At 33.4% G+C, this 57,671-nt stretch carries 52 protein-coding genes and 3 tRNA genes (2 of these 55 running past the window's edge); 24 read left to right on the top strand and 31 right to left on the bottom strand.

Annotation, left to right across the window (positions count from 1 at the left end; translation table 11 throughout):
- The 9 genes from BUC23_RS03280 to BUC23_RS03240 all read left to right on the top strand — a co-directional run.
- Positions 1-38, top strand: the final stretch of a protein-coding gene (locus BUC23_RS03280; protein WP_073205346.1) for a hypothetical protein. It extends 154 nt beyond the left edge of the window; only the last 38 of its 192 coding nucleotides appear in the window; the start codon falls outside the window, past its left edge; its stop codon occupies positions 36-38.
- A 101-nt stretch (positions 39-139) separates the two neighbouring features.
- Entirely contained in the window at positions 140-349 is a 210-nt protein-coding gene (locus BUC23_RS03275; RefSeq protein WP_073205342.1) for a hypothetical protein, read from the top strand.
- A 1-nt stretch (position 350) separates the two neighbouring features.
- Complete coding sequence (locus tag BUC23_RS03270) at positions 351-797, top strand: hypothetical protein (protein WP_073205338.1); 447 nt, start codon at positions 351-353, stop codon at positions 795-797.
- Between the two features lie 35 nt (positions 798-832).
- Entirely contained in the window at positions 833-1,393 is a 561-nt protein-coding gene (locus BUC23_RS03265) for a hypothetical protein (protein WP_073205335.1), read from the top strand.
- A gap of 84 nt (positions 1,394-1,477) precedes the next feature.
- Complete coding sequence (locus BUC23_RS03260; RefSeq protein WP_073205332.1) at positions 1,478-1,756, top strand: helix-turn-helix domain-containing protein; 279 nt, start codon at positions 1,478-1,480, stop codon at positions 1,754-1,756.
- 4 nt (positions 1,757-1,760) lie between these two features.
- On the top strand, positions 1,761-2,204 hold the full coding sequence (locus BUC23_RS03255; RefSeq protein ID WP_073205329.1) for a hypothetical protein: 444 nt from the start codon (positions 1,761-1,763) through the stop codon (positions 2,202-2,204).
- A 95-nt stretch (positions 2,205-2,299) separates the two neighbouring features.
- Positions 2,300-3,601, top strand: a complete 1,302-nt coding sequence (locus BUC23_RS03250; protein WP_073205326.1) for a hypothetical protein — start codon at positions 2,300-2,302, stop codon at positions 3,599-3,601.
- A 10-nt stretch (positions 3,602-3,611) separates the two neighbouring features.
- A complete protein-coding gene (locus tag BUC23_RS03245; protein WP_073205322.1) occupies positions 3,612-3,833 on the top strand; it encodes a hypothetical protein in 222 nt (73 codons plus the stop codon).
- 500 nt (positions 3,834-4,333) lie between these two features.
- Positions 4,334-4,888 (top strand): hypothetical protein, encoded by a 555-nt coding sequence (locus BUC23_RS03240; protein ID WP_139259762.1) that lies wholly within the window; start codon positions 4,334-4,336, stop codon positions 4,886-4,888.
- A gap of 79 nt (positions 4,889-4,967) precedes the next feature.
- Here the strand turns inward: BUC23_RS03240 and BUC23_RS03235 are convergent.
- Positions 4,968-5,049 (bottom strand) — tRNA-Leu (locus BUC23_RS03235).
- A gap of 106 nt (positions 5,050-5,155) precedes the next feature.
- On the opposite strand from BUC23_RS03235, the gene BUC23_RS03230 reads away from it, so the two are divergent.
- From BUC23_RS03230 to BUC23_RS17650, 4 genes are all read left to right on the top strand, one after another.
- Complete coding sequence (locus tag BUC23_RS03230; RefSeq protein ID WP_073205315.1) at positions 5,156-6,544, top strand: dipeptidase; 1,389 nt, start codon at positions 5,156-5,158, stop codon at positions 6,542-6,544.
- A 317-nt stretch (positions 6,545-6,861) separates the two neighbouring features.
- Entirely contained in the window at positions 6,862-7,287 is a 426-nt protein-coding gene (locus BUC23_RS03225; RefSeq protein WP_073205312.1) for a toxin-antitoxin system YwqK family antitoxin, read from the top strand.
- A gap of 43 nt (positions 7,288-7,330) precedes the next feature.
- Positions 7,331-7,702, top strand: coding sequence for a BlaI/MecI/CopY family transcriptional regulator (locus BUC23_RS03220; RefSeq protein WP_073205308.1), 372 nt, complete (start codon positions 7,331-7,333; stop codon positions 7,700-7,702).
- Complete coding sequence (locus BUC23_RS17650; RefSeq protein WP_084538292.1) at positions 7,699-9,402, top strand: M56 family metallopeptidase; 1,704 nt, start codon at positions 7,699-7,701, stop codon at positions 9,400-9,402. Before BUC23_RS03220 ends, BUC23_RS17650 begins: the two co-directional genes overlap by 4 nt.
- Positions 9,403-9,666: 264 nt before the next feature.
- On the opposite strand, the gene BUC23_RS03210 is transcribed toward BUC23_RS17650, so the two are convergent.
- The 3 genes from BUC23_RS03210 to BUC23_RS03205 all read right to left on the bottom strand — a co-directional run bounded on the left by BUC23_RS03210 (position 9,667) and on the right by BUC23_RS03205 (position 12,480).
- Positions 9,667-10,083: a hypothetical protein gene (locus BUC23_RS03210; RefSeq protein WP_073205302.1), complete on the bottom strand. Its 417-nt coding sequence runs from the start codon at positions 10,081-10,083 to the stop codon at positions 9,667-9,669.
- Positions 10,084-10,201: 118 nt separating this feature from the next.
- Positions 10,202-10,357: a hypothetical protein gene (locus tag BUC23_RS17435; RefSeq protein ID WP_167365550.1), complete on the bottom strand. Its 156-nt coding sequence runs from the start codon at positions 10,355-10,357 to the stop codon at positions 10,202-10,204.
- Between the two features lie 752 nt (positions 10,358-11,109).
- On the bottom strand, positions 11,110-12,480 hold the full coding sequence (locus BUC23_RS03205) for a saccharopine dehydrogenase family protein (protein ID WP_073205300.1): 1,371 nt from the start codon (positions 12,478-12,480) through the stop codon (positions 11,110-11,112).
- A gap of 210 nt (positions 12,481-12,690) precedes the next feature.
- Here BUC23_RS03205 and BUC23_RS03200 point away from each other — a divergent pair, with 210 nt between their 5' ends.
- The 3 genes from BUC23_RS03200 (at position 12,691) to BUC23_RS03190 (ending at position 16,116) form a co-directional block, all read left to right on the top strand.
- Complete coding sequence (locus BUC23_RS03200; RefSeq protein ID WP_073205298.1) at positions 12,691-13,092, top strand: DUF423 domain-containing protein; 402 nt, start codon at positions 12,691-12,693, stop codon at positions 13,090-13,092.
- A gap of 65 nt (positions 13,093-13,157) precedes the next feature.
- Positions 13,158-14,759, top strand: a complete 1,602-nt coding sequence (gene pckA, locus BUC23_RS03195; RefSeq protein WP_073205296.1) for a phosphoenolpyruvate carboxykinase (ATP) — start codon at positions 13,158-13,160, stop codon at positions 14,757-14,759.
- A gap of 256 nt (positions 14,760-15,015) precedes the next feature.
- The gene (locus tag BUC23_RS03190) at positions 15,016-16,116 is read left to right on the top strand and encodes a DUF4407 domain-containing protein (protein WP_073205294.1); all 1,101 of its coding nucleotides are present in this window, start codon (positions 15,016-15,018) and stop codon (positions 16,114-16,116) included.
- Between the two features lie 83 nt (positions 16,117-16,199).
- Here the strand turns inward: BUC23_RS03190 and BUC23_RS03185 are convergent, their stop codons facing one another.
- Together BUC23_RS03185 and BUC23_RS03180 are read right to left on the bottom strand one after the other, a co-directional pair.
- Entirely contained in the window at positions 16,200-16,913 is a 714-nt protein-coding gene (locus BUC23_RS03185; RefSeq protein ID WP_073205292.1) for a PH domain-containing protein, read from the bottom strand.
- 194 nt (positions 16,914-17,107) lie between these two features.
- The gene (locus BUC23_RS03180) at positions 17,108-18,286 is read right to left on the bottom strand and encodes a glycosyltransferase (protein ID WP_073205289.1); all 1,179 of its coding nucleotides are present in this window, start codon (positions 18,284-18,286) and stop codon (positions 17,108-17,110) included.
- A gap of 182 nt (positions 18,287-18,468) precedes the next feature.
- On the opposite strand from BUC23_RS03180, the gene BUC23_RS03175 reads away from it, so the two are divergent.
- From BUC23_RS03175 to BUC23_RS03165, 3 genes are read left to right on the top strand one after another with little or no spacing between them, the layout of a single operon-like run.
- Positions 18,469-21,558, top strand: coding sequence for a hypothetical protein (locus BUC23_RS03175; protein ID WP_073205825.1), 3,090 nt, complete (start codon positions 18,469-18,471; stop codon positions 21,556-21,558).
- Positions 21,558-22,796, top strand: coding sequence for a hypothetical protein (locus BUC23_RS03170; protein WP_073205286.1), 1,239 nt, complete (start codon positions 21,558-21,560; stop codon positions 22,794-22,796). Before BUC23_RS03175 ends, BUC23_RS03170 begins: the two co-directional genes overlap by 1 nt.
- Positions 22,777-24,330 (top strand): glycoside hydrolase family 2 TIM barrel-domain containing protein, encoded by a 1,554-nt coding sequence (locus BUC23_RS03165; RefSeq protein WP_073205284.1) that lies wholly within the window; start codon positions 22,777-22,779, stop codon positions 24,328-24,330. The genes BUC23_RS03170 and BUC23_RS03165 overlap by 20 nt, the downstream gene beginning before the upstream one ends.
- Here BUC23_RS03165 and BUC23_RS03160 read toward each other — a convergent pair.
- Positions 24,320-25,516 (bottom strand): glycosyltransferase, encoded by a 1,197-nt coding sequence (locus tag BUC23_RS03160; RefSeq protein ID WP_073205822.1) that lies wholly within the window; start codon positions 25,514-25,516, stop codon positions 24,320-24,322. The two genes, BUC23_RS03165 and BUC23_RS03160, sit on opposite strands and share 11 nt — an antisense overlap.
- Positions 25,517-25,590: 74 nt before the next feature.
- On the bottom strand, positions 25,591-26,844 hold the full coding sequence (locus BUC23_RS03155; protein WP_244153763.1) for an oligosaccharide flippase family protein: 1,254 nt from the start codon (positions 26,842-26,844) through the stop codon (positions 25,591-25,593).
- Between the two features lie 224 nt (positions 26,845-27,068).
- On the opposite strand from BUC23_RS03155, the gene BUC23_RS03150 reads away from it, so the two are divergent.
- Positions 27,069-29,129 (top strand): hypothetical protein, encoded by a 2,061-nt coding sequence (locus BUC23_RS03150; protein ID WP_073205278.1) that lies wholly within the window; start codon positions 27,069-27,071, stop codon positions 29,127-29,129.
- 486 nt (positions 29,130-29,615) lie between these two features.
- On the opposite strand, the gene BUC23_RS03145 is transcribed toward BUC23_RS03150, so the two are convergent.
- From BUC23_RS03145 to ruvC, 13 genes are all read right to left on the bottom strand, one after another.
- On the bottom strand, positions 29,616-32,726 hold the full coding sequence (locus BUC23_RS03145; protein WP_084538291.1) for an ice-binding family protein: 3,111 nt from the start codon (positions 32,724-32,726) through the stop codon (positions 29,616-29,618).
- A gap of 125 nt (positions 32,727-32,851) precedes the next feature.
- Positions 32,852-33,559, bottom strand: a complete 708-nt coding sequence (locus tag BUC23_RS03135) for a LytR/AlgR family response regulator transcription factor (RefSeq protein WP_073205275.1) — start codon at positions 33,557-33,559, stop codon at positions 32,852-32,854.
- Positions 33,560-33,572: 13 nt separating this feature from the next.
- Positions 33,573-33,890 (bottom strand): histidine kinase, encoded by a 318-nt coding sequence (locus tag BUC23_RS03130; RefSeq protein WP_073205273.1) that lies wholly within the window; start codon positions 33,888-33,890, stop codon positions 33,573-33,575.
- Positions 33,877-34,914, bottom strand: a complete 1,038-nt coding sequence (locus BUC23_RS03125) for a sensor histidine kinase (protein ID WP_073205270.1) — start codon at positions 34,912-34,914, stop codon at positions 33,877-33,879. Before BUC23_RS03125 ends, BUC23_RS03130 begins: the two co-directional genes overlap by 14 nt.
- Positions 34,914-36,047 (bottom strand): FIST signal transduction protein, encoded by a 1,134-nt coding sequence (locus BUC23_RS03120; RefSeq protein WP_073205267.1) that lies wholly within the window; start codon positions 36,045-36,047, stop codon positions 34,914-34,916. The genes BUC23_RS03125 and BUC23_RS03120 overlap by 1 nt, the downstream gene beginning before the upstream one ends.
- 3 nt (positions 36,048-36,050) lie before the next feature.
- Positions 36,051-38,735 (bottom strand): PAS domain S-box protein, encoded by a 2,685-nt coding sequence (locus BUC23_RS03115; protein ID WP_073205265.1) that lies wholly within the window; start codon positions 38,733-38,735, stop codon positions 36,051-36,053.
- Positions 38,736-38,743: 8 nt separating this feature from the next.
- Positions 38,744-39,286, bottom strand: coding sequence for a heme NO-binding domain-containing protein (locus BUC23_RS03110; RefSeq protein WP_073205262.1), 543 nt, complete (start codon positions 39,284-39,286; stop codon positions 38,744-38,746).
- A 1-nt stretch (position 39,287) separates the two neighbouring features.
- Positions 39,288-39,701, bottom strand: coding sequence for a response regulator (locus tag BUC23_RS03105; RefSeq protein ID WP_073205259.1), 414 nt, complete (start codon positions 39,699-39,701; stop codon positions 39,288-39,290).
- A gap of 125 nt (positions 39,702-39,826) precedes the next feature.
- Entirely contained in the window at positions 39,827-40,183 is a 357-nt protein-coding gene (locus BUC23_RS03100; RefSeq protein ID WP_073205256.1) for an MmcQ/YjbR family DNA-binding protein, read from the bottom strand.
- A gap of 41 nt (positions 40,184-40,224) precedes the next feature.
- Positions 40,225-40,656, bottom strand: coding sequence for a GNAT family N-acetyltransferase (locus BUC23_RS03095; RefSeq protein WP_073205252.1), 432 nt, complete (start codon positions 40,654-40,656; stop codon positions 40,225-40,227).
- On the bottom strand, positions 40,653-41,417 hold the full coding sequence (locus tag BUC23_RS03090; protein WP_073205248.1) for a cyclase family protein: 765 nt from the start codon (positions 41,415-41,417) through the stop codon (positions 40,653-40,655). The genes BUC23_RS03095 and BUC23_RS03090 overlap by 4 nt, the downstream gene beginning before the upstream one ends.
- Positions 41,418-41,501: 84 nt before the next feature.
- A complete protein-coding gene (gene hemW / locus BUC23_RS03085; protein ID WP_073205245.1) occupies positions 41,502-42,638 on the bottom strand; it encodes a radical SAM family heme chaperone HemW in 1,137 nt (378 codons plus the stop codon).
- Between the two features lie 69 nt (positions 42,639-42,707).
- Positions 42,708-43,262 carry a crossover junction endodeoxyribonuclease RuvC gene (ruvC, locus tag BUC23_RS03080; RefSeq protein WP_073205242.1) on the bottom strand — a complete coding sequence of 185 codons (555 nt, stop codon included), beginning with the start codon at positions 43,260-43,262 and terminating at the stop codon, positions 42,708-42,710.
- A 55-nt stretch (positions 43,263-43,317) separates the two neighbouring features.
- Here ruvC and BUC23_RS03075 point away from each other — a divergent pair, with 55 nt between their 5' ends.
- A complete protein-coding gene (locus BUC23_RS03075; RefSeq protein ID WP_073205240.1) occupies positions 43,318-44,262 on the top strand; it encodes a hypothetical protein in 945 nt (314 codons plus the stop codon).
- Positions 44,259-45,362: a glycosyltransferase family 2 protein gene (locus BUC23_RS03070; RefSeq protein ID WP_073205237.1), complete on the top strand. Its 1,104-nt coding sequence runs from the start codon at positions 44,259-44,261 to the stop codon at positions 45,360-45,362. Before BUC23_RS03075 ends, BUC23_RS03070 begins: the two co-directional genes overlap by 4 nt.
- Here BUC23_RS03070 and BUC23_RS03065 read toward each other — a convergent pair.
- From BUC23_RS03065 to BUC23_RS03055, 3 genes are read right to left on the bottom strand one after another with little or no spacing between them, the layout of a single operon-like run.
- On the bottom strand, positions 45,355-46,068 hold the full coding sequence (locus tag BUC23_RS03065) for a DUF4184 family protein (protein WP_073205233.1): 714 nt from the start codon (positions 46,066-46,068) through the stop codon (positions 45,355-45,357). The genes BUC23_RS03070 and BUC23_RS03065 overlap by 8 nt on opposite strands.
- A 3-nt stretch (positions 46,069-46,071) precedes the next feature.
- Complete coding sequence (locus BUC23_RS03060; protein ID WP_073205815.1) at positions 46,072-46,548, bottom strand: hypothetical protein; 477 nt, start codon at positions 46,546-46,548, stop codon at positions 46,072-46,074.
- 42 nt (positions 46,549-46,590) lie between these two features.
- Positions 46,591-46,974 carry a hypothetical protein gene (locus tag BUC23_RS03055; protein ID WP_139259761.1) on the bottom strand — a complete coding sequence of 128 codons (384 nt, stop codon included), beginning with the start codon at positions 46,972-46,974 and terminating at the stop codon, positions 46,591-46,593.
- Between the two features lie 58 nt (positions 46,975-47,032).
- Here BUC23_RS03055 and BUC23_RS03050 point away from each other — a divergent pair, with 58 nt between their 5' ends.
- Entirely contained in the window at positions 47,033-47,533 is a 501-nt protein-coding gene (locus BUC23_RS03050) for a DUF456 domain-containing protein (RefSeq protein ID WP_073205227.1), read from the top strand.
- A 159-nt stretch (positions 47,534-47,692) separates the two neighbouring features.
- Here the strand turns inward: BUC23_RS03050 and BUC23_RS03045 are convergent, their stop codons facing one another.
- From BUC23_RS03045 to dnaE, 7 genes are all read right to left on the bottom strand, one after another.
- The gene (locus BUC23_RS03045) at positions 47,693-47,968 is read right to left on the bottom strand and encodes a GIY-YIG nuclease family protein (RefSeq protein ID WP_084538290.1); all 276 of its coding nucleotides are present in this window, start codon (positions 47,966-47,968) and stop codon (positions 47,693-47,695) included.
- A gap of 26 nt (positions 47,969-47,994) precedes the next feature.
- Positions 47,995-48,068, bottom strand: a tRNA-Asp gene (locus tag BUC23_RS03040).
- 269 nt (positions 48,069-48,337) lie between these two features.
- Positions 48,338-48,411 (bottom strand) — tRNA-Asp (locus tag BUC23_RS03035).
- An 87-nt stretch (positions 48,412-48,498) separates the two neighbouring features.
- Positions 48,499-49,425, bottom strand: coding sequence for a DUF58 domain-containing protein (locus BUC23_RS03030; protein WP_073205224.1), 927 nt, complete (start codon positions 49,423-49,425; stop codon positions 48,499-48,501).
- Between the two features lie 203 nt (positions 49,426-49,628).
- Positions 49,629-49,946, bottom strand: coding sequence for a thioredoxin (gene trxA, locus BUC23_RS03025; protein ID WP_073205221.1), 318 nt, complete (start codon positions 49,944-49,946; stop codon positions 49,629-49,631).
- Between the two features lie 325 nt (positions 49,947-50,271).
- A complete protein-coding gene (locus tag BUC23_RS03020; RefSeq protein WP_073205218.1) occupies positions 50,272-51,174 on the bottom strand; it encodes an outer membrane beta-barrel protein in 903 nt (300 codons plus the stop codon).
- 181 nt (positions 51,175-51,355) lie between these two features.
- Positions 51,356-55,900, bottom strand: coding sequence for a DNA polymerase III subunit alpha (dnaE, locus tag BUC23_RS03015; RefSeq protein ID WP_073205214.1), 4,545 nt, complete (start codon positions 55,898-55,900; stop codon positions 51,356-51,358).
- Positions 55,901-56,577: 677 nt separating this feature from the next.
- On the opposite strand from dnaE, the gene leuC reads away from it, so the two are divergent.
- Positions 56,578-57,671: the 5' portion of a 3-isopropylmalate dehydratase large subunit gene (gene leuC, locus BUC23_RS03010; RefSeq protein WP_073205211.1), read on the top strand. Its footprint extends 301 nt past the window's final position; only the first 1,094 of its 1,395 coding nucleotides appear in the window; its start codon is at positions 56,578-56,580; its stop codon lies beyond the right edge, outside the window.

Below are 57,671 nucleotides of genomic sequence, written 5' to 3'. Positions count from 1 at the left end.
GTGAACTTTTAGATCCAAAATCAATTTGTAAAAATTAATTTAATTATTCATCATAATATTATTTAGTTGTAAATACTTTAGCCAGAGTATTAGACCCAAATATTGATATTGATTAATAAAAAACCTTAAATTAAAATCTATGACAAAGTACGAAAAAATCAAGATTGGCTTATTAGGATTATTTATGATTGGTTTTCTTTTCTGTTTATATGACTACTCACAAAACGGTAGATATATCTCAAGTGAAACTGAATTTACACGTAATATAATTGACACAAGAACCGGCGATGTCTATCGATTGATTAGCGAAGAAAAAATAAAAATAGAAAATTTTAAATCAAAAAGATAACATGAAAGATACCGTGAAAAATGGGTTAATTTTAGGAGGTGTTTTATTGCTTACACTAGGCTTATTTTATTATAGTTCTGGAGATACTGGGCCAAAAAAAGAATTATCTAAAAAAGAGCAACAAATAGATCAGTATTTTTTAGCCGATTTAGAATTAGAAAGTGAAGACGAGAAAATCACACTTTTGTCAATTCTAAAAAACACCTCTAAAGATTCAATAATTCTTGTAATGAGAGATTATTTATTAAATACTGAAAACGACTCAATACCGTATAAAGATATTATAAATACAATTTCACAAAAATACAATATGCGTAACCGTAAAGTTGCAAGTATAATTTTTAGTTACAAATATGAAATGCTAACAAAAGACAATATTACAGATGAATTTATTGAAAACTATCAATCTTCAGACGCAGGTAGAGATAGTGAAAGCAACCCATATTAAAAGCAAAATTACTAGTAAAATAAAATTTATTAAAAATGAAAGAATTGGTGTCAATAACAAGCGCGCTTTATCAAGTACACTTAAATTTTTATTTGAGCGACAATAAAAACAATACAGAGTTAGATTTTATTAACTGTAAAATTGAAGATACGGCATTATTAATAAGTGAAAATAGAATTAAAGAAGATAGTCCTAAAGAAGGCATTACAATCAAAAGACATATTAAATTAAGGCAATTTTTAAAGGAACTAAAAGAGCGAAAAGTTATATTGGATACTGAAAGAAAAGTTAATTTACTATTAGAAAATTCAAATACCGAAGACCAAAATACAAAATCCGATTCAGAAGAAGTGGAAAAACCACTACCGTACAAAATCGCATTACTTCAAGAACTTGGCTTTTTTGAATTAGATAAAATTAAAAAACTTACAAAAGAAAATACATTTAAAGTTATTCAAAAACTCACAGGTGGAACACACAGAACCATTAAGGGAAATGTAAACGTATTGAATTACGACAGTAATGAAGATAGGGCAAAATACACCTCAAATAATTACACAGACGATGTTAAAAACTACCTAGATAAACTTAAATAGATTGGTTGGGCGAATGATTGGGCGAATATCTAAAATTTGCCCCATCTAATATTGCTGAAGTATTAACAAAATAATATTTCGACAATGGCTACAGTACAATTTATTCAGACAACCCCGCAGGAACTACAGCTGCAAATTACAGAAGGGGTTAAAATACAATTAGAGAATTTTCTAAAGCACTTCACACCTAAACAACCAAACGAATATTTGACACGTCAGGAAGTGGCAAAAATGTTGTCGGTCGATATTTCAACAGTTCACAATTATTGCAAACGAAAAATACTCCAGCCAAAAGGTATTGGAGGGCGTGTTTACTTTTTACGTTCCGAAGTCGAAGCCAGTCTTAAACCCTTAAATATTTAGATTTATGGAAGCAACAGGCAAAAACAAAACACCAGATTTTTACAGACACGTTTACAGGATTTGTAATAAGGTTAAATCTTATACAACTTACGAGCTCGCTGAACTACCAAAAGGTTTAAATTTCCTATCAGACTTTTTAAGGATAGAACCCTATCAAGGTAAATCACAAACAAAAGGCGTTTCTATATGCTCGCGTTTGAGAACCACTTCCAATTGGACTACTTCAAAAGATGTTACAGGATTACGACCTACCGATATTAAAGGTGTCTATTATGGAGATAGATTAAGGAATGACATTAAAACCTTATTAATATTTCGTTTTATGGAGAAAAAAAACGGACTATTTGGAGAATCTGAAATAAGGTTAAATATAGACGTTTACCCACACTATTATCCGCGCCACAAAGAAATACTTCAAAACATTATCAACACCTACAAAACAAACTAAAAAGTACAAAAAAAGGGGATTGTTCAAGTCCCCTTAATATTTGTTCAAAAGTTCGTTTCAACAGGCAATGTTAAAACGTTGTAAATATATAAAAAATGATTGACTTTCTTAAACTATTGACTCATGACACCTCGTTAATTGATTATTTCAATAACCATAACTTATTGGAATGGGTAAGCAATGAAGACCGGCTTCACCATTTTGATAATGAGGTCATAAACACCAAAACAAAGAAACAGTACAAAGGGATTTATTTCTGTTTCTATTCTAATAAATTAGAGATTTTATTTAAACCACATTATTATTTTAACGGCAATTTACACAACGCAAATGATTTCACCGTAATAGATTCGATAAAAGTCATTAAAGAGTTTAAAAGCGTCTTTAATATCGACATAATGAATTTAAAAGTCGTAAACATAGAATACGGGTTAAACGTAATTTCCTCAATTGACATTAAAGATTTAATTACCTATTTGGCTTATCATGAAAAGAATGAGTTTAGAACAGATATAGGATTACCATTCAGTAAAAAGAGTTACCGGATAGATAAAAATGGTAGAGCAAACCAATACAAAATAATCAAGGCATACGCAAAAGGAATACAGTTCCCAAAGTTTGCAGATATTAATACATTCCGATTTGAAGTAAAAAGTAAAGAAAGTAAATACATCAAGGAATTAGGAGTTAAAACCCTTAACGATCTATTAAATAAAGATGTTTATATACTAATGGCCGACAACATAATCAAAGAATTTGAAAAGGTTTTAATTCTAGATAATCATACAGACATCCAGATCCTTTCAATGAAAGAGCAATCAAAACTTAATGGTTATCTAAATCCTCACGCCTGGTATAAATTTATAAATCAAAGTAGAAATAGTTTTGCCAAAAACAAAACAACTTACAATGATCTAATTGATAAGACCGGAAACCATTTAAAAAAACAAATAGAAAAAATCATTATAGATAAACTCGAAATATTAAAAAAGGGTGCAATTTCCACACTCAAAGAAAATAGTAAAACGGGTGCAATTTCGACAGTATATATAGATGGAAACTGCACCTTGAATGAAAATAAAAACTTAAAAGATTGTAGTAACACAAAAAACTCAATTTGTTTAATTACCGGTTTTAATATTGAAATGCAAAAAGACAATAGTATTTTACTCTCACATACCGGATTAAAATATTATCACACAGCAGACAAAAGAATATTTGAACAAATCAAAAGAACTTACTTATCAAAAAAATGGTTCAATTCAAATTTTGAAATTCAAATCAAAGAAATTGCTCATAATATCAGAAACAAAAGCAATAATAGAAACATCAAACAAAAACGTATTTACCACCCACAACAATTAAACATTTTAGAATTAATAAACATAAAACACTAAAGCAAAAACAATGAGTACAAGATCAGAACAAATATCAAGAGAAAGAAAAAATGAGACTTTAAAAAACGAACTTATCAGATCTACCGATCTAATACTTGACCATATTGGATATAAGACTTTTAGCATTGAGGGTAATTACTACTACCGTAAAGAAGAAGTAGACAATGAATTACGTATTGTAAAAAGCAGAATAAAAGAGGTTGCTTTAAAAGTGATTTCTAATAACAAATAAAAATTGAATATGATTTATAAATAAAACTTTGTCCAGTAATTAAATAACGGAAGTATGGTAGTAGAATCTATTGTACTTCCGTTACATAGTTATATACATGTAGAACAAAATTATTAACACACTAACGATTAACGCTTTAATTTTAGTACATCCGTGAATAGATTTAAGATCCTATCAAAAAAACCTAAAAATTTGATCGGATTCAAAAACACGCAACCCCATACCTCGAAATAAATTAAGTTTCCTATTGTGTACTTTCCATCCTAAACCCCCATACCCTCTCAGGAACGTTAACATAACTCAAATTAAAAATTATTTTGTTTCGCATAGACGGCATAAAAAAAATTTCAATAAAATATTTTGAATCATTATTGAATTGTATCTTTAATTTCACATTCTTTTTAAGTGCAAAATACCAGTTTGTATTTACGTACGAAAGATTTTGTATAATTTCTTTGTTCCATTAGTATAGCCTTACAATTAAAAAAATGCGAGTTAATATGAATTTATCAAGTTTCACAATCAGAAAATCAGTTTTATTAAAAAAGTTAAGAGAACTATCTAAATTATCACCTTGGAATAAAGGGTCAGTTTTAGAATTAACTATTACAGACGGTAAATTAACATTAGTAATTCCAGGTGCTAAATATCTTTTAGACTGCGAAACTAAAAGCACAGCAAAGGCAACTATTGGATTGTCTTATTTCTTAGATATTATTAAAACACAAAAAGAAATTAAAATCAAATGTATTATCACAGATAACACACTTGAAATAAAGGGATTGTTCATAAATATTCAAACAACATTTTTTGAAACGGACAGCATCTTAAGAAGTATTAAAATGCCACTAAACTACTCGGACTGGCATCTGCTTAAACTTGAAAAAGAGGGATATACAGAAGACGAAATATATTTCAATAAATTAAATTCTGAGGTTTATTACGCAAAAAAGGCATTAACCTCAAACATCCTTAAGACATTTCATTTGCTAAAAATTTATGGATTAACCAAAAAAGACATTAAAGAAATTATCTATAAAAAGATCGATTTATAAAATGGTTTGGCAACGGTTTGGCAAGTATTAAAAATAAAAAATGCAACTATCTAAAAATAAGAAAGTTGCATTTAAAAAGTGCGGATAATAGGACTCGAACCTACACGCCTTGCGGCACCAGATCCTAAGTCTGGCATGTCTACCAATTTCACCATATCCGCTCAATTGTGGGTGCAAAGATAAACATAACTTCCAATTTTCAAAGCAATTTATGGAAAAAATATTCATACTATTTTTTGTACTTTTGAATCTATAAAATTTAAATCCATGGAAAATATAAAATCTTACGTTCAACAACATAAAGATCGTTTCATAAACGAATTAATTGAATTATTAAAAATACCATCTGTAAGTGCAGATGCCGCTTATTCTCAAGATGTTATAAATACTTCCGAGGCTGTAAAAATAAGTTTAGAAAAAGCAGGATGTGATTTTGTTGAGATTTGTGATACACCGGGATACCCAATTGTTTATGGTGAAAAAATTATTGACCCAAGCTTACCTACGGTTTTAGTTTACGGTCATTATGACGTTCAACCGGCAGATCCGATGGAATTATGGACTTCTCCCCCATTTGAACCCGTTATCAAAAAGACAGATATCCATCCGGAAGGCGCCATTTTTGCCCGTGGAGCGTGTGATGATAAAGGCCAAATGTATATGCATGTAAAAGCATTGGAATACATGGTTCAATCCAATACTTTGCCTTGCAACGTAAAATTTATGATTGAGGGCGAAGAAGAAGTGGGTTCTAAAAGTTTGAGTTGGTTTGTGGAACGCAATCAGGAAAAGCTAAAGAATGATGTGATTCTGATTTCAGATACCGGAATGATTTCAAACCAACAACCATCCATCACTACAGGATTACGTGGATTAAGCTATGTAGAAGTCGAAGTTACGGGGCCAAACCGTGATTTACATTCTGGTTTATATGGAGGAGCGGTTGCGAATCCTATAAACGTTTTGGCAAAAATGATTGCTTCGCTTCATGACGAAGACAATCACATTACCATTCCCGGTTTTTATGACAATGTACAAGAATTGTCGCTTGAAGAAAGAGCTGAAATGGCCAAAGCACCTTTCAACTTAGAAAATTATAAAAAAGCACTCGACCTTAACGATGTTTATGGCGAAAAAGGATATGTTACTAACGAAAGAAACTCCATTCGTCCTACGCTTGACGTGAACGGAATCTGGGGTGGATATACTGGAGAAGGCGCTAAAACAGTTATCGCAAGCAAAGCTTTCGCTAAAATCTCGATGCGTTTGGTTCCAAATCAGGATTGGGAACAAATCACCGAATTATTTACCAAACATTTCATGAGCATTGCCCCTGCCGGCGTTACCGTAAAAGTAAAACCTCATCACGGCGGACAAGGTTATGTAACTCCAATTGACAGCATAGGCTACAAAGCCGCTAATATGGCCTATACAGAAACCTTTGGCGTGCCTGCCATTCCGGTGCGTTCAGGCGGAAGCATTCCTATCGTTGCCTTATTCGAAAAAGAGCTGAAAAGCAAAACAATTTTAATGGGATTTGGTCTTGACAGTGATGCCATTCACTCACCAAACGAACATTTTGGAATATTCAATTACCTGAAAGGAATTGAAACTATCCCATTGTTTTATAAATATTTTGTGGAGTTATCTAAATAATTTCTTCCAGATAAATAGTAAAATCCGTTCAGAAATGAGCGGATTTTTTTTTGGGCGTTACCTTGTTTCAGAACTATCTCGTTCAATAAAAACTTCTGTTTAGAAACAAGGTCGGGCTATTCGCTTTATCTTTTGTTCCATTTTTATTTGTTTCGCCAGCCGTTTCTCTTGTCACAAAAGAATGCCACTGCTATCCCTAACGCGGTTACAAAATCACAAATTACTGTAAATAAATATATTGTGAAAAAATTTGTTTCTTAAATATATTACTCTACATTTGTAGAGCTAACTCTATTTATGTAGAACAAATTATTGATATGCGTAACTTAATTATTCCGATCAGTATTCTCTTTTTATTATTTGCCTGCAAAGCCAAACCCATTAATCAAAAAGCAAATAAAGAAAGAGAAGGTCTTTGGATCGAAAAATATACCCAAGACAGTTCGAAGTACAAATCAATAGGAAAATATCATAAAGGAAGTCCGGTAAAAAGATGGCGATATTACCTAAACGGAAAAATCATCATGAAAGAAAAATACAAAAATGATTATTGTATTAGAACGAAGTACCATCAAAACGGTAAAGTCGAATCAAAAGGGAAAACAAAATTAGAAAACAATGACAAATACCCGCATTGGTTTTATACCGGCGATTGGGAATTCTTTGACGAAAGAGGAAAACCAATTTTAATTAAAAAATACGAAAATGGGAAACTGATTTCTGAAATAAAAACTCAGCAATAGTAACCTTTCAAACAAATACTCAATTAACGAATAAACAAATCAAATGCAACTATCCAACTCCGAAGAACAATTGATGGAACATCTTTGGCAACTCGAAAAAGCCTTTATGAAGGACTTGCTCGAAGCATTCCCGGATCCAAAACCCAAAACGACAACCGTTGCCACACTTTTAAAAAGAATGATTGACAAAAAATTCGTGGCATACAATGAATATGGAAACTCTAGAGAATATTATCCTTTGGTCAAGAAAACAGATTATTTCTCGAAACACGTTAACGGATTGATTAGTAATTTTTTCAACAATTCGGCATCACAATTTGCTTCTTTCTTTACCACCGAAACCAATTTATCCCAAACGGAACTGGAAGAACTCAGAAAAATAATAGACAGTGAACTTCAAAAAAAGAAAAAATGATAGACTTTCTGATCAAATCCTCAATCACTTTATTCGTATTACTGCCGGCGTATCATCTGTTTTTAGAAAAAGAAAAAATACATATATTCAATAGGTTTTACTTACTGTTCAGTCTTGTATTTTCGATGGTCATTCCATTTATAACTATCGAAATTATTCAGGAAGTAGCACAACCTATAGTCCCCGCAGGAAACATCCAAATATTGCAAGGAAGCGCAATAGCATTAGAAGAAACAAACTATTTCGAAATAGGACTATGGAGTTTATATGTTGCAGTAACAATCATATTAGCAATACGTTTTATCAGTAATATAATCCAGATTTCGTCTAAAATGAAGTCGAATACACCAATTGTATACAGAAATGCCAAACTGATTTTGGTGCCCGAAAAAACACTGCCACACACTTTCCTAAATACTATTTTCATCAACGAAACAGAATACAATAACCGTAAAATTGAAGCCGAATTGTACACGCACGAACTTACGCATGTATCCCAAAAACACACTTTAGATATTTTATTCATTGAAATATTGAAAACCGTTTTTTGGTTCAACCCTATTTTTATTTTTTACAAAAAAGCAATACAACTCAATCACGAATTTCTTGCTGATGAGAAAGTAGTGACATCCTATAATAACGTTCCGTTTTATCAATCTTTATTACTATCGAAAGCAAACGTGAACCAACCTTTTTACCTGGCCAGTAATTTGAATTATTTAATAACTAAAAAACGATTAATTATGATGACAAAAACCACATCAAAAACAAAATCACTTCTTAAAAAAATGGCCTTAATTCCACTACTTACTTCTCTGATTCTATTACTATGTATTGAAACGGTGGCACAAGGAAATAGTCAAAAAGGAGAATCTACACTTTCAAAAGATAAAAAGAAAGATATTTATTATGCAGGAGTGCGATTGATTGTAAAAGACAGCCACAAAAAAATATTAATTAATAAGAAATATGAAGACTTAACATTAAATGAAAAAAGGCTTTACATCGCAGAAGTTCCTGCATCAGCTAAGAAAAATCCACCTACAGCAAAAGAATTCAATAACTGGAAAAACGATGTGAATTTTAGGGGAATTCTTGATAAAAGGGGGATTGTAAATACTGATTTAAGCCAATACACTTACAAGGATATCGCAACATATGCAAAATACGATAACATCATTCATAACGGAAAGAAAATAGAACCAAGTATGAATCATTACATCTTGCAAACCAATTCCTATTTTGAGAAGCATTCAAAAAAAACAAATCAAAAATCATATTTCAAAGTAATAGAGAAAACGATAAAGGACGGATCAATAAAGAATCCTGTCATACTTAAAGACGTCTCTAAACAAAAAGATATTAGCAAAGTTATTCCAGCTAATAAACACAAAAATAATATTACCGCCATTCAACAACCGGAATTTCCTGGAGGAATGAATGAATTTTATAAATTTATGGGAGCTAATTATAAAATCCCCACAGAATTAAAAGGAAACGGAAGAGTATATATTAAATTCATGGTAGAAAAAGATGGAAGTCTTAGTGAATTCGAAATTCTTCGTGACATGGGATTTGGCACAGGAGAAGAAGCGATTCGGGTTTTAAAATTAAGCCCGAAATGGATACCTGGAAAAGATAAAGACAAACCCGTTAGAGTACAATACAGTTTACCGATTACTCTACAACAAACAAAGTAATAATATCCTAAAAAGACAAATCCGCTTTAAACAGGGCGGATTATTTTTGGGCGTTACCTTCGGTCGGGCTTTCCATTACAATCTTTTTATTTTTTAAAGAAAAAAATAAAAAGGATTTTCATTGCAATCCCTAACGCAAACTGCTGATCGCCATATTATTTTGTTTTAAAATTTATTTATTAAAGTTAACTTTAAAATTCTATTCAAATCTCGTAATCTTTGCTATCTATGCGTGCGGCTAGATGTGATTTTATACTGTAATTATTATCTGTTTTTTTTCTCAAGTGTACTTAAGTTAATAAACACGCATAAGTAAAAGACACAGAATAACCAATCATTAGGCCCATAAATGGTATAAAAAATTCCAGCCATTGTATCTTTTTTATATACTGAAGAAAGATCATTATTCAAAATCCATTTAGTCCAAGTGAGACCATAAATAAATTTTTCGATAACAAAAACCCCGATCACCCATCTAAGATTCTCCCATTTTTTAGCAACAGCTAGAAATACAAGACCCCATACTGCTATCATTAATAGTCCAAAATTGGACATAGTAACTGGGTCAGTTTCATTTATCGTTTTATTGGTAAAGAATCTTGAAAATACGAGTACACCGGCAATATTTGATATACCTGATAAATACATACCTTTTTTTATAACTTCTTTGCTTAGTTTCATCAATAATTATTTTTGTTAGATTATGCATTAGGTGCAACAATCGTAATTGGATTAGTACAGTTTCAAAAGTACAATTAAACCTAAAACCCCAATCTTGCCAAACGGCGGTTGGCAGTAGTCATTTCATTTTTATAATTCCTTTTTTCATCAGTACGTAAATTATTCCACCAAGAGTTAAGAAAAATAATCCCGCATATATGTCAAAATAAGTGTTCTCTTCTGCAATTGTATCTTTTTCAGATAGATAAATATTCATTTTATCATTAATAGACATTGCTATAATTTTTTCATTTTCAAAGAGTTTTTTCTTATCCTCTTCAGGAATAGATATTCTTATCGAATCTCCTATTTCTTTTCTGCTTTCAAATTCACTTTTTTCAAAATAAGGTAAATAATCAGCAATTATTTGAAATTTACAATCATATCCTTGAATCCCAATATAAAATTGTCTTGAAATTGCTCTTCCACCAGACTTGTATTCAAACGAATAATCTTTTATTCTTCCTTTAACATAAGTTAGGTCTTTTTGGCTTTCTATTTTAGGTCTTTAAGTTTGATGAAATAGAAGACATAAACCTACAATAGGAAATAACATTAATACAAACCATTTGTTTATTTCTTTTAAGGATGGTGTTTTCATTTCTATTTTTATAATTACTGCCAACTTTATAGATAATCGAAACAAACCTTCGCATATACACCCAAATTTGTTTGGCTATCCGCTACTTTGTTTCGTTTTATGTGTTTTCAAATATAATTAAATTTTCTTACAAATCGAAAAACAACTTTGAATCAATGGAATGCTTTGCGTAAGGGATGGCAGCGAAAATCCTTTATGTTTTTTCTTTAAAAACATAAAGATTGTAGCGTACAGCCCGACCCGAAGATGCGAGGAGGAACGACGAAGCAATCTGCAGGGTCACGCCCAAAAAATAGGTATTCAATAAATGAAGTGCATAAAAAATCCGCAACTCTAGACTTTTATCAGGAGAAGCGGATTCATCGAACTGCAAAATATAAAAACTATTAACTAAAAACTTTTACTGGATTATAGCCCAAATAAGGCATGGCTTGTTCTTTGAAAACAACCCCGTATTCTTCTAGTTCTTTCAAAATAGGTAAATACACTTCTTTACGAATTGGAAGCTGTACTCCCGGAGTGGTAATTTTACCATTTAGAATTAGTAATGTTGCCATTGCAACAGGCAAACCCACTGTTTTTGCCATGGCGGTATAGGTTTGATCCTCGCCAATACATACCATTTTGGAATCGATTTGTTTCTTTTCACCATCTAATTCGTATCCGAATTTATGGTACATCACAATCATATCTTTATCTTCGGGCTGTAGTGTCCAACTATCGCTCAATATTTTTTCTAATATTTGTGCTGGAGTTGCATTTTTAAGTCCAACAATTTTTTTATGGCTGAATAAATCCAACTCCACTAATTTATCCCACATTATATCGTCCTGATCAATTTTCAGAATCAGACGTACTTTTATTTCAACGGAATCCGTTGGATGATAAGGCAAAAAGGAGTTGACAAATTTACGGTAGCTCATGTTTTCAGAATCTTCCATAATGTAACTATCATCCGTCATCCCCAATTGAACGAACATATTCCAAGCTTTTGAAAACCCAACCCGACGAATTGTGCCTCTATATAAGGTAAGAACATCGTCTAACCCATACACACTTCTATATTTCAGGGAATCCCTATTAGAGTACGCCTCAAATCTTCCGAAACCTTCCACTTCCAGAAATTCTGTTCTGCGAAACAAATTACAATACGGAATGTACTTATACGCTCCTTCCTGAATAAACTTGGCAGCACCACCTTGTCCGGCAAGAACAACATTACGTGGAGCCCATGTAAATTTATAATTCCAAAGATTAGTATCCGATTCTGGAGCTACAAGTCCGCCACAAAAAGATTCAAACAATAGCATTTTCCCGCCCTGATCTCCAATTTCATCAATGACTTTCATAGCACTCATGTGATCTATTCCGGGATCCAAGCCAATCTCATTCATGAAAATAAGATTACTCTCCTTTGCTGCGGCATCTAATTCTTGCATCTCATCACTTACATACGAAGCAGTTACCATGCTCTTTTTATAAACAACACAATCTCTGGCAACCTCAATATGCAAATGTGCCGGCAACATCGAGATCACGATATCGGCTTTTTGTATCGCTTCTTTTCTTTGATTTTCATCAAAAATATTGAGCGCTATTGCTGTAGCGTTAGGATGATTGTTCGTTTTCTTCTCAGCTAATGACAGAGATAAATCGCCAATAACTAGATGTAAACTCTCTTTTTCTGACTTTTCCAGAAGATAATGTATCAACGACGAAGCTGATCTTCCTGCTCCAATGATTAGTATTGTTCTCATTTTTAATATAATTATAACACAAACATACAAAATTGTTGTATTTATAACAAATGATTGTTCTAAAAAAATTAAAATAATACTATTCTAAAAAATAACATATCTCTAAAAACGAATTCATGAAGAATATACATCTCTAAAAAGAATATCCTAATTTCTTTCAATTTGAATAGAATATGAGATAAATTTGCAGAGAAAAAAAACAGGAAAACGATGGACAAAAAAATAATTTCAACTGGCGCCTTTATTGGTATGTTAGCTATAATATTAGGTGCTTTTGGCGCACATGCCCTAAAAAAAGTACTGTCTATCGAACAACTTTCGACTTTTGAGACTGGAGTACGCTACCAAATGTACCAGGCACTGTTTTTACTATTCATTGGTCTAATGACAAACCTCAGTCAAAAAACAAAAAAAACTATCTATAATTTGGTTCTTTTTGGTGTTATTTTGTTCTCCGGTTCTATTTATTTATTAGCCACAAATACACTTACAACTTTTGATTTCAAAGCAATTGGTTTTCTCACTCCTATCGGTGGACTCCTATTAATACTGGCTTGGGGAATCCTATTTTGGAATGTCACAAAGAAAAAACAACAAAAATTAGATAATTAAATCCTATCTAAAATATAAGTTCTACTTTTGCAGTCGATAAATTAAACTACACAATACATAATTTTATGAATAATAACACACCGTTTACGCAATCGATTTCGCTAAAAGACATAGGAATTGAAAACGCAAAGATTCATTACCAATTATCAGCCAACGAATTACATGAAATGACTATCGAATTGGGTCAAGGAGTTGAAATTTCGAATGGCGCTTTAGCTATCAATACTGGCGAATATACAGGACGCTCTCCTCTGGATCGATTTATCGTGAAAGATAGTATTTCTGAGAACCAAGTTTGGTGGGGAAAAGTAAATATTCCTTTTGAACCTAAAGCGTTTGATGCTTTATATAAAAAAGTTACGGCTTATTTATCAAACAAAGAAGTTTACGTTAGGGACTCTTATGTATGCGCGGATCCAAACTACAGATTAAATGTTCGTGTGGTAACAGAAACTCCTTGGGCAAATTTATTTTGTTACAATATGTTTTTGAGACCTGAACTGGAAGAACTTGAAAACTTTACGCCAGAATGGACCTTATTATGCGTTCCTAGTTTCTTAGCAGACCCTGCTGTTGACGGAACCCGTCAAAGCAATTTTGCTATTTTAGATTTTACCAAAAAAATTGTTTTAATAGGTGGAACCGGTTATACGGGTGAAATGAAAAAAGGAATTTTTTCTGCTTTGAATTTCATTTTGCCAGTTTTCAAAAATACATTACCAATGCATTGCAGTGCCAATGTAGGGAAAGAGGGTGATACAGCTATTTTCTTTGGATTATCCGGAACTGGAAAAACAACTTTATCTGCTGACCCAAACAGAAAATTAATTGGTGACGACGAACACGGATGGACAAACGAAAATACCGTTTTTAATTTTGAAGGTGGATGCTATGCAAAGGTGATCAATCTTTCAGAAGAAAATGAGCCAGATATCTTTAGAGCTATCAAAAGAGGTGCTATTTTAGAAAATGTAGTGATCAACAAAGAAACGAATGAAGTTGATTTTGAAGACGTTTCAATCACGCAAAACACGCGCGTAAGCTACCCTATTTACCATATTGACAACATTCAACCGGGTTCCATTGGAAAAAACCCTAAAAACATATTTTTCTTAACAGCAGATTCTTTTGGAATTTTGCCTCCAATTTCAAAATTAACACCTGGCCAGGCTGCCTACCACTTTATTTCTGGATATACTGCAAAAGTTGCCGGAACCGAAGCTGGTATAACAGAGCCTCAACCTAATTTCTCCGCTTGTTTTGGTGCTCCATTTATGCCTTTGCACCCAACAAAATATGCTGAAATGTTGAGCAAAAAAATGAAAGATGCCAATGTGAAAGTTTGGTTAATTAATACGGGATGGACTGGAGGTCCTTACGGAATTGGAAACCGAATGAAACTGAAATATACGCGTGCTATGATTACAGCCGCTTTAAACGGAGAATTAGACGAGGTAGCGTATGAAAATCATAAAGTATTTGGAATTGCTATACCACAAAGTTGTCCAAATGTTCCTGTTGAAATATTAAATCCAAGAAATACATGGGAAGATACTGAACTGTATGATCAAAAAGCAGTTGAATTAGCTCAAAAATTCAAAGCTAATTTTGCTAAGTTTGAAGAATTTGCAAATCCCGAAATTATGACGGGAGCTCCGATCGCATAAGTTAATTATAATTCAAAAAAGAAAAAGAGCTGTTCATTACGAATGGCTCTTTTTTATTTATACAAAGTAAACTTTTAATCATTTGCTACTAAAAGAATTTCCTTTCCTACAATATCAAAGGCTAATTGAAAACATATCAACTATTTATACCATTATTAAATTATTGGCGTTAAATTTGTAAGCTTCACATGAGCCTGCAAGGCGAACTGGCGAAGCAATCAAAAATCAAAATCATCAATCATCAAAATCATCAATCATGTTAAAACAATTTTTCATTCTTTGTTCCGGAGCCGACAAAGAACTTCTTGAAGGCTGCTCCGAGGGCGAACAAACCAAATATGTTGGTATTGGCGCCACGGTTTTCTTTACTGCCGTTATGGCTTTTATTGCCAGCGCTTACGCCCTTTTTACCGTTTTCGACAACGTCTATCCCGCCTTACTTTTTGGATTAGTTTGGAGTTTACTTATCTTTAATCTGGACCGTTTTATTGTTTCCACCATTCGAAAAAGAGACAAATTTAGCAGCGAATTTCTACAGGCAACCCCTCGAATTATATTGGCAGTTATCATTGCCATTGTGATTTCAAAACCATTGGAAATTAAAATCTTCGAAAAAGAGATCAATACCGTTTTACTGAAAGAGAAAAACGCCATGGCTTTGAACAACAAAAAAGAAGTGGCTAACTATTTCAAATCGGATTTGGATAAAAATAAAGCTGAAATCGATAAGTTAAAATCGGAGGTTACCAATAAAGAAAAAGAAGTCAACACGCTTTACGAGACCTACATTACCGAAGCCGAAGGAACGGCTGGAACCAAAAAATTAGGAAAAGGCCCAGTTTTTAAAGAGAAAATTGCCAAACATGATTTGGTCAAAAAAGAACTGGATACCTTACAAAAAATTAACTTGGCTAAAATTGCAGCCATGGAGATAAAATCCAAAACACTTCAAGCCGACTTAGACAAGAAAGTAACCGAGACACAACCAATTATTGACAGTTTTGACGGTTTGATGGCGCGAATAAACGCATTAGATAAATTACCTTGGCTGCCTTCGTTTTTCATTATGCTCTTGTTTTTAGCCATTGAAACTTCTCCTATTATCGCAAAACTATTATCTCCAAAAGGAGAATATGATTTTAAACTAGAAGATCTGGAAACGGCATTAAAAGCAACATTGGAACAAGATAAATACCAACGCGCTTTATTGGTAAAAACCAGTGCTTCTATGCATGATAAAGTTTATGGTGATATTGCAGACGACAAAAAACTATATGATTTACAGCGAAAAAACGCCTCCGATTTACTAGAGTTACAATCCAATAATTTTGTCGAAAAGCAGAAAAGAACGCTATAGTCTTACTGTTATAAAGTCGAAAGTCATAAAGTCAAAAGATAACGTGTTACTTTTGAATTTATGACTTTCGGCCTTAATACTAGTTACATATAACTCAAAATTTCTTTTTTGAAAGCGTCATATTCGCCTTGCAAAATCAATCCGTTATCCAATAATTTCTTATAGTTCTGTAATTTATCAAATAGGTCGTCTTGTGATAAACCACTTAATCCGCTTTCTTTTGTAGTCTCAGCTACTGTATTTAATTGCTCCTTTTCCATATTAAAAACTGGTGGAACAACTGGCATTATTTCAGCAAAATTGGTCACTTCTTCGGTTTCCATTTCTTCAATAATCTCCACTTCTTCCTCTATAAAAATCAAAGGAACCTCATCAATAATTGTAGCATTTAGTGCAGCTCCACTTTTCAACACATCTAACTGTTCTTTAGCATAGGTGAAAATTTTTCTGGCTTGAATTTTCGGAATATAATCAATCGAAACCTCCATGTTGGTTCTGGTTGTAAACGAAAATTCTGAACCCAGAATATTTTCTTTCACAAAAGTGCCCTCTATCTCGTCCCACGTATAATCAATAAAATTCATAGAAAGCCCAAGATTTTTTGGCTGACAGATTATGATTCTCTTGTTTGTCAAAACAATACTATCTGGTAAAACGGTAATTGCCGGTTTTTTTTGAACAGCAATATAACCGATTTCTTCATTTTTCATCAATAAATCATTCAGTTTTGAAGCGATTTTTTCGATGGCTTTTGGATCTTGTTCTTCGTTTAAAAACTTTTTAAATTGTTCTATCATATAATATGCTGAATTATTTCAGTAGGTGTTGTTACTTTTCTTTTAATTTCTTCGCAAAAGTAATGCCTATTTTCTGATTCTTAGATTTCACCTTGCATTTTCTTTGTTAAACTTTTGAAAACCAAATGAAATCCATAAAAAAAGAGACTATACAATTTGCATAATCTCTTTGACTTATAATCTTAAAAGTAGTTTTATTTATAATGAACTGCGATTTGACCGATTTGGAAAATAATTTTAAAGGAATCCTTAAACGAAAGTTTTGATCCATCCATGTGCACCCATCTATTTAATGGTTTTTCGCAAACCATTTTTTTGGTTTCCTCGAGGCCATATATATTTCTCATTCTCATGAATATTTCAACATCAAACAACCATTTAGTTAAGAACTTTTTTTGGAATGTTTTTTCTATAACCTCTTTACTCATGATTTTTGCACCACATTGAGTGTCTTTAAAATCCATTCCTAATGTTTTTCTAATAATAAAATTAATTGCCTTACTAATAATCGCTCTTGCTGATTCTTTAGCAATATCGGCTCCCATTCTGTTGATGCGAGACCCACTCACAATTTTATAATTGGAATTGGATATCGTTTGTACAAGATCATCAAAATCTTCAAAATTAGTGGACAAATCCGCATCCAAGAAACCGATATAATCAAATTGGGTTTGCTTCGCTAAATGCAACATTCCCAGTCTTACTGCTTCGGCTTTTCCTCCGTTTTTTTCGCAGTCGTAGATACTGATATAATCTTCTTTTCCTTTACGCAACTCTTGCAAAACTTCAAGTGTCTTGTCTTTACTGCCATCATTTACAAAACACAAATGGTATCCTAAATTTTTATGTACGAATTTTTTAAATTCATCACCTGATAACCGCGATTCTTCATTGTAACAAGGAATCACAACTCCAATACAGTTATTTTGTATTAATCTATTATTATTATCAACAGAACTTTCCTTATTTACACCGATAAGTCTTTTGACCCTTGCCCCGATCTCATTAAGGCTTAAAGGTTTTTTCATGTAGTCTGAAACCCCTAATTCAAACCCTTTTAAAATTACATCTTCATCATTATTCCCTGATAAAATCATAACAGGGATCTCATGTTTTTTAATCACTTTTATATACTTGACAATCTCTAAGCCTGCTGCCTTTGCATTATTATCAATTGTTTGATCCGCATCACTTATACTATTAAATACGGGCATATTAATATCAGCGATGACAAGACTTGGCAAAAATTCATCATATTTAGCTATAGCATCAAAAACATTGTTAGAGCTTTTCACTTCATAACCCAAATCTGTCAAACATTTTTCTAACGAAAGCAAAACTAATTCTTGGTCATCTACGATAAGTATTTTCATTAATTTATGATTTTATAATATTAATATGAAGCAAAGTTATTTCAATAGCGAAAGTTATTTCTAGATATTAGACCAATGAGCCTAAATGTGTAGATGAATGGATTAAATCACTTAGCCGTTAAAATTATACTAATATATTGTTAATTCCCTATATTTACAACATTGATAATAATAAATTTTTAGTGAAAGAAAAATCTAATAAATATTTAATAGCAGCTATTCTTATAGGACTTGTCTTTCACTCTAGCGCGATCTTTTTTACTTTAGAAAACACTTATGATGCTTTGATTCATTTGTTTTTTGCTAATCATTATGCTCATAGCTGGTTTGAACCCTGGAACTATAGCTGGTACACTGGTTTTACGGTAATGGGTTATCCTCCACTGGTTCATCAGTCAATTGGTATTTTATCATTAATTGGCGGACTAAAATTTGGATTGTTCTCGGTAGCGATAATTGGCATTCTACTATTTATCACGGGAACCTATCGCTTTTCTTTACTGATAACTGGTAATAGAACTGTGGCTGGATACACTGCACTTCTAGCCGTTTTTTCATCTTCCTTTGTAGAAACGCTTCATATTTTTGGGCAGTTACCCAGTATTATAGGAATCTCTGTTTTAATGCATTCGATGCCCGAAATTTATCTTTGGATTAAAACCGGCAAGTACAAATACTTTTTTTCTTCAATATCATTATTAGCAGTTACAGTTTGCTCGCATCACGTAACACCACTCTTCGGGATGATTTTTTTCATTTTTCCGCTCATAGGAATGGTAATTATGGATACTTCCAGAGAAAAAGTAACGAATTACAAAGAGGTCACTTTTAAAATTTTCTTTCAATCGTTCCTTTCATTGTTAAAAAGGATCCTGCTTTTTGGTGCCACATCTGTATTTCTAATCATTTTTTGCATTTTACCGTATTGGATTAACTCAAAGAAAAACCCTATCACACAAGTTCCTATCCCTCATGGATCCCGGGATAATTTTATCGAAGTAACCTCCTCTGGACTGATGTTCTTTTTAATTCCATGGGGAATTTTACTGTTCTTTTTACCCTATATTTTATATCGATATTACAGCAAACGATACCTGTTTTTTGGATTATCTATAACTTTATTAATAATCTTAGGAACAGGAGGTACTACCCCTATTCCCTTAATGGTTTTGGGAAAAAATGCATTTAACATCCTTACTTTAGACCGTTTCACTTTGTGGGCATCTATTATGAGCTTACCCATGTTTGGAGAGTTTGTTTACCGTTTTGTTGAAGGTGATTTAAAAGAAGCAATGCAAAATAGATTTGGATCCGTGTATTATAAAATTATAGGGGGATTAATGGCCGGAGCCTTTTTATTGATGGCGGTTTTCACCATTACAATGGGCTATTTCAGACCGTTTCAACCTCAAAAAATAAATACATTACCCATCATAAATTTCCTTAATCAGGATCAGCATGACCAATGGCGTTATTTACCGCTGGGTTTTGGAGATCAAATGGCTACCTTATCGTATCAAACTAAGGCGCTCACAGTAGATGGTAATTACCATTCCGCACGAAGACTTCCTGAATTGACTTCTAGAGCTGTAGAACGCTTGGAAAACTCAAAATTTAGAGGCTTGGAAGGAATTGGTTCTTTGCAACAGTTTCTTACCGTTCCTGAAAAATACAACTTGAAATATGTTTTTTCGAATGATAAATTTTATGACCCTATTTTATATTTCTGTGGCTGGCACCGATTAACACTGCTTGAAAATGGAATCATGGTCTGGGAAAAGCTAAATATTCCACCATTGTCTAAAATCCTTCCCATGGAGGATGTCCCCGTTTATCAAAAATTAATGTGGGGAATTATTCCATTATTAACGGTCGTTATTGCATTTGTACTAAACATTCAAATGATTTTGTATCAAGCACTAAAGTTAAAGACAACAGTTCCTCCTATTTTCTTCAATTTTAAAGTTTCATACACTACCTTTTCAAGAAAACTCATCATAATTTTACACGTTTGGGCCGTAATTTTACTGTTGATTATTATGAGTTTCATCTATAAACTTTACCTAAACAACGCTACGCAAATCAGCCCAAAAAACGTTGTCAAATCGTACTATGACGCTATAGATTTCAAAGAATTCGAAAAGGCGTATTCTTTTATGAATCCTAAAAGCAAATTGTCAATTTCTCAATTTATGTTAGAAACATCAGTGGCTGACGGTATATTGAATTCCTATGCCAAACTAGATGCCATTGACATTACTATTTTGGACGAAACGAAAGATAACGCTAAAATAGTAGCAAAAACAAAATGGGTGACCCCACTAGAAATCATAGTTAAAGAATACATTCATAATCTGGCAAAAATAAATGGAAAATGGTTTATTACTCCCGTAAAGCTTGATTTAGACATTCCGCCGGATCAGTTTGTTTCTAATAATGGAACTGGATTTTTTAAGCATGGGAGAAGAGTAATTTCTACACAACAGACCTACCATGACGATGTATTAAAACAACCCGTTCTTGAAATTCTTTCCGCAAAACTCATCAAACTCAATAAAGAATATATTATAATAGGCGAGGTTCAAAACGTGGACAATGTTCCTGCAGATGTCACATTGAAAGCAACTTTATATGATAAAAACAATAAAAAACTGGCTTCTCATAATGCTAAATATGTTATAAAACACAAATTAATGCCAAAAGAAATCACGAGTTTCAAAGTGAATTTTGAAGATATTGCTTGGTTAAAAAATACAGATATAAAGCCCACAACCTTTAACCCGAATGAATTTACTCCACTAGAAATCGCTAAAACCCCCGTAACATTTGACATTCAATGTGCCGGAAATGTTGCCATAACGGATTTATATTCAAAAGTTGGTTTATCCGATTTAGAAATAACCAAACACCATTTAAAAGGAACCTTATTTAATTTTGGAATCCAGGAAGTAACTATTCCCGAATTATTAATTTCGTATTTTGACAGTGATAAAAATTTAATTTATGTAGATCATTTCTTTGTGCGAGCTGGAGTAAGAGTGCAGCGAAAACAATATTTTGATTACACATTTATGGATTTATCCAAAATAAATCTTTTACATTCCTCCTTGAAAAACTGTTTTGTAAACGGATTATCTAACGAATCAATTGCTAAAGACGTTGTTCCAAATAGAAATAATAACAGTGAAAAAGAACAGTTACAAAAAGTAAAAGGGAATGGTTATGATTTCATCAAAGTAGAAATTAACAATTATATTGGAAATCCAAGATAATGAGAAAAACAATTTACATCGTATTTTTACTATCTATCGCGCTTCTTTTGGCCTTTGGAACTTTATTGGGAAGAGCTAAAAAAGAAGTCTTTATTTTAGATACCAAAACTAAATTTTTTATCGCCGGAAATGAAGTGAAAATACAATTTACATCGAACAGCAAAACCGTTGTTCCACAACTTTATATCATTCATTCCTATGGAAAAACCTTATTAGTAGGAACTTATAAAAATGGCAAACTGACTTTTAAGCTTCCAGAGCTTTACGCCAAAAAAACGGGTACCGTATCCTGGTTTTTAATAGCTAGTGAAAAAACAATAGCACAAGGTATTTTTGAAATAATTCCCAATAAAAACAGGCAAACCCAAATTGAAAATTATCTAGGACCACGGAGTATATTGGCCGGTGGTAAAGAATTCACGATGATGGTTGCTGTTCCAACCGATGGACTTGACAATCCTGTTATGGAAAACACTCCGGTTTTAATCAAAAATCAATTTTTAAACAATATTACAATTGATACCGAGAAAACCAAAGATTTCATTGCTTGGAAAAATATATTCTCTAGTAGACCATCCGGTAAAATTTTAGTTTCAACCGAATGCAAGAACAGCGCTACAAAAGAAATCGAAACCGAAGTCTATCCCAATATTGCCTCGGATTTCAGCATCAATTATTCAAGAAATCACGACTTTGCAGATGGTAACCAAATAACAACTTTATCAACATCAGTGATTAAAGACCATTACAACAATATCGTAAGTGATGGGACATTAGTCGCTTTTATTATCACTAATAAGACTAATATAATCCTAAAGACTTTTGGAACGACTATAAATGGAATTGCTACAGGTCAATTATTGCATCCGGATCATCCTGATTTCTATACTATAAAAGCATATATTACAGGAATTGCAGAAAGCAACTCTTTTACCATTCAATACAAAGCCATAATAGCCAAATTCAATTATGCGTTCTCTAATCACAATAGAACACTAACTGTGGGTCCCTTAAAGAGCTTCATGAATCAATTAGTTCCGGATGGAATAAAAGTTACTGTAAAAGTAATTCATGAAAACAAGTTAATTGAAACTTTACAAGAAGACACGTCAAATGGAATTGTTAAATTCTACATTTCACCTGATTTTTACAAAGCAAAAAAATATCGTTTTGAAATCACTACATTAGGCATTACTCAAAAATCAGAAATAAAAAACTATGACCCTAATCAACAATAGAAATATTACCCGAGCAGTTCTCATTCTATCCTTTATTCTTATAAATATTTTGTTACTACTGGGCATCAGTAAAGTACTCGATTTTTTAAATTCTGGTGCGGATAGAATATCTATGTTGCATTTAGAAAAAGAAACCATAAACACTTATTTACCAAAAGTTGTTTGGGAAAGTATTGACAATCCGGGAAGAGTTATGGAGCCTAACACATTAAAAACAATCGAAAAAGATTATCTGTTTTCATGGTATGTTAAAAACAAATCGCTGCAAGACAATTCTAAGGCTGGCATTGCCGATTATTACACCCAAAATACGCGTCAAAACTTATATAACACAATCAAAAACAATACTAAAAATGAAATCACGATTGAGAGCACCACGCTAAAACACAATCCAAAATTAGATTTTTATAGTGCCGATGGTCAACTAGTTGTTTTCACTGACAAAAATGTAGTTGAATTTCAAAAAGTATATCAAAAGAAAAAACTGATTGCAGCAGTCCAGGACACCGCAACTTATAAAGTAATGATGTTACTTGAAGATGGTTTTTGGAGGGTGCGTCATTTACAGAAAATAGAAAAAACTACATTTCCTCTAGATACAGTAAAATCAAATTCAGTGTTTAAAATCAAAGGAGATAAAATCACTAAATACAATATTGATTTTACTATCAAAGGAATTAATTACTACCCAAAAAATTCAGCTTGGGATACTTTTGGAAATTCCTTTAATACCGATACCATCAGTAAAGATTTTGATATTATAAAAAATGCAAAACTAAATACAATACGGATTTTTATTCAATACGATGATTTTGGAAAAGCTGATATCAAACAAGAAAAATTAGATAAACTCAAAAAAATATTAGATTTAGCGGAATCTAAACGCCTTTTTGTAATCGTTACCCTTTTTGATTTTTATAGCGACTACACGCTAGAAAACTGGACACTAACGCATCGTCACGCTGAAAAAATTGTTTCAACATTTAGAGACCACAAAGCCATATTAGCTTGGGATTTAAAGAACGAACCCAATTTAGATTTTGAAAACAGAGACAAAAGCAACGTCCTTAACTGGCTGGAACACATGATTACTGTGGTTAAAGAAAGTGCCCCAAATCATTTAGTGACTATTGGCTGGTCAAATTCTGCAGAAGCGATACATTTAGCCGATAAAGTTGACTTTGTTTCTTATCATTTTTACAATGCGATTGAAGATCTGGTGAAAGAAACTAAAAATTTGGCTGTAATCACGACAAAACCAATTGTAATCGAAGAATTTGGAGTTCCATCGTACAAAGGGATATGGAACTTGAGAGGTTCTAATGAAAAAGAACAGGCGCAATATCATAAAAAAATGCAAGCATTATTCAAAAAGAATAACCTTGCATTTATGTCGTGGACCTTATATGATTTTCCTCACGTTCCGGATCAGGTTGCAGGGAAATGGCCTTGGCAAAAGAAAAGACAAAAACGTTTTGGATTCATTGATGTTAATGGTAAAAAGAAGCCTTCCTATTTATACATTAACCATTAACCCATCTTATAATTTTATCGTAATTAACTTGCTTAAAATCTCGAATGTACATCTGAACTATCTTATCCATAGAAAGTTCACAAGCTGCCTTGTAGTTCGTCTTCGCTAGTTTTCTTCGGTACTCGTCGTCATTTAAAATTGCTTTAATGGCTTTTGCAAGAGACTCCGTACTTTCAGGATTAAAAAACTCTCCTTTATAGCCTTCTTCTTTTACTAAAATACTTAAATCCCCTAAATCTGGCATTACAACTGCTTTACCGTAACTTCCAGCCTGATGCAAAACACCAGAGCTTCCTGTAGTAGAAGTATATGGAAATACTACCATCGTACTTTCGTTAAAAATAGTAGCGACTTCATTTTCCTCAACATAACCGGTGAATATAATTCCGGGAACATCAGCATATTTTTCTTTAACCTGTTGTAAATATCCTGGAGTATTAGGACTATCTGTTCCGGCAATTACAATTTCTATTGCTTCATCACTGGATTTTCTGATTAACTCAACTGCATCAATTAAAATTTCAACTTTTTTATAAGTACCAAATTTACCAAATGCCATCACCTTTTTAGGACCTTGAGGCAAATCAAAATTGGGGTTTTTTGGTATCTCAAAGGTCCCATGAGGAATTAATATAACATTATCTGTTTTGTATTTTTCATTTAAAATATCTACATATTTACTAATAGTTACGGCAACTTTATCCGCTTGAAGAATACATTTAGTTAAACATGTTCCAATAAAATTATAGGTTCTTTGGGCAAGTTTGTTGCTAGTAAACCCTGCACTTTCAAGATCTACCTGTTCTAATATGTTGTGCAATAAAACAATTGTATTAAAACCAAAAAGTTTCAAAATCATAGGGATTAGCAATCCCAAAGCGGCAGGAACTTTTTTATCTCCAAATTTTACAAATTGTAAATTGAATAAAACAGCATCTGGTTTCTCTTTTAAAATAGTTCTGCAAATGGTGAATAAATTAGCATAACTATTAAATTCCCAGCATTCCTTAACAGATACTTTATTACTATTTTTAAAATCCAGTTGTTTTGGTTCCTTTGTTTTATCAGTAATCAAAAGCAACTCTGAAACTTCTGTTCTTTGCACGAAATTTTTTACCAAGTGGTAACCATATTCATTTAAGGTTACTTTGCTGGGAGGGAACGATGTTACTACAGCTACTTTCATTGGTTCTTCATTTTTAGTACTGTAAATATCTTTATTCATAGGATTTTAATTTATTTTTTTCGACGAATGGTTTATTAGTTAAGACGAACACTGTTTTTATTATGATAAAAGAAAAAGCACAACTGGAAAAATAGCAGTGCCAGCATAGCAATAATCTGCATTTCTACTACTTGCTCCAGCGAATTATGAAATATAACAATTAATCCAATTTGGGTCAGTCCCAAAACTGCCGAGATAACAACTGGGATATATTTATTAATCGATAAAAAATAATACGCAAAGATGTTTGCAATAGCAAAAACTGACGTTGCCAATGCATATTTCCATAATAAAAAAGCAATAGAAATATACTTTGTTCCAAACATTACCTTCACGACAAACTCAGGAAATAAAAAGGTGAAAAGAATAATTCCAACTGATAGAACAGCAATGTAAGCCACATATTTCAATAGAATCGGCAAGGTGTCTTTCCCTTCTTTTTTTAACAATATAACCTTTGGCAAAAGCAACATGACAAACATCCATGCAACAAAATAAACCACTCTTCCTATTAAAGCTAAAGACGCATATAAGCCAGCCTCCTTATCACTAAAATAATGTTTGACCAAAATAATATCACTATTGTTTATAATGATTTGTGTGAATTCATAAAAGGCTGTTAATGAAAAAAAAGTAATTATACTCTTTGTATCTAAAACTTCATCTGTTAAGGAAATATTTGCTTTGACACTGATGTTTTTTTGAAACGGAAAAAGGCCAAAAACAAGAGACATAGATATCCCTGCAGCAACAGCGACTGATGTTGGTAAAGTGGGAACCAGAAGAACAAGTGCCAAAGTCAGAAACAAACGACTTAACATTTCTGTTATATATGTTGTTGACATTTTATTCAAATCATTTTTGCCTTGATACAATCCTCTGTTTACACTCATCAAAAAATACAGTGGAATCCCCAAAGCAAAAACAACAAACATTGTTGCCGTTTTAGTGTGAAACAGAATTTGAAGGTGATCATTAAAAATCATTATGATTGCACCAAAAATAAAACCAACCAAAACAGCAAACTTAGTTACCGTAACAACAAACACTTGTAATATTTTATTTTCAAACAAAACTGAATATTTTGCAGCAACAATTTGAAAGGTCATTCCAAGAAATGAAAGTATCAATAAAAAAGTGATCAAAATTGCAGCATCCGAAAATTCACTGGGACCCAAAATTCTACCCAATAATAAGTTATAAATATAATTTCCAGCATTAACAACTAGCATTGTTAACATAAAGATATGCTCAGAACTTAATTTTTTAGGAATTGAAGGTAAATTCAAAAGGGGTAACTTTTAAGAATTAATAGTAACAATAATACAAAAATAATCACGTGAAATAAAATTAACCTCAAACTATATTTTATTAATCTCCTCCCTTAAATACGATTAAAAAAAAGCATTTCTCTTTGAAACCAGATAATTGTTCGTTGAAAATCATTTTACTATAGTTCAAATACCATCCGTTTATCCTAACTTGCATTGAAATAATCAAAGTGTATTACCGAATGAAATTATTAAAAAATTTAGTTTTCGTTGTTCTTATTTGTTACAGTTTTAGCGGCAGGGCTCAAGATATGAGTAAAGGTTTTAGCCATCTTGAAAAAGGAGAATTTGACAAAGCCGAGATGTTTTTTGAAAATATTCTAAAATCCTATCCCCAAAACAAAACAGCACAACTGTGTTATGCCAGAGCAATTGGTCTAAACAGTCAACCTGAAAAAGCTTTGAATCTTTTTATAAAGCTAAAAAAAGAATACCCAGGTGATTTAGAAATCGAATTGAATTACGCCGAATCTTTACTTTGGAACAAAAAATTTGTTGAAGCAAAAGCATTCTACAGTGTTTTGGTTGAAAAAAATCCAACTAATTTTGTTGCCCATCTTGGCTATGCCAATACACTTTCTAATTTGAAAGAGTTCAAAGACGCTCTTTTTTATGTCAATAAAGCTTTAGAAATTTCACCTGCGAACCCTGGCGCTTTAATTTCAAGAAAATATATAAAATTAGGATATGCCAATCAAAAAGTAAATGAAAAATTATATAGTGAAGCGGAGACTTTTTACAATGAAATTTTAATTGATTTTCCTAATGACAAGGAAACACTCTTAAACAAAGCAAATTTATTTTTAATAACTAAGAATATTGCTAAAGGAAAAGAAACCTATTCCCTTATTGCGAAAAATGACCCAATAATTGCATTAAATGGGCTTTCCTTGATTGAACATATCGACGGAAAAGACAAAAAAGCTTTAGCTTTAGCTGAAGAGGCAATCCAAAAAGCGAAAACTACCAACGATGAAAACATAATTAAACAAACACAGGAACGCTATATTCAGGCTTTGATTTGGAATAAAAAATACAAACTGGCAGAACAAAAAATAACGGAATTAAACACTAAATATGCTAATGAAAATTGGTTATTGGCGCTATCAGCAACGCTAGCTATCTACCGCAGTGATTTTAAAGAAAGCATCCAATACTATTCTACTATTTTAGGAAATGATTCGAAATCCTTTGATGGAAATCTGGGAATTGCAAATGCTTATTACGCTTCTGGCGAGGTAACTAACTCCTTAAATGCTGTTGCTAAAACTTTAGAAATTTTCAAAAATCAAAATGATGCTGAAAACTTCTTTAAAAAAATCAAAGAAGATTATACGCCAACTTTAGAGGAAAAACTAAGCTATTCCTTTGACAATGGTAACAACACCGCCATTAGTTCTAGAACTAATGTAATTTTTCCTTTATCTACAAAATGGTCTGTAAATGCTACGTACCAATATAGAAAAACAGGTAACAAAGTCACTAACGTTAAAGCAAATACAAATGATGTCCTAATAGGAATTGGTTATAAATTTCATCCAAAAATCAATTTTAATTTGGAAGCAGGAGTTACATCTGCCAATTCAACAGCCAGTAAGTATACACAATCATTAATTAACCTTTACTTCAAGACAAAGCCCTTTAAATTACAAGATTTAGAACTAGGGTATAAACGTGATTTGCAGAATTTCAATACAGATTTAATTGACAAACAGATTGCAACTAACAATTATTATTTGAATTACAATATAGGTAGTAATTTTAATTTAGGTTGGTTTACCCAATATTTCTATACTACTCAAACAGATAATAATACCAGAAACTTACTATTTACCTCATTGTATTATAATTTTATGTCACAGCCCGTTTTGAAAGGCGGTTTTAATTATCAATTTATCTCTTTTAAAGATCAGGTGCCAACCGTTTATTTTAGTCCAAAGAAATTTAATGCTTTTGAAATCTTTGTTGATTTCTTGAAGGACGAAAAAATAGCACTAAACAAAAATTGGTTTTATAATGTAAATGCTGCGGTAGGATATCAATTTATTGAAGATAACGACAAGCAACTTACTTATAGAATTCAAGCTCGTTTTGGTTATAAATTCTCTGATCGACTATTAGCGAATATTTATGGTGGACGCAGTAATATTGCATCCGTATCTGTTGCCGGATTTACCTATACTGAAATGGGACTTCGCTTAAAATGGAATTTATTTGACAAACCTGTTTTTGACCTAAAATAACGAGACATTACCAAACCATTTTAAACCGGAAAGAGGTTGCCTATGTTAGGCAGCCTCTTTTTTTGCGCCTTACTTAAAATTGATAAAATCCATATTATTGAATCCCCTATCTACCGTGAGCACAATAGTAATTCCTACTTAATAACTTGCTATTAATCTGTTCACATTTAAAACAACAACCTGTAACTTCCCTGAGCTAGCTCCAAAATAATTGCGATGGAGTTTAAAAAAATATTTACAATTTGGGCTGGATTGACTGAATTAATACCAACACTAAGCACATCGTTTTTAATTGGATATTTTGACACCTTATGCAACCACATCAACTCACTTTTATTCAGAAAGCCGACTTAAAGAGGAGGTTATATATCGAAATTCTATTTATAAAAACAAGGAGGAGATCTAATTAATATGGTAATAGCAGGGAAATTATAGAACAAAAAAAAGCGACCCAATTGGATCGCTTTTTCTCGCGTTGTGGTATTCTTAGTTAATCATAAATTTGGTTTGTAGTATTTCATTTTCTTTTGTTCTGACAATAAAGAAGTAAATCCCTTTGCCTAAATTATCTAATGCAACTTGTATTTCGTTATTAGATGGTATCGTTTTATACTCTTTTGTAATCAGAATTTTACCAGAAAGATCTATCACTTTTACACTTGCACTTTCGGTTATTTTAGGTAAGACAAGTGTAGTGGAAAGCTGGCATGGATTAGGATAGTTGTATATAGTCTTTGTAAATTCATTTGCAAAATGAACAGTACTTAAAGAGCCTGCATTTTTAAACGCTAATTGAGAAACATTAATCTCAAAAGGTTGGAAAGCGTTGTAATTTCCCTGGACAGAGAAAACAAGTCCTTTAATTTTTTCGCTATTGTATTTCTGCCCTTTTGGATTAGTAAATTTGTCAAAAAGAACATTAATATCTGAAATAGTTGAATTTGCCGGAAGCTGAAAACGCAATCTATCATTCCAGTCCGTTGTGTTATCAGTTACCAGAACTACCTCAACGGCTAATGAATTTTGGATTTTAAAACCTATCGCAGTGTATCCATTTGCATCAAAAACTAATTCTCCCGGAAGAATATTTCTAAATAAATTCATCGTCCCGTAAACACTGCCGCTAACAGAGGCATTTCGTTCTATCGCATATTGATCGTTAGTACTACCCGTATTTACCTTGTTATCAATAGCAAATGATGTTACTGTAGTTTCTAATTTTGAATAATCCAATCCCCATGGTCCATCAGCTAGATACAACGCATCAATTTGTGCTGATTTATTTCCTAACACGGAGAAACCAATATCGAACATACCTCCTAAATCAGTTACTACATCTTGTTCATAAGTTCCCGACAAGCTTATGTTTTGAGATACAAACTCTGTAGTGGATAATTCCGTTGCTTTTTTATTTCCTTCAAAAATTATATTTGAAGCACCTGATTTATTGATTAAAGAAAGATGCAATTGACCATTTTTATAAAATCCTTTTTTTACAAAAACAGTTGGAACTCTGTTGCTCACTACTTCCGCAGTAATCTTTCCTTTTGCGGCAAATTTTTCTAAAATGCCATTTGTAATGCTACTAACCTGCCCCATCGAGGAACCCCAAATTTGAAAGTTAAGATAATCCCCCAACGGATACTGTGCTAAATTCCAGTAACTATGCAATTTATTTTCTGAAGGTAATTGTTGCATTGAAAAATTCAAAGCATACTCAATTAATCCATTAGCTCGTTTTAATTTTACCATTATGATTTCATAACCATTCATATCAATTGTTCTGATATCTTCAAGAGAAGAACTGTTTAAACGATCACAAATCGCTTTCGAATGACTATAAATACCTCCAACGGTTTCTGTCGCTAAAACTGCTGCAACACGACTTGTTCCTTCATAATAATCTACTGAATATACTTGTTTTGCATTTGTAATTCCCAATAAATCAGTTGGACTTGAAACATAAGTTGTTTCAGTTCCATACATTCCAGAAACTGGAATTAGGGTTGCAAAATCTGTTCCGGTTGTTTTAGCCGTTAAATTAGCAACCGCAAAAAACTTCTTTTGCAATTCTTTTTTATCAGCAAAACTGTTCGATTTTATTCTGCTAAAGTTTCTTTTAGCAATAAGTGTTGCTAAATCTCCATTACTCTCTAAACCTCCGTTGTTTGCCGAAGATACATTAGTGGCACTGCTTACGTCAGCAACATTATATATTTTAAAAGCTTCAAATGGATTTGCGGACACATAAAAAACAGCATCATTAAAATCATTATCACAAGAAGAATTATCTCTTCTTATATCCTCAAAGCCCAAAATTATTCTTTGATTTTCTGGGTCTTTTAAAAGTACATTATGCTGTCTTAAAGATGCATTCGACTCCGGATTAAAATTTGGGTTAGAAAACAACCTCCATAATCCGTTAGTCACCTGAGTCCCGTTCCATCCGTTAGCCAAAAGTACCCATCCTATTCCTGTTCCTGCAACAAAACTCCCAATTTTGACTTTGTTTCCCGTCAATAAACTCCCGCCGCTTCCTGCAGCAGAGACATTAGGAAACACAATTGTAATGTCATTTGCATTTGGCGCAACTGTTGGCGGATTATTAATATCATAACTATAAAATCCCAAAACATTTTTATATCCGGCACCTTCAGAAACAAAGGTTACCCATACATCTGCGTCTTTTTCTAATACTAAATCCGTATCATACCCAGAAGAAAGGTATTGAGGATTATACTTTGGTACAGGGTAATTTTCTGGCAAAGAATTTTTAATCAAATTTATTGTTTCTGTGCTGACAATATCACTTGTTACAAAATACTGTGGTGTACCATCTGTTGTATAGTTGCCCAAAAATCTATAAGCACTCACTGGAGAAATTGTTGCTTTTGTTTCATAAACCGAAACGGCTCCTACATTTGAATACAATCTTCCGTTTAAGACACAGCCTGCTCCCATAGAAACCGCACCATCGTATCCTATTAAGGTACCGTTCATTGTAGTTCCTGCAGCCATAGCTATTGCACCATTGGCAATCCAAATAACGTTGGCAGCCAATGCGCCATTAGTCAAAATAACAGTTGTGTTTGCCGCTGCTGTAAGCGCGCCCCCAATTTTAAAAATAAACAAAGCATTTGGATTTCCCTTGGCATCTAATATCAAGGATCCATTTATAGATGCCGCTGCGCCAGCAGAATAAACGCCTGGCAATAGCGTTTCCCCATTTCCATAAATCGTAATGTGATTTGTGATCGTTGCTGGTGTATTTTGAAGTTGAACGCAGGCAGCTTTTAAATCTAAAGCCGCTTGGGCGGTAACTGCATTAACATTTTCTATAGTTCCGTCTATCGTTGTAGGCGTTTCAAAACCAGATATAGCCCCAATATTTGCTCCAACATTACCTTTTAATATAGAAGTCCCCGTATTTGACACCGCTCCTATTCCTGAAAAAAGGACAAATTTAGAAGCAGTTCCAAAATTAGGAGCAGTTTGCGCATTTACTTTGCCTTCAAATCCAAGAACTAATACCAATGAAATAAAAGCTATTAAACTTAAAAATGAATTTTCATTTTTATACCGTGTAGAGTTCATCATATATTTCGACTTTAAATTATCTAAAATTGTTAATCAAAAATATGAATTAAATAAAAGTCAAATCGATATAATAGTCTATTCCGTACTTTCTATAGTTCAAATACAAATTGGTAACGATGAACTGATTATAACAAATTTAATCTTTTCATTAACTCCGGTCTATTAGCGCGACTTACCGGAATTACATCTTTGGCTATCAAAACACTATTGTCCTCAATATCAATAATTTTCTTGGTATTGATTATAAAGGAACGATGTACTTTTAAAAATAAATCTTTTGGTAATTTATCTTCAATTTTTTTAAGGGTAGAATGGACAACATAATTTTTACTCTCGGTTTTTATATGGATATAATCCCCTTTGGCTTCCACAATATTTACAGACGCCATTTCAATTTTTATCAATCTACGGTCGATGTTGATATAAAACTCATTTGCATTATCCTCAACAATTGGTTTAATTTCTGTTGGTTTGGAAGTGGTTTTATAGGCATTTGCTTTTTGGATTGCTTTATTCAAACGCTCTTCGGTAATTGGTTTTACAAGATAATCCACGATGCATTCGTACTCAAACGCATCGATTGCAAAATTTTTATCTGAAGTCACCAAAATTACTTTAGGTGGATTTTTTAAACTTTGAATAAAATCAAAGCCTGTAAAATCAGGCATATGGATGTCTAAGAAAATTAAATCAACTTCAGTATGGTTCAAGAATTTTATAGCCTGAATAGCATTAGGGAATTCTTGAATCAATTTAAGTTCAGGATATAGAGTGATCATCTGAGTCATAATCGCTCTTGCCATCTCTTCGTCATCAATAATAATGCAATTCATACTGTAAGCGGTGTTACAAACGGTTTACAAACTCTTGCATGATTTTTAAAATATTTTCAAAATCAGCATTCAGATTTGTTGAGTTATTTTTTAAATTAATTTCATATTCTTCAGCAATATAATAACTTTTTTCTAAACCGAGTATAGATATTTTATGTTTTAGCTTATGAACCGATTGCGCAGCCTCTGAAAAATTGGTGGTTGCCATTTCTTCTGAGTATCCTTTTATTTCATTTGGAAGTTCTTTTTTAAGAATACCAATTAATTTAGTTTTGAATTCAAGATTATCTCCTGACAGTTCGTCGATGTACGTTAGATTAGGCTGTTCCATTTTCTTTTGGTATTGTAAAATAAAAAGTTGTTCCAATATTTTCTTGGCTTTCCAGCCAAATGGTACCATTATAGAAGTCAATAATCTTTTTCACAATAGAAAGCCCTATTCCTGAAGACGGGTCATTATTTTCTAGTTTAGAAAAAATATCAAAAATTTTAGTCTGGTACTGTTGCGGAATACCAATTCCATTGTCTTTTATATAAAAACTGATTTCGTTAGTACTTTCTGAATTTCCAATTTCGACAATAATCTTTTCTTTATCATTGTACTTTATGGCGTTTTGTATCAAGTTTTGAAATAGCTGTTTATACCTAAAGTCATTTCCAAATACTTTGGGCAATTCATTCTTTACAGTAATTTCGACGTGTTCAGAAATATGTAAAGTCCTTAAAGTTTCATCTATCAATATGTTTAGATTAATTGTTCTATCTTGATTTTCATTATTTTCGACAGCAGTATAATTTAGGATTCCTTTGATTAATAAATCCATTTTCTCCACATTAGAAAGAATTAAATTTAATGATTTCATGTTAGTTTCGTTCATCATCTCCTGATTATCTTCGATAAACCAGTTTATAAATGTATCAATGCTTCGCAAGGGTGCTTTTAAATCATGGGAAACCATATGAGCATATTCGTTTAATACCTGATTTTGCTTTTCAAGATTTAAAAGCAAGTCCTCTCTTTGCTTATTGATTTTTACTATTTCTATGGATTGCTGTTTAATATAATCTGACGAATTAAAGGATTCCTCATTTGATGTAATTGCTACATCCAGACTCATAGAATTAAGAATAAACTGCAAGTTTTTATTGACTTCTTTTAGGCTCTCCGCTTCATCTCTTAATTTTTGATTGGCTTCAAATAGTTCATCCGAACTAATTTTCATTGCTCTTTGCAGTAAGTCTATCTGATTTTCAAAATTTTCATAGGAGTCATTAATCACCACTAGAAAAAGATCTAAATCATTAAGCCCTCCTTTTAGTTTTTTATCAATTTGTCTTCGTAGTAATGAATTCATTATTCGCTAATTAGAGTTAGAGTCATCGTTTGATTGTGAAGTTCACAAGAAGTGCTTTCATTAAAAGGCGCCATTTCTCCATAAGAATAAAATCCTGTCATTGGGATTTTTTCTCCAATCGTCTCACGAACTTGCTCAACTTCTTCTTCGACTCTTTGGTTCATTACTAGCTTTCTTCCTATACAGCTTACTAAGATTGCTAATTCCGGATTGTTTTTGCGGTTTTTCATTGCAAATTCTGCTGCAGTTTGTGCTCCCTCCGCAATTCCGTCTACAGATGCCATCATTAACTGCACTTTTGAATTCATTGGCACATCACCAGCTAAAATCATGGACTGATCGTCATTATTAATATTCAAAATGGTTCGAACTACAGGCTCTTTTTTGCCTTCAGGAGTTACATTTAAAGGGTATAATAAAGAAGCTTGAGGCAATTCGCTTGCCTTATCTCCCAAATATTTTTTATATAAATCAAGTGCGGGCTGTCCATCAATTTCGTAAAGAATATTCGCCTCTGATTTTGTAATAATTCTTTCTGGTCCAAATGGAATCCAACCACCAAAACTGGAGTAGGTAATTTCTAATGTTTCTCCATAAAAACCAATTAAAACAACTTCTCCAACCTTTGGATTTTCTTTGTAAGAAGCAACTGTTTTTTCAAATCGTGCATCGTCTCCACACATTCCACCAGTTATAGAAACTTTAGAATCAATTTCGACTTCTAAACCTTTTATTAAAGAACTTCCATTTACAAAACTCCCTTCAGACAAAACAAATAAATGTTTTAGATTCTCTTTTGGAATTTTATCATAAAGCGCTTCCCCTAATGTTTTAGCATTTTTATCGTAGTCTAGAATATTTTCCCTTTCGACTACAAAGGAGCTTCTTTCAAATTCTATGGCTGTTACTGATATGGAGTTCTCATGTACGTTACAACATAATATTTCGCCTGCTGTTGAGCCGAAAACAATATGTTCATAAGGAAATTCGTTACGAATATTATTTATTACTTCTTCGTCTTCCAATAGATATCTATTCCCAAAAACTAATACTAGCGGGTTTTTTAATGCTGATTTTTCCTGGAGATAATTCCAATCTTGATTTTTTAATTTCGAAGCCTGAATGATTTTCATAATCTACTTATTAAGTTTTACAAAAAAGGTAGAACCTTCCCCTAATTCACTTTCAATCCAAATTTCGCCGTTATAAGTGTCGACGACTTTCTTAACAATTGAAAGCCCTAGTCCAGTTGAATGCTCACTTTTTGTATACGATTGGAAAGTATTAAATATTTTTTTGTGATGTTCTTTTGCAATTCCAACACCATTATCTTTGATTGAAAAAACATAATGATCATCAAATTCTTCCGAAGCTATTTCCACTAAACCTGCTTCCCTTTCAATATAATTAACAGCGTTCCCAATGATATTTTGAAACAACTGTTGAATTCTATAACGATCTGCTCTTATAATCGGCAGCTTATTTTTTATAGTAATAGTGATATGTTTTGGAATATGAATAATATCAACGATCCCTTGTATAATTTGGTGTGTGTTTACATTTTCTTTGACCATATCCTCTTTATCAATTTTTGAATAAGTCAATATGCCTTCAATTAAATGATCCATTTTTTCCACTTTATGTTCAATCATAGAAAAATATTTTAAGGTTTGATCACTAAATTCCCTATCACTATCCTCTTTTATCCATGAAATTAAAGAATGAATACTTCGCAAAGGCGATTTTAAATCATGCGAAACTATTTGTGCATAATCTTCCAGTTCTTTATTCGTTTTTGCTAAACTCTCTACTAATTCTTCCCTTTGATTTTCTAATAATTTCTTGTTAGAAATGTTTTCTTCAATAGCAAAAAACCGGACTATTTCGCCCTTTTTATTATATAAAGCTTGTCCTTGGATTTTGACCCAATATTTTTCTCCCGTTTTAGAATAATTTACAATTTCACAGTTAAAGGGTTGCCCTTTACTAATTTGATTTTTTAAGTACTGGATAGTTTCAGGATTTGTATCCGCTCCCTGCAAGAGATAACCAGGTTTAATTCCAACCAATTCTTCTTTAGTATAGCCGGACATTTTTTCGAAACTGGTATTAACCCATTCTATCCTGCCCTCAACATCAGAAATAACAACTGCATTAATATTTTTTTCAGCAATTAAGGACAGCAAATAGAGACTTTCTTCCTGTTCTTTTTGTTCGGTAATGTCAAGATGAATACCTATTGAACCAATTATATTTCCATTTACGTTATAATTTGGCGCACCGCTAATTAACCAATGTCTTTTTTCTCCCCTTTTATTTTTTACTTGTATTTCATAAGAGTCAGTCACGCCTTGAGTCCGTAATTTATTTTTAGTTTCAATAAGCACCTTACTTTCTTCGGCTAGAAATAAGCTTGATGCCTTTTTTCCAATTAGTTCCTCAAAATTATACCCGCTAATTTCACAAAAACTATGGTTTGCTAAAGTGATTACATCATTTTCGTCGACCTCAATTAAACCTAAGTTCATATTAGCAATAATATTGCTGTATTTCTCTTTTTCGTTTCGTAATATTTCTTCGTGTTTCTTTTTTATCGTAATATCAACGTAGGATCTAAGATTGCCTTTATAAATGCCATCTCTAAAAACTGGAATATAACTTCTCTCCAGAAACCTTCCGTCAACAAGCTCTAATTCTTCATTATAAACTGGTTCATTAATTTTGAATACACTATTCAATCTTTCTACATATAAATCGGGATTTTTGAAAAAGCGTTTTGAATCCTGAACAGAATTAGAACAATCCATACCAATTAAAGTACCCGGATCTTCTAGAAAATCAAACATGCTGCAGAATTTTTTATTGGCAAGTAAAAGCTTTCTGTTTTCGTCTTCTAAAATAATTCCCGTTTGCAAATTGACAATAAGAAATGAAAGTCTGTTTTCGGACTCTAGTAATTTAAAATCCGCATGCTTTTTTTCGGTTATATCCTCTATCATCGCAAAATACTGACTAACGTTTCCTGCTGAATCTAAGACAGGCTGCCCTTTTGTTTTAGTCCAAAAATAGCTGCCATCTTTTCGACCATGAACCAATTCTACATCGAATTTTTCGCCTTTAAAAAATGGGCCAGTCATTCTCTTTAAGTCCTCTTTATTTGTGTACTCGCATTTTCCAATCTCAACAGGAGTTCTTCCTATAACTTCTTCTTTAGAAAAGCCTGTCAAATTTAAATAAGCATCATTACACCAAAAAATTTCACCATTGGATTTTGTAAAAACAACGCCATTCTCGTTAGCACTAGCCACAAGAGATAGCTTATTTAATTCTTCTTGATCTCTATTTAAATCTTTTTTTTGATTATTAATTTTAATCAATAATTCTTTTAATTCTTGGGTAGTAATTTCTTGCGTTTTTAAAACATGAAGCAGGTCTAGCAAGGGATCATGAAAAGCGAAATCATGGAATGTCAGTTTCCTTTCACTAACTTGATTCATAGAGACAAACCAGGGGGAACCTACAAATAAAATAGAATCATTATGGAGTTGAAATTGACCTCGTAAATCAATATCTTTAATAGCGGTTCCTAAAACGACAAGTTGATCAAAAATTCCTACTAAGTCTTCAAAAGTTGGGTTTTCAACAAAAGGTCTTTTAACTTCAAAAGTTGAATTAAAACTGTCATTTATGGTAATTGACGGTAAAGTCTTGGCTAAACTTTTACCAAGGCCTTTTATTTTTAATTTAGCATCAATTAGAATATAAAAAGGAAATAACTTATTGAAACTATCTTCATCAAAATTAAATCCTAACTTTTCCATGCTTTTTTTTACCAAATTACATTAAAAATTTCATGTGAGCAACCTTCGTCGCGAGTTTGGATTAAATTAATTTTGACAGGCGTATCGTACATTATTCCCAATCCTTGGATAAGACCTCTTACAAAGTCCTGAAGTCCCTCTCTTTTTGAAAAATAATGCAAATTAATGCTGTTTTCAGTAACATCACTAATTTTGAATTCTGGAGGAGTCAGTTTTGGATAAATCAGCATTACTCGATTATGAAAAAGAGGCAAGTTGATTAAAAATTCTTTCAAATTATCTCCTCCCGCTTCCATCAATCCTCCATATTTATCCTTTGTTGTCTTTACGACCCACCATTCTCCAAAGGCAACTAAAACGGCACTCAAGGTCATGCCCATTTCTTCAGAAACTGCTTGTGCTAACTTAAAAGTGATAGCGTCATCATAAGGCTCACTGCTTATAAAAAAATCTACATCTATCCCACTACGAAGTTTAATTGCCTCCCATTTATCCGCCCCAAAATTGGCCGTTACTAGTTCTTCAATTGCTTTATTTACAATCCCGTACATCTTACTGAGTTATTAACTCATTACAACTCCAGTATTCTATCAGACGTTTTATTCTATCAATATAATCATCATATTTAAGCGGTTTCAACAAATAACCTGCAATTCCTATTCTGTAACATTCTAAAACATCTTTTCTATTGTTTGATGTTGTCAAAATTATCGCCGGTATGTATTTTAAATATTCGTCAGCTTTTAATATCGTTAAGAATTCAATCCCATTAATTTTCGGCATATTCAAGTCTAAGATTATGATATCTGGGATAACTTCTTTAACCTTCAGAATAGTCAGTGCTTCTTCTCCATTGTTCGCTTCAACAATTTTATGTTTGACATTCAAGGTACTTAAAACTCGATTGAATTTCATAACCTCAATTGCATCATCTTCAATTAATAAAATGTTTAGTGATTTGCTCATTTGTCTCTATATGGATTGTAATGTATAAAAATAGATAGATTTCAAATAAAACAACGCTGTATTTCGACAAAAATAAATTTAATATAGCCGAATAACATAAAAGTCTAGATGAATGGATCCCATATCTAAAGCTCCAATTGCATCTTCTTAGTTAAACTCTTGTACACTAAGTCGTAGGAATGATCAATCAATTCTTTAATTAGTAGATCCGGAACAGATTTATTAATCGCAATTGTATTCCAATGAATTTTACTCATGTGAAACCCCGGTTTGATGTCGTCATATTGTGCCCGTAATTCCTGAGCACGGTCTGGATCACATTTTAGATTGACGGACGGCTCCGCTTTTTCCCACTGCATCAAAGACGACAACGCAAACATTTTTCCACCAACTTTAAACACCAATGTATCTTCATCAAAAGGAAAATGTTCCGTCACCCCTTTTTTAGAAAGACAGTACTCATAGTAGGTTTCTAGGTTCATTTTTTTATTACTTTAAGTTTTAAAGGCAGAATTTTAAAAAATCAAATCACTTTCTTCTCCATCATTTTTTCTGGATTTTCCAATGCTTTAAAACCGAATTTTTCATATAAAAAATGCGCATCAGAAGTAGCTAATCTCCAAATTTTAATATCCTTCAGTTTAGGTTCTGTCATCATACTGCGTATTAAAACAGAAGAATATCCCTTACCTCGATGCTTTTCGGTAATAAAAACATCCATCAAATATGCAAAAACAACATAATCAGTGATTACTCTCGCAAAACCTATTTGTGTGTCATTAAGATAAATCCCAAAACAAAATGAATGATCAATAGTTGTTTGAACCTCCTCTATCGTTCTTCCTGCAGCCCAATAAATATCTTTAAGGAATTGCTGAATAAAAGGAACGTTCAGCTTATTTTTATCGGTTGAAACGGACACGAGCCCATAAGGCGAACTGGCGGAGCATATCATATTTTATATAATATAGGTTTGCTTGGGCTCGCATCATTTTCGAAAGAAGCAATTTGCAAATTCAGTAAATAACTGCCGTCCTTTACTTCATTTGAAACAAAAATCATTTCCGTTATTGTGCAATCTAATCTCGCATCTGCATTCAAATCATTAACATTTGTTACATTCCAAAAGGCTTTGTGGGCTAATAATCTTCCGTCGTCATGTTCTTTGTCGACACTTGGTAAATCAATCAGTAAATGTTGTATTCCGCTTTCGCGAATGAAACGCGCAGCAGCTTCATCCAGATATGGCGGATTTGTATTCGAATATTTTAAATTCTTTTTGGCTTCTAGATTGGGTAACGTCCTAATAATTATTGCTTCGGGAGTTTTTCCATTCAAGGTTTTCTCAATCTGAATTCTAGTAATCACCAAATCTTCACCCCTAATTTCTGGCTCTATCGAAACCAATTCAGCCAAAAAGAAAAACTGTTTCAACGATTGATTAATACTGTAAAAATCCCTTGTAATATGCCCCACACATTCTGTATGCGTTCCATGTCCATGGGGATTAAAAAAAATATTATTGAAATTCGTAGACGATTTCCCTTCAGAAACTTTCCCTATCCAATCCCCAAAAATAACAGGTTCAATTACTGGTTTCTCAATATACCACGCAATTGGATTTTCATCCGTATTAGTTAACGGAATCGAAATATCAATGGGTTTTGATAAATCGACTTCAATTGTTTGATTGCTATGTTGAATTATTGCTAACACAAATTAATTTTTTGTACCACTCAGACACTACAACACAAAATTCCTCTCAACTTTGCGTAAAACTTTGCGCCCTTTGTGGTTAAGTTACTCTTCCAAATTTAAGTAAAATAAGTCTGATGCAATTCCATCTGTCAAAAACTTTCCTTTTTTGGTGGTTTTCAAAACATTGTCCTCGACTAAAACTAATTCATCGTTCAAGAACTTCTGAACTTGTTTATTCAAATACTCCAAATAAACAAAGCCAAATTCCGTTTTTATTCGGTCTAAAGAAACACCCCAAATCGTCCGCAAGCCCGTCATAATATATTCATTGTATCGGTCTGCTGCCGAAAGAATTTCAATTTCATTAGGCAATTTATCTTCTTGGATAGATTTTAAATACAGCGAATTATTGGAAACATTCCAACTCCTCGACACACCATCATAACTGTGGGCCGAAGGGCCAATTCCCATATATTTTTTTCCTAACCAATACGCCGAATTATTCTTGGAAAAATAATTGGCCTTCCCGAAGTTCGATAATTCATAATGGATAAAATCATTCGCTTCGAGTGCTTCTACCAGAATAGCAAAATGCTCTTCCGCAACCTCATCTTTAGGTTTTTCGATTTTTCCTGTTTGAATGAGCTTGTTCAAAGCCGTTTTGGGTTCCACAGTCAAAGCATAACTGGAAATATGGGGGATTCCAAAACTCAAAGCCGTTTCAATATTTTGTTTCCACTTCTCGTTGCTCATTCCTGGAACACCGTAAATCAAATCAAGAGAAATGTTGTCGAAATATTGAGTAGCAACTTCAAGACATTTTTTGGCTTCCGCCGAATTATGGGCGCGGTTCATCAATTGTAAATCATCTTCAAAGAAAGACTGAATTCCTATGCTCAACCGATTAATCTTACTTTTAGATAATTCTATGATTCGCTCTTCAGACAAATCATCGGGATTCGCTTCAAGCGTGATTTCAGGATTTTCTGAAACAGAATAGCTATTATAAACTGCAGCAATCAGAAAATTAATCTCTTCAGAAGTTAAAACCGAAGGCGTTCCTCCTCCAAAATAAATAGTCTCAACTTGATCCTTTTCAAACTCGCTTTTACGCATTTGAATTTCTTTGGCAATAGCCAAAACCATCTCTTCTTTCTTCTTCATCGAAGTCGAAAAATGGAAATCGCAATAATGACATGCCTGCTTGCAAAAAGGGATATGGATGTAGATTCCGCTCATATAATTTTCAGTCGCAGTATACAGTCTCGGTATACAGTTACACACTGAATACTAAAAACTGACCACTGATCACTTTTTTACTCGTTCTTCGTTTTGTTTTACAAATGCATCCCAACCGGTATAACTTTTTTCCCCAACTACTTTTCCTGAATTGAAAAAATGACAAACCGCTGCGGCTAATCCATCGGTGGAATCTAGATTTTTGGGTAGTTCTTTTAATCCTAACAATTGTTGGAGCATTTTAGCAACTTGTTCTTTGCTGGCGTTTCCGTTTCCGGTAATTGCCATTTTTATTTTCTTGGGTTCGTATTCCGTAATAGGAATATCTCTCGAAAGTCCCGCTGCCATGGCCACACCTTGCGCGCGTCCTAACTTTAGCATTGATTGCACGTTTTTACCAAAGAACGGCGCTTCAATTGCGATTTCATCTGGATTATGCGTATCTATTAACTCAATGGTACGCTCAAAAATGATTTTCAGTTTTTGATAATGATTGTCATATTTGGACAATTGCAATTCATTCAATTGTAAAAATTCCATCTTTTTATTGACAATTTTTATCAATCCAAAACCCATAATCGTCGTTCCAGGGTCAATTCCTAATATGATGCGTTCGTTTGCCAATGATTTAGTTTAAAGTTTAAAGTCTAAAAGTTTAAAGTTTTGTTACTTTGCACCAATGATTTCAATTCCACACAAAACTAAACAATTCCTCGTACTTCTGATCAAACTTTTGATTGTGGGAGGTGCGTTTTATTTTATTTACGATCAATTGGCCAATAACGACAAACTCGATTGGCAAAAATTCATCATTCTGTTCCAGAAAAACCAGTCGGTTAGCGGAATCGCCTTTATTTTATTTCTCAGTGTTTTGAATCGGTTTTTTGAAATCTTAAAATGGCAGAATTTGGTCGGGTTTATCCATAAAATCTCTTTGGGAGATGCAACCAAACAAGTTCTTGCTGCGCTGACTGCCGGACTGTTTACACCTAATGGCGTAGGCGAATATGCTGGAAAAGCATTGTTTTTTGAGAAAAGTGAAACTAAAAAAGTCATTTTTTTAAACCTCATTTGCAACGGAATTCAAATGATTTTGACGGTTATTTTTGGAATTTTCGGTTTATTGTATTTCAATGCACAATACAATGTGATTACCACAAAAACTGTTATGATTCTGTTTGGAATTTGTTTTCTGGTGTTTGGAATCTTGTTTTCTTTAAAAAAATTAACGATTAAGGGCTTCTCCATCGAAAAACTGATTCATAAGATTAACGAAATCCCAAAACCCATTCATCAAAAAAATATCTTTTTAGCGATTTGTCGGTTTCTGGTTTTTTCGCACCAATACTACTTTTTGTTTCTGGCTTTTGATGTTGACTTGTCTTATTTAACAGCCATTGCCACGATTACAAGCGTTTATTTCCTAGCTTCCTCACTGCCTACTTTTCAGTTTTTGGACTTTGCCATAAAAGGAAGTGTTGCCGTTTATTTTTTTGGGCTACTTGGCGTAAACGAATGGATTGTTATTTTTATAACTACACTTATGTGGTTTCTAAATGTCGTTTTACCGGTAGTGATTGGCAGTTATTATGTGTTGAATTTTAAAACTAGAAATCCAATATGATTTTTGTTTTGTCCTTCGTCATAATCCTGTATTGCCCGGCGATTGCCTTTCTTATTTATGGTTTCACTAAAGTAAATACTATTGATTACACACGCTTAACGCCAAAAACAAAGTTCTCGATTATCGTTCCTTTTCGGAATGAGGCAGAAAACCTGCCCGTTTTATTAGGCAGTTTATCCAAGTTGAATTACCCGCTAGAACTGTTTGAAGTGATTTTGGTAGATGATTTTTCTAAAGAAGCGTTTATAGTTCCAAGTTTAAAGTTTAAGGTTTCGGTTATTAAGAATATTCGGGTTTCAAATTCACCCAAGAAAGATGCGATTGTCACCGCAATGCAAATAGTAAATACTAATTGGATTATCACCACTGATGCTGATTGCGTGGTCAATAAAAACTGGTTATTGACACTGGATAATTACATTCAACTACACGATATTGCTATGATTGCCGGAGCAGTTACTTATGATTGTAACAATTTGTTTCTTCATCATTTTCAGCAATTGGATTTAGCTAGTTTACAGGGTGCTACGATTGGTAGTTTTGGAATAAAAAAAGGTTTTATGTGTAATGGTGCCAACTTTGCTTACACCAAATCTCTTTTTCAAGAACTGAATGGTTTTGATGGAAATGACGGAATTGCAAGTGGCGACGATGTTTTCCTGTTGCAAAAAGCCGCTGAACAATTTCCCGAAAAAGTACATTATTTGAAATCCCAAAATAATATTGTCATCACAAAACCATTGAACGATTGGAAATCGTTGTTCTATCAAAGAGTACGCTGGGCATCAAAAGCAAGTTCGTATAAAAGTACGTTCGGGAAAGGATTGGCATTAGTTGTATTTGCTGGAAATTTAAGTTTAGTACTTGCTTTTATACTTTTGCTGTTGGGTTTATTATCATTTCTGAATACGCTTTTGTTTGTTATATTAAAATTTTCAGTTGACGCTATTTTGATTTACAAATCAAATCAGTTTTTGAATAAAAGTAAAATGCGTTATTTTATTTTCAGCAGCTTGTTGTATCCTTTTTTCAGCACTACTGTGGCTTTATATTCCTTGTTTGGGAAATACGAATGGAAAGGAAGAAAATTTATTAAATAGTTTTTTTATTTCTAAAAATCAATCCTGTCAAAGAAATTGCAAGTACCATTGGAGAAATAATACTCACTACAGCATTCCCAATTAGATTTAATTGTGTTCCAAAATAAAATCTAACAGCAATAAAAACCAGTGCAAAAAGGAAGGACAGACGCCAATAGTTAAAATCCATTTTTTTGCTATTTCCATTTTTTTCCGGTAGTTTATAAATATAAAATAAAATCCACGACAAGCCAATTATTGAACTTGCATGCTGCGCAACTTTATAAAACGGAATTGAAAATACCTCTACATTAAAAAAAGAAAACCGTTGAACCATATAACCATCCCAATGTGTCATTGAATCCCATAAAACATGTGAAACAGCCCCTAAAAAAAAGGAAATCAGAACGGTAAAAACAGCACTATTAAAATACTTTACCCAATTGAATTCTTTTAATTCCTGCAACCTATTCTGAAAAAAAAGGGGTAAATTATCTATGAGAGGACTTTTTATAATTTCATGAAAAGTAAACATAACTATAAAACCCAAAGGAAAATCAATTAGAAATATCCCTGAAAGCGTATGACTGATTTCGCTTTGCATTTTCATTCGGAAAAAATATTCAAAGTCGGGAGACATAGAACCAACTATCAAAGCAGTCGCTGACAATTTTTTATTTTTTAAAAATGGTAAAATAATGGCCGGATGTGAAAATGTAAATGGCATTGCTTACTCTACTTTTAGAATAACTGGAAGAATAAATTGTGTTTTTACCGGGATTCCGCGCTTGATAGCAGGATTTACTTTTGGAAAATCAACTAAACGAGCTTGAAGTATACTATCTATTTTCACTTTGTCGTAAGCAACGGAATCTTTTGGGAATTGAGGCTCGAATTGCATCGTCGCATTTGGAAAAACAGTGACCTTTACTTCAATCGTATCGAGTTCAGGATAGAGAACCGAAAGTGTATCAACGCTCAATTTTTCCTGAATCAGCTGCGTTAAAACTTCGAAAAAACACTGTTGGCGTTGCTTTTTATTTTCTATTTTTTCACAATCAACCACTGACGGATACTCATCGACTTCTTTCCAATTAATATTTTTTAATTCCTTTTGCAGCAATTCCTTTTCTGAAGGCACTTGCTTGTCGAAGTATTGACAGGAGTTAAATAATACGAATACTAATAAAAAGTATAATTGCTTCAAGGTTTTGTTTTTGATTGAGACTAATAGTTTATAAAAATACAATTATTTTTTTGCGGATGCCTTAGACAATAAATAATCTTGATACGATTCAGCGAACCATTTCTTTTTATTTTCGGCGGCAATTTGCTTTTGCTCCGGATACAAGGCAGCTAATCGATCTGAGAAAACAGCAATTTGAACCGTATAATTATAGAATTCTGATTTGGTTAACACCAATTGCGAGTCTGATTTCTTATCAAAAAATTCAAAAAAAAGCTGATCAAACTGTTTCAGAGAATAATTCAATACTTTTACTTTATTGACAGCATAAAGTGAGTCTTTTAAAAGATCATCGTTACTACCCGTCTTTTTTTCTTGGGCAATTAAAGTCCCGAAAGAAATAGTGAAATAGAGTAAAAGGGAAAATATTAAAATTATTTTTCTCATATTCATTTACAAAGGAATTGTTGCTTCTTTATTTTTCAAAAATACTAAAAATTAGTTTATGGACATATTGTTTTTGGCTCTTGGTTTTATTTGTATGATTATAGGCATCTTGGGGAGTTTTCTCCCTGTTTTACCTGGTATAAGTATCAGTTGGATCGGCTTACTTTTCCTTTACTTCACAAACGCTGTTCCGGCTAATTATTGGATTCTTGGAATTACTTTACTGATCACTGTAATTATATCCCTTTTAGATTATGTGATTCCGGCTAAAGGAACCAAAAAATTTGGCGGTAGTTCTTATGGAATTTGGGGAACTAACATTGGATTGATAGTAGGAATCTTAGCCCCTATCCCTTTCGGATTTATCATCGTGCCTTTTCTTGGTGCCTTTCTGGGAGAACTGCTTTACGACTCTAAAAACCACAAGAGAGCTTTAAAAGCTGCCACAGGCTCTTTACTGGGCTTTCTGGCTTCAAGTTTTGTGACGTTTTTAGTCTGCGTGATGTACTTAGGATTGTTTCTGGTAATCGTCTGGCAATATAAATCAGAATTCTTCTGATTATGGATCAAAATATTGAAACAAAAAAAAGCCTTTCAATTACGAAAGGCTTTTCCCAATATTAGTCTCGTTTTTGGAACGAGAGGACTCGAACCCGTCTCGTCCCAAAAGACGAGATGACAGGCATATATCGTAACCAATTCTATGATATCAACAGCGTTATTGACTTTGAATAAATGATTCTATTGATTTTCTATTCAGTTTTTTTAATCGTAACTCTTCTACTAAAGCTTCTTTCTTTGTTCCAAATGCTTTTGAATATACTAATTTCCAAATCCCTTTATTGGAAGTGTATTTACTCCTATTTTCATTATGATCCAATAGTCGTTGCGCAACATTTTCACTAAAGCCTTTGTAATAAATATCGAAATTTTTAGAATAGATGATATAAACGTAATACCTATAACTAATCTTTAAATAAAAAAAGCCTTTCAATTACGAAAGGCTTTTCCCAATATTAGCGGTCTGGACGGGACTCGAACCCGCGACCCCATGCGTGACAGGCATGTATTCTAACCAACTGAACTACCAAACCTGCTGCTTTATTGCGGTGGCAAAGATACAATAGATTTCCATTTATACACTGGAAATTTAAAAAATATTCTTCACAAATTTTATACTAAAAAATAGTCTTCCTAACTTCCTTAAAATCAAAAAAGCTATCCACAAAAGTGGAAAGCTTTTCATTGGTCTAACTACTAAACCCGGTCAGCTTACAAGGCCGACCAAAACAACACAACTAGCTTTAGATACCTTATTGGGGCAAAAAAGCCTTTCTGTTACGAAAGGCTTCCCCAATATTAGCGGTCTGGACGGGACTCGAACCCGCGACCCCATGCGTGACAGGCATGTATTCTAACCAACTGAACTACCAAACCTGCTGCTTTATTGCGGTGGCAAAGATACAATAGATTTCCGTTTACGCAAGTGTTTTTACGAGAAATATTCAATAAAACTTTACGCTATTATCCAAAGTTTTGTTTTTCAACTAAGTATGTCGTCAAAATATTTTCAAAACTTTCACCAACACTCACCGGAACATACTTTATTCTGTTTTGCGCACAGGTCAACGCGAGCTTTTTGAAGTATCTTTCTGTTTGTTTTTCGTATTCTTGTTTCACATTATCTGCAAAAATAGCTACTTCTTCGCCTGTTTCTACATCAATAAACTTCCTTGGCGCATTATCAAAATCAAAATTTAGCTCCGTTTTATTATCTACGACATGAAATAAAACTACTTTATGCTTATTGTGTTTCAAATGCTGCAAGGCATTAAACAGCGCTTCTTCATTGCCGGATTGAAACATATCGGTAAACAAAATAATCATGGAACGGCGGTGAATCTTCTCCGCTATTTGATGCAAAAATGTAATTGTATTGGTGCTTTTTTTTATTGTTGGTTTTTCCAACAGGTTTTCAAGCGCATTTAATATCATTCGATGATGACGGTCACTTCCTTTTTCAGGCGCATAGTACTCATAGGTGTCCGAAAACACACTTAGTCCTATAGCATCGCGTTGCTTCTTTAACAGATTCATTAAAACCGCAGACGCCAAAACCGAAAATCCTAATTTATTCTCATAGAAAACTTGTTTGTCGCTTAATTTTGGATAATACATCGAGGAGGAATTGTCAATAATAATATGACACCGCAAATTTGTCTCTTCTTCGAAACGCTTCGTATACAAGCGATCTGTTTTTGCAAATAATTTCCAATCTATATGCTTGGTGCTTTCTCCTACGTTATAGACTTTATGTTCCGCAAATTCAGCAGAAAACCCATGAAACGGACTCTTATGCATCCCCGAAATAAAACCTTCCACCACCTGATTGGCGAGCAATTCCAGATGCTGAAAGCTGGAAATTTTCTCTATTTGCGATTCGATTTTCATATCTCAAATATAGTAAAAGAGGAAATGATTTAAAAATTAAACGATTACAAAAAGAAACAAAGTAGAGAAGTTAAAAAAAATGAACACGAATTTCACTAATTTCCACCAATTAATTCGTGAAATTGGGGTTTTAGCTTTTTTATACTCCAAAAAAAAGGTCTGACTTTCGTCAAACCTTTTTATATAAAATCATAATCTACCGATTACAACAACGCGTCTAAACTATCAGCATAGGTTTGTTTCGGAGCAACTCCCACTTGTTTTCCTACTACTTCTCCGTTATGAAAAACCAACACTGTTGGAATATTTCTCACTCCGTATTTTGCAGCAAATTCTTGGTTTGCATCTACATCAACTTTCCCAATTACTACTTTTCCTTCGTATTCTGAGCTAAGTTCGTCAATGATTGGTCCAACCATTCTACAAGGTCCACACCATGCTGCCCAAAAATCTACCATTACTGGTTTGTCTGATTTCAAAACTACTTCTTCAAAAGTAGCGTCTGTTATTGCTAAAGCCATATTATATTTTTGTTTAAAGTTTAGTATAAAGTTTCACGAACCTCGAATACAATGCAAATTTAGATATTAAAAACAAACCAAACACCATTCTCAAATTAGTTTTAATTATAAATGTATTGTCAATACTTATTTGAAGCTATTTCCTGCTGTACACTGTATCTTTTGTCCTGTCCCGAAGCATCGGACGGAACAAAAGGACGCCTCCCGAAACTCCGGGACAATCAGTATTAAAAATACAATTATAAAGAAACCACCTTTTTTTTAAAATACAAAAAAGAGGCTATTTTCTCAAACAGCCTCTTCATTTATTCAATATCGTCTTTTACTATAAGCTGTATTTCAACCCAAGAGTCAAACCAACACCACTAATACTGATGTAAGAACTTAATTCATCAGTGGGCTTAGTAGAATCAACTGTATTGAAATCTGAATTATTAGAAGTACTATCTAAATGATCCGTATAATTAGAATGTATTTGAGCAGTAGTACGTGTACTTAAAGCATCTGTTCCATTCACAGTATAAACTGTCGTTTCTTTTGTTTTACCATGAACCGTGAAATTACGGTATTCAACTTCTCCAAAAGCAGATAGATTTTTTCCTAATTTATAACTTGTCCCCAAAGCTGCTAAAAACCCCACTGTTGGATTAGGTTTAACTTTATCACTTTGAAATACTTTTCTCTCTCCACCTACAGCTGGACCATTAAAATCCTGAGTAGTTTCGATTGTTAATTTTCCATTAACCGGAACAATTACACCTACTTTAGAATACGGTTCAAATCCTTTTAACTCTCCTAAAAATAAAACAACTGCAGGAGCTAAATCCAAAGCTTTAACCTGCCCTTCTGCCGTTAAATCTAAATATGTTGGCCCTCCAGTCATAGAAATCACTCTATCTACAGTTTCAACCATTGTCTTTCTATTACTATTATAGTAGTTAATACCCATTTCAACGCCCAAACGTGGTGTAAAACGATACCCAACATTACCCCCATAACGAAAACCCTCTCCAAAAGATCCCGTAATACTTTCTCTAGAAGCTAATTTTCCATTAACATAAACATCTCTGTTTGGAGTTTGTCCACCTACAACTGGAAATTGTGTAGCAGTTGCTTGTACGAAGTAAGACCCTCCAAGCTTAAAATACCAACTTTCTTCCTTTTCCGTTTGAGCAACCATAGACATAGCACAAACCAGCAATCCTAAAACAAAAAGATTCTTTTTCATAATTTTATTCTTAATAAATTCATACCAAATTTAAAATAATTTAATACAATTTTTACCCATACTTTACCATCGCACAAGAACAATCATTACAATATTCGAACTTTTAGCTAAAAGTATGCGCGCATACTAAATATTTAACTAAAAATCATAATTTATACTCAACATTTAACTGTTAAAAAACTTAGTTCAACTTAAAATTAATCTGCATTTTTTCTAGCTCTACCAACAATTCATTCGAAATTTTGATTTTCAACTTTCTGCTCGGCATAGTCAGCTTGGTTACAACCTTAATTTCTTCGATTTCTTCTACTTTCGCTACAGCATTTATCTCTGGGATTTCGAGAGCTCCCATTTCAGAATCTTCATTTTCATCGACAAAAGCCACTTCTTCGTTTTCTACTTCTACAGGAGCAACTTCAACGAGACGTTTTGTTTTTTCCAATTCCATAACTTCAAATGAAACCGTATTGTCACCTTTATTTTCCTGAAAAAGATGACTTAATTTATGGATAAAATCAGTTTCTAAATCCTTAATATTTAATAGTACAATTAATTTCTTAGCAAAGGTTTCCAGTACATCTTGCAATTGTTTTACCTCTACAAACTGTAGTCTTGGCTCCCCTTTTTTCCCTGTATCTCGGTCGGTCCATCCTTCTTTTACCAGTACTTTCATAAAGGTGAAATTATTCTGGATAAAGAAGTGACGGAACCTTAAATACTCTTCCCCAAAAATCCGGAACTCATAACTTTCATCATATCCTTCTAATGTAAACATGCCCCAACCTTTTCCGTTTTTGGCCACACGATGCTGTACATTATTGATAATCCCACCAAATGCCAAGTTTTTACTCACATGCAACTCCATGTTTTTCAACGCTTCCAGTTTGGCATTACAAAAATATTTCATTTCGAATTTGTAATCATCTAAAGGATGCCCTGAAATATAAATTCCAACAACCTCCTTCTCTTTGGCGAGTTTTTCCATTGTACTCCAATCCTCGCAAGGCGGTACAATAGGCTCTGCGATTTGCACGTCACTACTTTCGCCAAACAAACTCACTTGCGATGAATTTTCATTTTCCTGATATTTTGAACCATACCGAATCGCTTTTTCATAAAACGTAATTCCATCACCATCATCATGAAAATATTGCGCTCTTGTGGTTCCTAAAAACGAATCGAAACCCCCGGCTAAAACCAAATTCTCTAATGCTTTTTTATTTGCCGCACGCAAATCTATACGTTTGGTCAAATCAAAAATAGATTTGTATCTTCCATCTTTCCTATTCTCCACAATTGTTGCCACAGCTCCAGACCCCACACCTTTTACGGCTCCCATTCCAAAACGTACTGCATAATCATCATTTACTGTAAATTTGTAAAACGATTCATTCACATCTGGTCCTAAAACCTGCAATCCCATACGTTTACACTCTTCCATAAAGAACGAAACCTGCTTGATATCACTCATATTATTCGAAAGAACCGCAGCCATATATTCGGCCGGATAATTCGCTTTTAAAAATGCCGTTTGATAGGCAATCCAAGCATAACAAGTCGAGTGCGATTTATTAAACGCATATTCCGCAAAGGCTTCCCAGTCTTTCCATATTTTCTCCAGTTTATCTTCGGCATGACCTTTGGCGGCAGCCTGACTGATAAATTTAGGTTTCATTTTATCCAAAACATCCTTTTGCTTTTTTCCCATTGCTTTACGCAAAACGTCGGCATCACCTTTGGAGAAATCTGCCAGTTTTTGGGACAAAAGCATTACCTGTTCTTGGTAAACGGTAATTCCGTACGTATCTTTTAGTAATTCTTCACAGGCATCAAGGTCATAAATAATTTCCTCTTCACCGTTTTTTCGCTTGACGAAACTCGGAATATAAGCAATTGGTCCCGGGCGATACAATGCATTCATGGCAATCAAATCGGGAAAAACCGTAGGCTTCAATTCCTTCATGTATTTCTGCATTCCCGGACTCTCATACTGAAAAATCCCTACCGTTTCACCTCGTTGAAAAAGCTCATAGGTCTTCAAATCATCAATCGGAAACGTGTCTGGATCAAGGTCAATTCCAGTCCTGTATTTTACTAATTTAACGGTATCTTTTATCAGAGTCAGGGTTTTCAAACCCAAGAAGTCCATTTTCAACAAACCGGCACTTTCCACCACCGAGTTGTCAAATTGGGTCACATACAAATCGGAATCTTTGGCGGTAGCCACAGGAACAAAATTAGTAATATCACTAGGTGTAATAATCACCCCACATGCGTGAATACCAGTATTTCTTAGGTTTCCTTCTAAAACTTTGGCTTGCTGAATGGTCTCTCCACCTAAATCATCTTCATTCGCAAGACCTATTAATTCTTTTATTTTATCGTATTCTTCCGGTCGGACCGCTTTCTTAATGACATCTTCTTTTTCATTTAAAAAACGAGCCAAATTCCATTTTGACGGCATCATGCCCGGAATCAATTTTGCAATTTTATCAGCTTCGAATAACGGTAAATCCAGCACACGAGCGGTATCACGAATCGCCGATTTTGTCGCCATTTTACCATACGTGATAATTTGCGCTACTTGTTTCGACCCGTATTTTCGAATTACATAATCCATCACACTGCTTCGTCCTTCATCATCAAAATCGATATCAATATCGGGTAGTGACACACGATCCGGATTCAGGAAACGCTCAAAAAGCAGGTTGTACATCAATGGGTCAATATTGGTGATTTTCAAACAATACGCCACCACCGATCCTGCCGCAGAACCCCTTCCCGGTCCTACAGAAACGCCCATACTTCTGGCTTCAGCAATTAAATCCTGTACAATCAGGAAATAACCCGGATAACCAGAATTGGAAATCGTTAACAATTCAAAATCCAATCGTTCCTGAATTTCTTCAGTAATTTCGGGATATCTTCGATTAGCTCCTTCAAAAGTCAAATGCCTCAAATACGCATTTTCACCTCGTACTCCGCCATCCACCGCATCTTCGGGATTATTAAATTCAACTGGAATTTCGAATTTTGGAAGTAGAACTTCTCTTGCCAAATCAAAAATTTCAATCTTATCGACAATCTCCGAAATATTCGAAATCGCTTCGGGTAAATTTGCAAAAAGCTGTTTCATTTCGTCTCCCGACTTGAAATAATACTCCTGATTAGGCAACCCGTAACGATAGCCGCGACCACGGCCTATAGGCGTAGTTTGTTTTTCACCGTCACGCACACAAAGCAAAATATCGTGTGCATTCGAATTTTCCTTGTCTATATAAAAGGTGTTGTTTGTCGCAATAATCTTGACATCATGTTTTCTTGCCAATGAGATTAAAGACGCATTCACCCGATTTTCATCTTCCTGATTGTGACGCATTACTTCAATGTAGAAATCTTCCTTGAACTCGTTTTTCCACCAAAGCAAGGCTTCTTCCGCTTGGTTTTCACCAATATTTAAAATCTTATTTGGGATTTCGCCATAAAGATTTCCAGACAAAACAATGATATCTTCTTTGAATTCCTGAATAACTTTTCGGTCGATTCTTGGCACATAATAAAATCCCTCGGTATATGCGATAGAAGACATTTTAGCCAAATTATGATAGCCTTTTTTGGTCTTCGCCAAAAGTACTATTTGGTATCCATTATCCTTAACCGATTTATTTTTATGGTCTTCACATACAAAAAATTCACAACCCACAATTGGCTTCATCGGAACTTCGGTAGGTTCTTCACCATTTTCTATTGCCGCTTTATTCTTGGCTTCAGCCGCCTTATTATGGTATAAAATATCGCGGACAAAATGAAAAGCACCCATCAAATTCGCATGATCCGTCATGGCAACTGCAGGCATTTTTTGTTGCGCAGCCGCTTTTACCAATGCCGCTATACTAATGGTAGATTGCAATACTGAGAACTGAGTGTGATTGTGCAAATGCACAAACGGCGTATCAATAAGCACCTTTTTATTCTCAAAAAGTTCTTCTCTTGAAACCCCAGGCGCTTGTTTTTCGCCAAACTGCTGGCGGATTTTATCCGAAGCTTCCTTGAGATTTATATGTTTTAAACCAATGAGTTTAATTTCACTTGGATTCTTACTTTGAAAATCTTGAAAGTAACTTGCTGGCACATCCAGTTCTTCCTTAGTAAAAATATCACGACGAATTAACTCCAAGAAACAACGCGTAGTTGCCTCCACATCGGCAGTGGCGTTGTGCGCTTCGCCGAAAGGTTTATTAAAAAGATAAGAGTGCAATTCCGTTAATGTAGGTAACTTGAATTTTCCTCCTCGACCTCCCGGTAATTTCAATAAGGAAGCGGTAACTTCAGTACAAGTATCCAGAATTGGCATCGAACTCATTTGACTTTCCACTCCCATTCTGTAAAACTCACAACCCATAATATTGATGTCAAAACCTAAATTTTGACCTACAATGAATTTGGCTTTGCTTAATGCGATATTAAATTTCTCTAAAACTTCGGCCAATGAAATTCCATCAGCTTCTGCTAATTCTGTAGAAATACCGTGAATTCGTTCCGCATCATACGGAATATTAAAACCTTCGGGCTTCACCAAATAATCCTGGTGCTCGACGAGTTTTCCCATATCATCGTGCAACTGCCAAGCGATCTGAATACAGCGTGGCCAGTTGTCTGTATCGGAAATGGGTGCGCTCCAACGCTTTGGTAATCCTGTAGTTTCAGTATCGAATATTAAGTACATAGCTGGAAGTGAAGTGTTTGTAATTCTTTAAAATTACAAAAATTGAATTTCAAATTTAGGTTTTTTTTAGATAAAAAAAGAACTGTAGTAATCAAAAAAGAGAAGAAAAATTTCTACTCTTTTTATAACGCATTCTCTTATATTTTTCATTTCTGTATTCGAACAATCATCTTCATATTGCGGAATTAAAAAGACAAATTTAGCGGTTATCCTTTTTTTGGATGTCGTAGTATTTTATCAAAGTAAATTAGAATAATAAGACTCAAAATAATTCTAAAACGTTGCGGTTAAAAGACTAAAAAAGCATTATTCCGGAAAGCAATTTATCTTCACAACACTGACAATTATTCAAAGAATAATCTGATTTATCTATTTATCATAAACAAAATTCCTTTTTTAAATAAAAACTTAATGAATTCATAATTTTAAAGAAAGCGCTTCAATTATAAAAAAAGAGAATCAAAAAGAAAATAAATCGAAATTAAAATTAGACAAATAAGCTGTAGATACTTAATCAGAAACCGTAAACTGTTTAAATCGCACTTTGGGCATCGTATATAATGAAATACTGAAATTGACGACCTTATTTCTTTTTATAAATTTGTTGCTATTGCTAAAACCTTAGACAATTATTCTTGTTACAAAAAGAAGAAATACAATTAAAAAAATAGTTAAAAATGAGTACTACATTATTCGACAAAGTATGGGATTCGCACGTAGTGCGTAAAATTGAAGATGGACCAGACGTATTTTTTATTGACCGTCATTTCATCCATGAAGTTACTAGTCCTGTAGCTTTTTTAGGTTTAAAAGAAAGAGGTGTTTCAGTTTTATACCCAGAACGCACTTTTGCAACTGCCGATCACAATACCCCAACTATAAATCAACATTTACCTGTTGAAGATGCATTATCTGCCAATCAGCTAAAAGCTTTGGAAGACAACGCAGCAGAATATGGCATTTCTCACTGGGGATTAGGTCATAAGAAAAATGGAATTGTACACGTAGTAGGTCCTGAAAACGGAATTACTTTACCTGGTGCAACTATTGTTTGCGGAGATTCACACACTTCTACGCACGGTGCTTTTGGTGCTATTGCCTTTGGTATCGGAACTTCTGAGGTAGAAATGGTTATGGCAACACAATGCATCATGCAGCCGAAACCAAAGAAAATGCGGATCAACGTGAATGGTGAATTAAGTAAAGGTGTTGGTCCAAAAGACGTTGCACTTTATATTATTTCTCAATTAACTACTTCTGGAGGTACGGGTTATTTTGCAGAATATGCTGGAAATGTTTTTGAAGATATGTCAATGGAAGGTCGTATGACCGTTTGTAACTTGAGTATCGAAATGGGTGCTCGTGGTGGTATGATTGCTCCGGACCAAAAAACATTCGATTTCTTAGAAGGAAGATTATATGCTCCAAAAGGCGAAGCTTGGGACAAAGCGGTAGCGTATTGGAAAACATTAAAAACGGATGCTGACGCTGTTTTTGATGCAGAATTAAACATCAATGCTGCAGATATTGAACCAATGATCACTTATGGTACGAATCCTGGAATGGGAATTGGTATCTCAAAAAATATTCCAAATGCCAACCAAGTTGAAGGTGGTGAGGAAACGTATAAAAAATCTTTGGCCTATATGGGCTTTGAAGAAAATGACGTAATGATTGGCAAACCAATTGATTTTGTTTTCTTGGGAAGTTGTACTAATGGTAGAATTGAAGATTTCAGAGCTTTTACAGAAATAGTAAAAGGAAGAAAAAA

This window comes from Flavobacterium xinjiangense, from assembly GCF_900142885.1.
In the GTDB taxonomy this organism is placed as follows: Bacteria; Bacteroidota; Bacteroidia; order Flavobacteriales; family Flavobacteriaceae; genus Flavobacterium; species Flavobacterium xinjiangense.
Note: the sequence above shows the minus strand (reverse complement) of the source record. Positions and strands in the feature narration are given on the sequence as shown.

Coding starts and splice junctions, on each gene's coding strand:
- BUC23_RS03275 (WP_073205342.1), top strand. CDS start 140: ATGACAAAGTACGAAAAAATCAAGATTGGCTTATTAGGATTATTTATG.
- BUC23_RS03270 (WP_073205338.1), top strand. CDS start 351: ATGAAAGATACCGTGAAAAATGGGTTAATTTTAGGAGGTGTTTTATTG.
- BUC23_RS03265 (WP_073205335.1), top strand. CDS start 833: ATGAAAGAATTGGTGTCAATAACAAGCGCGCTTTATCAAGTACACTTA.
- BUC23_RS03260 (WP_073205332.1), top strand. CDS start 1,478: ATGGCTACAGTACAATTTATTCAGACAACCCCGCAGGAACTACAGCTG.
- BUC23_RS03255 (WP_073205329.1), top strand. CDS start 1,761: ATGGAAGCAACAGGCAAAAACAAAACACCAGATTTTTACAGACACGTT.
- BUC23_RS03250 (WP_073205326.1), top strand. CDS start 2,300: ATGATTGACTTTCTTAAACTATTGACTCATGACACCTCGTTAATTGAT.
- BUC23_RS03245 (WP_073205322.1), top strand. CDS start 3,612: ATGAGTACAAGATCAGAACAAATATCAAGAGAAAGAAAAAATGAGACT.
- BUC23_RS03240 (WP_139259762.1), top strand. CDS start 4,334: ATGAATTTATCAAGTTTCACAATCAGAAAATCAGTTTTATTAAAAAAG.
- BUC23_RS03230 (WP_073205315.1), top strand. CDS start 5,156: ATGGAAAATATAAAATCTTACGTTCAACAACATAAAGATCGTTTCATA.
- BUC23_RS03225 (WP_073205312.1), top strand. CDS start 6,862: ATGCGTAACTTAATTATTCCGATCAGTATTCTCTTTTTATTATTTGCC.
- BUC23_RS03220 (WP_073205308.1), top strand. CDS start 7,331: ATGCAACTATCCAACTCCGAAGAACAATTGATGGAACATCTTTGGCAA.
- BUC23_RS17650 (WP_084538292.1), top strand. CDS start 7,699: ATGATAGACTTTCTGATCAAATCCTCAATCACTTTATTCGTATTACTG.
- BUC23_RS03210 (WP_073205302.1), bottom strand. CDS start 10,083: ATGAAACTAAGCAAAGAAGTTATAAAAAAAGGTATGTATTTATCAGGT.
- BUC23_RS17435 (WP_167365550.1), bottom strand. CDS start 10,357: ATGTCTATTAATGATAAAATGAATATTTATCTATCTGAAAAAGATACA.
- BUC23_RS03205 (WP_073205300.1), bottom strand. CDS start 12,480: ATGAGAACAATACTAATCATTGGAGCAGGAAGATCAGCTTCGTCGTTG.
- BUC23_RS03200 (WP_073205298.1), top strand. CDS start 12,691: ATGGACAAAAAAATAATTTCAACTGGCGCCTTTATTGGTATGTTAGCT.
- pckA (WP_073205296.1), top strand. CDS start 13,158: ATGAATAATAACACACCGTTTACGCAATCGATTTCGCTAAAAGACATA.
- BUC23_RS03190 (WP_073205294.1), top strand. CDS start 15,016: ATGTTAAAACAATTTTTCATTCTTTGTTCCGGAGCCGACAAAGAACTT.
- BUC23_RS03185 (WP_073205292.1), bottom strand. CDS start 16,913: ATGATAGAACAATTTAAAAAGTTTTTAAACGAAGAACAAGATCCAAAA.
- BUC23_RS03180 (WP_073205289.1), bottom strand. CDS start 18,286: ATGAAAATACTTATCGTAGATGACCAAGAATTAGTTTTGCTTTCGTTA.
- BUC23_RS03170 (WP_073205286.1), top strand. CDS start 21,558: ATGAGAAAAACAATTTACATCGTATTTTTACTATCTATCGCGCTTCTT.
- BUC23_RS03165 (WP_073205284.1), top strand. CDS start 22,777: ATGACCCTAATCAACAATAGAAATATTACCCGAGCAGTTCTCATTCTA.
- BUC23_RS03160 (WP_073205822.1), bottom strand. CDS start 25,516: ATGAAAGTAGCTGTAGTAACATCGTTCCCTCCCAGCAAAGTAACCTTA.
- BUC23_RS03150 (WP_073205278.1), top strand. CDS start 27,069: ATGAAATTATTAAAAAATTTAGTTTTCGTTGTTCTTATTTGTTACAGT.
- BUC23_RS03145 (WP_084538291.1), bottom strand. CDS start 32,726: ATGATGAACTCTACACGGTATAAAAATGAAAATTCATTTTTAAGTTTA.
- BUC23_RS03135 (WP_073205275.1), bottom strand. CDS start 33,559: ATGAATTGCATTATTATTGATGACGAAGAGATGGCAAGAGCGATTATG.
- BUC23_RS03130 (WP_073205273.1), bottom strand. CDS start 33,890: ATGGAACAGCCTAATCTAACGTACATCGACGAACTGTCAGGAGATAAT.
- BUC23_RS03125 (WP_073205270.1), bottom strand. CDS start 34,914: ATGAATTCATTACTACGAAGACAAATTGATAAAAAACTAAAAGGAGGG.
- BUC23_RS03120 (WP_073205267.1), bottom strand. CDS start 36,047: ATGAAAATCATTCAGGCTTCGAAATTAAAAAATCAAGATTGGAATTAT.
- BUC23_RS03115 (WP_073205265.1), bottom strand. CDS start 38,735: ATGGAAAAGTTAGGATTTAATTTTGATGAAGATAGTTTCAATAAGTTA.
- BUC23_RS03110 (WP_073205262.1), bottom strand. CDS start 39,286: ATGTACGGGATTGTAAATAAAGCAATTGAAGAACTAGTAACGGCCAAT.
- BUC23_RS03105 (WP_073205259.1), bottom strand. CDS start 39,701: ATGAGCAAATCACTAAACATTTTATTAATTGAAGATGATGCAATTGAG.
- BUC23_RS03100 (WP_073205256.1), bottom strand. CDS start 40,183: ATGAACCTAGAAACCTACTATGAGTACTGTCTTTCTAAAAAAGGGGTG.
- BUC23_RS03095 (WP_073205252.1), bottom strand. CDS start 40,656: ATGATATGCTCCGCCAGTTCGCCTTATGGGCTCGTGTCCGTTTCAACC.
- hemW (WP_073205245.1), bottom strand. CDS start 42,638: ATGAGCGGAATCTACATCCATATCCCTTTTTGCAAGCAGGCATGTCAT.
- BUC23_RS03075 (WP_073205240.1), top strand. CDS start 43,318: ATGATTTCAATTCCACACAAAACTAAACAATTCCTCGTACTTCTGATC.
- BUC23_RS03070 (WP_073205237.1), top strand. CDS start 44,259: ATGATTTTTGTTTTGTCCTTCGTCATAATCCTGTATTGCCCGGCGATT.
- BUC23_RS03065 (WP_073205233.1), bottom strand. CDS start 46,068: ATGCCATTTACATTTTCACATCCGGCCATTATTTTACCATTTTTAAAA.
- BUC23_RS03055 (WP_139259761.1), bottom strand. CDS start 46,974: ATGAGAAAAATAATTTTAATATTTTCCCTTTTACTCTATTTCACTATT.
- BUC23_RS03050 (WP_073205227.1), top strand. CDS start 47,033: ATGGACATATTGTTTTTGGCTCTTGGTTTTATTTGTATGATTATAGGC.
- BUC23_RS03030 (WP_073205224.1), bottom strand. CDS start 49,425: ATGAAAATCGAATCGCAAATAGAGAAAATTTCCAGCTTTCAGCATCTG.
- trxA (WP_073205221.1), bottom strand. CDS start 49,946: ATGGCTTTAGCAATAACAGACGCTACTTTTGAAGAAGTAGTTTTGAAA.
- BUC23_RS03020 (WP_073205218.1), bottom strand. CDS start 51,174: ATGAAAAAGAATCTTTTTGTTTTAGGATTGCTGGTTTGTGCTATGTCT.
- dnaE (WP_073205214.1), bottom strand. CDS start 55,900: ATGTACTTAATATTCGATACTGAAACTACAGGATTACCAAAGCGTTGG.